Here is a 41,593-nt window from a genome sequence, read left to right on the forward strand (position 1 = left end):
AGCTCAAGCGCTTCTCCGATGTCATCGGCGAGGACGTGTTCGAGGTGCTGACGCTGGAAGGGTCGGTAGCCGCGCGCAATCACATCGGCGGCACCGCGCCGGATCAGGTTCGCGCCGCCGCCCAGCGCGCGCGCGATGCCCTCGGCACGCTGCAGGAGAGCCATCATGTCGCGTAACGTTCCGGCCATCTTCCCGCAGCTATCGAAGCCGCTGGCGCTGCTGACCCTGTCGCTGCTGGCGCTGTCCGGCTGCGGCCAGAAAGGGCCGCTCTACATGCCCGGAGACGAGGAAGCGGCGAAGACCTACGACCCGCAAGGCGTCTACGAAGAGGACACTCGGCCGTCAGGCTCGGCGGCCCAGTCGCCCGGCGAGGAAGACGCCGATACCGCAGACCAGGCGCCGCAGGCGAGCCCGGCGCCGGCCGCCACGCAACCGAACGCCGAGGAGTTACCGTGACGTTCGAGGCTTTCCCCATTCGTGATGGCGTGCTGCACGCCGAAGACATCGCTCTCGATCAACTCGCCGAGCAGTACGGCACGCCCTGCTACGTCTATTCGCGTGCGGCGCTGACCCGCCACTTCAAGGCCTACAGCGAGGCGCTCGGCGACATGCCGCATCTCGTCTGCTACGCGCTCAAGGCAAACTCCAACCTCGCCGTTCTCGACGTGCTGGCGCGTCTCGGCGCCGGTTTCGATATCGTGTCGGTCGGTGAACTCGAGCGGGTCATTGCCGCGGGCGGCGATCCGGCCAAGGTCGTGTTCTCCGGCGTCGGCAAGCAGGCCGACGAGATGGCCCGCGCGCTGGAAGTCGGCATCAAGTGTTTCAACATCGAATCGCGGCCGGAGCTGGAACGTCTCGATCGCGTGGCCACCGAACGCGGTCAGGTGGCGAACATCTCGATTCGCGTCAATCCGGACGTCGACGCCAGGACCCATCCGTACATCTCCACCGGGCTCAAGGCCAACAAGTTCGGCGTGGCCGCGGAAGAGGTGTTCGATCTCTATACCTGGGCGGCCGAACGGCCCAACCTCAAGGTCGTGGGACTGGATTGCCATATCGGCTCTCAGCTCACCGAGCTCTCGCCCTATCTCGATGCGCTGGATCGCCTGCTCGCCCTGGTCGACCGTCTCGCCGATCATGGTATCGTCATCGAGCACCTGGATATCGGCGGCGGCCTTGGTGTGACCTATCAGGACGAACGCCCGCCGGCGGCCGAGGATTTCGTCGCCGCCGTGCGCGAGCGCCTGCGCGGTCGGGAGCTGACGCTGCTGCTCGAGCCCGGGCGCTCCATCGCGGCCAACGCCGGGGTCATGCTGACCCGGATCGAATACCTCAAGCCTGGCGAAACCAAGAACTTCGCCATCGTCGACGCCGGCATGAACGATCTGATCCGCCCGTCGCTGTATCAGGCGTGGCAGAGCATCGAGCGCGTCGACACCCGCCAGCCCCGCGACAGCGCCGTCTACGACGTGGTCGGCCCGATCTGCGAAAGCGGCGACTTCCTCGGCCAGGCCCGCGAGCTGGCCATCGCCGAAGGCGACCTGCTCGCAGTGCGCTCGGCAGGCGCCTACGGCTTCGCCATGGCCTCCAACTACAACAGCCGCGGCCGCCCCGCCGAAGTCCTCGTCGACGGCGACAAGAGCCATCTGGTACGCCGTCGCGAAAGCCTCGACTCCCTGTGGGCGCTAGAGTCGTGCTTGCCAGAAAAGCCCCGGCTGCCGGAGGAGCGCTGATGCTGCTGAACTTCACCAAGATGCACGGCCTGGGCAACGACTTCATGGTGGTCGACCTGATCACCCAGCGCGCCTACCTGCGGGACGAGCAGATCCGCCAACTGGCCGACCGCCATTTCGGGGTCGGCTTCGATCAACTGTTGCTGGTAGAGCCGCCGCGCAAGCCGGACATGGATTTTCGCTACCGGATCTTCAACGCCGACGGCGGCGAGGTAGAGAACTGCGGCAACGGCGCGCGCTGCTTTGCCCGCTTCGTCATCGATCAGCGTTTGACCCACAAGCGTGAATTCAAGGTCGAGACTCTGGGCGGCCCCTTGACGCTGAAGGTGGACGACGACGGCCGCGTGCGGGTCGACATGGGCACGCCACGCTTCGCGCCGGCGGACGTGCCGTTCGTGGCGGACAGCGACGAGCCGCTGCACCATCTCGAGATCGATGGCCGCTCCGTCTCGTTCAGCGTCGCTTCGATGGGCAACCCGCACGCCGTGCTGCAGGTCGACGATGTCGACGACGCACCGGTCGAAGCGCTGGGGCCGAAGCTGCAGCAGCACCCCAGCTTTCCGCGCCAGGCCAACATCGGCTTCATGCAGGTCGACTCCCCGCACGCCGTGCGACTGCGCGTCTTCGAACGCGGCGTCGGTGAAACCCTGGCGTGCGGCACCGGCGCCTGCGCGGCGGTGGCCTGCGGCATTCGCCGGGGCCTGCTGCAAAGCCCCGTCGACGTCGAGCTGCGCGGCGGCAGGCTGACCCTGGAATGGGAAGGCGGCGAGGCCCCGATCATCATGACCGGCCCGGCCGAGCGCGTCTTCGAGGGACGCATTGTCCTGAACTGATAAGTTGCCCTGAACCAACAAATAACATGAACCAATAAATAAAGAAGACGCGGCGGCGAAACTCCGCCACGTCGTGAGGGATTCACAGGAGAACCAACGCATGTCACGCGCTCAGGCCCCCGAGCCCCGTCAGACCCTGGACCCCGATCGGGTCGCCGAGTGGCTGGCGCAGCATACCGACTTCTTCGTTGGCCGGGAGGGGCTGCTGCAACAGCTCAAGGTGCCGCATCCTCATATTCCCGGCGCTGTCTCGCTGCTAGAGCGGTTGGTTCACGACCTTCGCCGCCGGGCGGAGGATGCGGAATGGCGACTCGAGAACCTGCTCGAGTCGGCCCGCTACAACGAAGCCCAGTATCGTCGGACCCGCGAGCTGATCCTCGACCTGATCGAGGCCGAGAGCGCCGATGCGCTGGCCGAAGCGCTGTCGACGCAACTGGCGGAGCGCTTCCGTACCCACGGCATCGGCCTGTGGCTGAACGCCCCGCCGGCCTGCCACGCCACGCCCCGCGACACCAACGCCTGGCAGCCGCCCCGCTTCGCCTTGACCGACGAAGCGCGCCAGCGCCTGGAACTGCTGCTCAACGAGCAAACCAGCCGCTGTACCGCGCTGCACCGGGAAGACTGGGAAATCCTGCTGCCACACTGCAATGCGCCGCAGGGATCCGGCTCCTGTGCCATCACGCGACTGACCCAGGGCGAGCCCATGGGATTTCTGCTGTTGGCCAGCCACGACAGCGAGCACTTCCGGGCCACCCTGGATACGCTGTTCACCGAGTACCTGGGCGAGGTAGTCAGCCGGCTGTTGCGGCGTACCGAGGTCGCCAGTGCAAGCCGCGCTTGATGCCTTCCTGAAGCGGCTGGCGCAGCGCGCCAGCCCGGCGACGGTGGATGCCTATCGTCGCGATATCACCGCCCTGATCGGCTATCTCGAGTCGCAGGACGTGAACAGCTGGCGCCAGCTCGACGTCACGCTGCTGCGGCGCTATCTGGCTCATGAGCGAACGCGCGGCATGGCGCCGAGAACGCTGGCGAGACGCCGCGCCGCGCTGTCGCGTTTCGCCGATGAACTGGTCCATCGGGGCGAGCTGGATCATAACCCGGTGCAATTGACGCAGGCGCCACGGCAGCCGCGCCACCTGCCCAGCCCGGTGGATGTCGACCTGCTCGGCCAGTTTCTAGACACCCCCCACGATGGCGGGCCGCTGGACTGCCGCGATCAGGCCATGCTGGAGCTTTTCTACTCCTGCGGCCTGCGTCTGGCCGAACTGGCAGCGCTCGACCTTGCCAGCCTTGCCGACCGCCACGTGCGAGTGGTGGGTAAGGGCGGCAAGCCACGCCAGGTACCGTTGGGCAAACGTGCCGGCCAGGCCATCCAGACCTGGCTCGGGTTTCGCAGCACGCTGGCGGCAGAGGGCGAGACCGCCCTGTTCGTCGCCCAGCACGGCGGCCGTCTCGGTCATCGGTCGATCCAGAGCCGGCTGGCCGATACCGCCCGCAAGCGTGGCCTGTCGGAGCATTTGCATCCGCACCGGCTGCGCCACTCCTTCGCCAGTCATCTGCTGGAGTCCAGCCAGGATCTGCGCGCGGTGCAGGAATTGCTGGGCCATGCCAATCTCTCGACGACGCAGATCTACACGCGCCTGGACTGGCAGCAGCTCGCCGAAGTCTACGACCAGGCCCATCCTCGGGCGCGGCGCAAGTCGGCCTCAGTCAACGACGAGAGTTCAGACAAACCCTAGGAATTCCCCGATATGCCGCTGGACGCCATCACCTTCGATCTCGACGACACGCTGTGGCACAACGGCCCGGTCATGGCCCACGCCGAGCCGGCGCACTATCAATGGCTCGCCGAACGGGTCGACGCCCACCGAGGGCCGGCGGCGACACCGCTGGCCGAAGCCTTCCCGCTGGAAGCCTATCAGTCCGTCCGCGCCTCGCTGATGCAGCGCTTCCCGTTGAGCCGAGGCGATCATAGCTGGATTCGCGAGCGCGCCATGCGCGAACTGCTGATCGAGCATGGCCTGTCTCCCGACGAGGCGGCGCAGTGGGCGGCAGCCGGCTTCGAGCACTTCATGACGCTACGCCACGAGGTCGCGCTCTATCCCGAGGTCGTACCGATGTTCGACGCCTGGGCACGGCGCTACCGGCTCGGCATCATCACCAACGGCAACGTCGACGTGCGCCGGCTGTCGCTGGACCACCATTTCGACGTGATCATTCTTGCCGGTGAAATGCACGCCTCGAAACCGGACCCCCGCCCGTTTCTGTCGGCCGTGGCCCAGCTCGGCACGCAGCCCTATCGCACGCTTCACGTGGGCGACAACTGGGAAGAGGACGTGCTCGCCGCGCAGCGCCTCGGCATGCACGCCGTCTGGATCGATGCCAAGAACGAAGGCGAGCGGGAGCTGCCGCCCCGGGTGCATCGCGTGACGCACGTGAGGGAGTTGCCGGGTATCGTGGCGCAGCTGGACGACGAAGCGCGCCAGTAGCGACTCACCACATCTGCACTGGCGGCCGATTCGACACTTCCCAGCTCACGGCGAACCTTGAATCGGCCACCATTCGACGCCTGTTCAGGGTGGCGCTGCGCGCAGAATCGATGAGCCGGGTCTTGCGACATGGATGTCGCAAGAGGTGCGCAGGACAGGATGTCCGTTCGCGCCGACCCGAGCTCAGCGATGACGCGCGAAGGGTTTCGCCGCCCTGGGCGTCAAAAAGGGGAGCGCGAGGGGCTTGCCCCTCGCATCAACGAGCAAAAGGGTGGTTAGTACTCGGCCAGTTGTAAGCCAGGAACGCTCGAATGAGTCGCTCCTTCGAAGAGAACTCAACTGGCCAACCACCGATCCATCACGCCATACGCCTGATCTAGCCCCTGGCGCTTCAGCGAGGAGAAGAGCTGTACGCTGACCAGGTCTTCCCATTCGGCCAGCCGTTTCCTGACCTGCTGCAGCGACGCCTTGGCCGGCCCCTGCTTCAACTTGTCCGCCTTGGTCAGCAGGATATGCACCGGCAGTTCCCGATCGTCCGCCATCTCGAGCAGCTGGATATCGAAATCGCTGAGCGGATGACGAACGTCCATCAACAGGATCAACCCGCCCAGCGAGCGGCGACGGTGCAGGTAATCGGCGAGATGTGCCTGCCACTCCTTCTTCATCGTCTCCGGCACCTTGGCGTAGCCGTAACCCGGCAGGTCGACGAGCCTGAGCTGGTCGTCGTTCTGCAGCGTGAAGAAGTTGATCAACTGCGTGCGCCCCGGCGTCTTCGAGGTGCGCGCCAGCGCCCGCTGCTGGGTCAGCGCATTGATGGCACTGGACTTGCCGGCGTTGGAGCGCCCCGCGAACGCGACCTCGACGCCTCGATCCGGCGGGCATTTGGCCAGCGTCGGGGCACTGATCAGGAAGGTCGCCGTCTGATAGTTGCGGCGCTCGGGAGTGGCAGTCATGGCAGGCTCGATTATCTTGAGACGGTAACGTCGCGCAGTGTACCACGCGTATTCCACCCAGGATGAGGCGTGACGTTCGGCGCTCCCGAAGGCGGGGCTGCTGCTCGATGCTCCCGCAGACGAGACTTCTGTGCGACGCTCCCAGACGACCGTTTGGCGCCCTACGCTTTTGCGCCCATTTCTGTCAGGCTAAGGGAAACCGGTCGGTAGCAGGCTAGCGAGGGAACCTCACGGTCTTTCAAGGCTCCAACCTCTGTGGCTTTGCCAATCGTCGACCGAAGTTTCATGGAACACGATGTCATCAATAATGATTTTCGATATTCAGGAGCAGTAACGCATGATCAAGTCTTTTATGGCGCTATTGGCCGGACTGACATTCTCGGGCGCAGTGATGGCGGCGGATATCGTCGAAGGTCAGGATTATCAGGTCGTCGACGAGCCGATGAAAACGGACGTGCCGGCGGACCAAATCGAAGTCACCGAAGTGTTCTGGTACGGCTGCCCCCACTGTTATGCGCTGGAAGAGCCGCTCAACGAGTGGGTCGCCCAGCTCCCCGACGACGTCGTCTTCGATCGCATGGCGGCACCGCTGGGCAAGGTGTGGGAACAACATGCCACAGCGTTCTACGCGGCCGAACAGCTCGGCATCGAAGAGAAACTGCGCCAGGACTTTTTCGACGCCATCCACAAGGACGGCCAGCGCCTGACCGACAAGGACGACATTGCCGAGTTCTTCACCGACTACGGTGTCAGCAAGGATGAAGCGCTCAAGGCACTCGACTCCTTCGGCGTGAAGAGCGAGATCCAGCAGGCTTCCGCCAAGATGCGCGGCTACAAGCTGATGGGCGTGCCCGACCTGATCGTCGACGGCCGTTATGTCGTCACGCCCGACTCCGCCGGCTCGCTGGAAAACATGCCCAAGATCGCCAGCGCGCTGATCGAGAAGGTTCGCGAGGAACGCACCGAGAGCGAGTGACGCCATGTCCCTAGCCGCCTCGACACCCGCCAGCGAGGTCGCGCCGACACTGAAACTGCTGACCTGCAATCTGCAGGTCGGCATTCATACCTCGGCCTACCACCACTATTTCACGCGAAGCTGGCAACATCTGCTGCCCCATCCCAAGCGCAGTTCGCGCCTCGATGTCGTGGCCAGTACGCTATCGGCCTACGATATCGTCGGGCTACAGGAGGTCGACGGCGGCAGCTTCCGCTCCAGTCACGTCAATCAGGTGGAATATCTCGCCAAGCGCTCGGCGTTCGATTTCCACTTCCAGCAGCTCAACCGCAACCTGGGGCATGTCGCCCAGCACAGCAACGGTCTGCTGTCGCGTCTGATGCCCAACCGGGTCGACGAGCACCGTCTGCCCGGCATGCGTGGGCGAGGAGCGATTCATGCCCGCTACGGCGAAGGGCCGGACGCCCTGCATGTCTTCGTCGCGCACCTGGCGCTCAGCCAGCGCGGTCGCCTGCGTCAGCTCGACTACCTCGGCGAGATCATCGAGCCGCTGCATCACGTGGTGGTCATGGGCGATCTCAACTGCACGCCGGAGCAGCTGTTGGCGCATCCGCGATTCTGCCGCGCGCTGGACCTCAACCCGCTCAAGCCGCAGCTCAGCTATCCGGCCTGGCAACCCCGCCGGGCGCTGGACCATATTCTGCTGTCGTCATCGCTGAAGGCCGAGCCGCCTCGTGTGCTGGAGGCGATGTTCTCGGATCATCTTCCCATTGCCATGGACATCCATCTGCCGGTTGCCTGCCGGCGAAGCATCGGCCTCGGCGCCGATCGCAGCACGGACACTTGAGATACGACTGAGATACGAAAAAGCGCCTCCGAGGAGGCGCTTTTCATGCCGGAACGAAACGGCCAGCGGTCACCCGCCAGCCATCATCCCGCTACCCAGTTTACCCAGTTGATCATCGGCGTCGGGTAGAGCCCCAGCAGAATGACCAGCGTGGCCACGCCCAGCACCACCATACCGCCGGCCCGTTCGGCCCAATCGTGGGTCGCATCGCGACGCTGCATGCCGGGCTCGTGCAGGAACAGCGTGACCATCACGCGCAGGTAGTAATAGAGCCCGATGGCACTTCCCAGCACTACGCCGCCGACCAGCCACCAGCGATGGGCTTCGACACCCACCGCGATGATGTAGAACTTGCCGATGAAGCCTGCGGTGAACGGAATCCCCGCCAGCGACAGCATCGACACCGTCATTACCGCAGTAAGATAGGGGCGGCGCCAGAACAGGCCGCGGTAGTGGTGCAACGGGCTCGCGTCCGCCGTACCGCCGGTGGCCACGTAGGGGCTCGATACCAGCGTGACGACGCCGAAGGCACCGAGCGTGGTCAGCACGTAGGTGACCAGATAGATCCCCACGGTCTCCACGGCCAGCCCCTCGTTGACCACCAGCGCCACCAGCAGATAGCCGAAATGGGCAATCGACGAGTAGCCCAGCAGGCGTTTGAGATCGTTCTGGGTCAGCGCCAGCAGGTTGCCTACCAGCATGGTGACGACGGCGATGAAGCCGAGCAGGTCGTGCCACCAGTTCTCGTGAAACGCCAGCGTCGACTGGAAGAGCCGCACCAGCACCAGAAACACCGCCACCTTGCTGGCCGTGGCCAGGAATGTCGTTGCCGGCCCGGGCCCGCCCTGATAGACGTCCGGCGTCCACAGATGAAACGGCACGATGGAGAGCTTGAACGCCAGGCCTACCAGGAGCATGCCGGCGCCCGCCAGCAGCCACGGATCGCTGCCGTAGGTCGACAACGCTTCGCCCAGCTCGGCGAAATCCAATGTGCCGGTTATCGCATAGAGCAGCGCCATGCCGAAGAGCAGGAAGGCGGTGGCAGCCGCCGACAGCACCATGTACTTGATACCGCTTTCCAGCGCGCCACGGTCCCGGAAGGTATAGGCAAGCATCCCGAACAGCGGCATCGACAGCAGTTCGATGCCGAAAAACAGCGTCGTCATGTGACGTGCGGAAACCAGTACCAGCCCGCCGGCCGCGGCACTCAGCAGCAGCAGGTAGAATTCGTCCCGCGGACCTTCGTAGCCCTCGAGGTAATGGTGAGCCAGCGTGACGCAGGCCAGCGTCGACATCAGCACCAGCACGCCGCCGAAACGTGACAGATCGTCGACCACCAGTACCGAAGTGACATCGACCGTGCCCAGCGTCCAGCCGAACAGCAACGCCAGCAGCGCCACGTTGAGTCCGACGGCGGTCAGGATCGCGCTCAGCGTGTGGTTGCGCTGCCAGGCGATCGACAGCATCACCACGATCACGGTCAGGCAGACCAGAATCAGCGGAGAAATGGCCAGTAATGCCATCGTGGTAGCGTGGCTCATTGGGCACCTCCCGTCATTGCCCCGGCTTGCTGAACGCTCTGTTGCACGACCTGCATGGCGCCGGCGGAGGTATCCAGCAGCGGCTGGGGATAGATGCCGAAGAACACCACCAGGGCGACGATGCCGAACAGCAGTACCGTCTCGCGTCGATCCAGCCCAGCCAGCGGCGTCTCCTCTCTCGGCGGGCCGTAGTAGACGCGCTGCATGATGAACAGCGAGTAGACGGCAGCCAGGATCAGGCCAACGCTGGCGATGACCACGATCCAGGGTGCGACGCCGAATGCGCCGAACATCACCATGAACTCACCGACGAAATTGGCGGTACCGGGGAGTCCCAGCGACGCCGCCACGAACACCAGCGCGAATCCCGGCAGACCACGGATACGCCCCCACAGGCCGCCCATCTGGCGCATGTCGCGGGTATGCAGACGCTCGTAGAGCTGGCCGGAAAGAATGAACAACCCGGCGGCGGAAAACGCATGCGCCACCATCAGCGCCACCACGCCCTGCAGCGCCAGTTCGGTGCCGGCGTAGATGCCAATCAGCACGAAGCCCATGTGGGAAATACTGGTGTAGGCGATCAGACGTTTCAGGTCCTGCTGGCCGCAGGCGAGGATCGCGCCGTAGAAGATGCCGATCAGGCCCAGTGTCATCGCCACCGGCGCGAAGGCCTGGGACGCTTCCGGGAACAGCGGCAGTGCAAAGCGCAGCATCCCGTAGGCCGCCGTCTTGAGCAGGATACCAGCAAGATCCACGCTACCAGCCGTCGGTGCCTGGGCGTGGGCATCCGGCAGCCAGCCGTGTAGCGGCACCACCGGCAGCTTGACCGCGAAGGCGACGAAGAAGCCGAGCATCAGCCACCAGGCCGTGGTTTCGGACAGCGGCGTGTTCAGCAGGTCCGCATAGGCGAAGGTATACTCGCCGGTCGCGCCGTGATGGGCGAACACCAGCCCCAGGATGGCGATCAGCATCAGCAGGCCGCTGGCCTGGGTATAGATGAAGAACTTGGTGGCCGCGCCGATACGCGAACTGCCCCGGGAGCCGCTGTGACCCCACAGCGCGATCAGGAAATACATCGGTACCAGCATCATTTCCCAGAACAGGAAGAACAGGAACAGGTCGATGGCGAGAAAGACCCCGACCACGCCACCGAGAATCCACAGCAGATTGAGGTGAAAAAAGCCCACCCGCTGCACGATCTCCTTCCACGAGCAGACCACGGCCATGGCGCCGAGCAGCCCGGTCAGCGCGATCATCAGCAGCGACAATCCGTCGATCGCCAGATGCACCTGGATGCCGAAACGCGGAATCCAGTCGGCCTGCCACTCCAGCGTCCAGGCACTGGCGGCCCCTTCCGCCGGCAGGCTGAAGTCGCTGCCGACCCACAGCCCCAGCACCATCGCCAGCTCGAGCAGCATGGTGCCAAGCGCGATCCAGCGTGGCGCCTGGTCGCCGAAGCGTTCGGCCTGCCAGCACAGCAGGCCGCCAATGAAGGGGATCAGTATCAGCCAGACCAGAGTCATGAATCAGCCATCCGCGATAGAGTGAATTCCGTGTGCTCCCGACACGATGTCGCCGAGCCGCCAGCACTGTGCATCGTTCCTGCGCTCATGTGTCAGCCCACCAGCAGGAAGGCAAGCAGCAGCGTCGCCCCCAGCACCATCGACACGGCGTAATGGCGCATCAGCCCCGTCTGGGTCATGCGCAGCCCGTGGTGCGAGGCTCGCGCCAGCCACGGCAGGATATTGCACAGCGAGTTGATCCAGTCGTCTCGATTGACCCTGACCAACCCTTGATAAGGGCGCACGAACAGCCAGTCGTAGAGCGCATCGAAACCCCAGGCGTTGTGCCAGAACGTCCACAGCCGAGCGCCGCGCGGATCTGCCATCCCGCGACGAATCAGGTCGCGCCGACGCTTGAACAGCCAGCCGGCGAACAGTACGCCGCCGACGGCCACGATCATCGCGACGACTTCGAGAATGTGAGTTCCCAGCCCCTCTCCCGCCGGTCCGGGAGGCAACACCTCGTCCAGCGGAGGCGTCAGTTGCGCACCGATCGCGGTCGACATCACGATCAGCACGACCAGCGGTACGCCATGCACCAAGCCCTTGCCAGCGTGGGCGTCGCGGGCGTGATCGCTCTTCGGCGCGCCATGGAAGGTGCCGAGAATCAGGCGCACGGTGTAGATCGAGGTCAGCAGTGCGCCGAACAGACCGGCGAGCATCAGAATGCCGTGGCCGGAAGCGAGTGCCGACACCAGGATGGCGTCCTTGCTGTAGAAGCCAGCCGTGACCAGTGGCAGGGCCGCCAGTGCCGCGCCCCCGACGATGAACCCGGCGTAGGTCAGCGGCAGCTTGCGCCACAGCCCGCCGAGGCGGCGCATGTCCTGCTCGTGATGGGTGCAGATGATTACCGAACCGGCGGAGAGGAACAGCAGCGCCTTGAAGAAGGCATGGATCATCAGGTGGAAGATCGCCGCATCGAACGCGCCGACACCCAGCGCCAGAAACATGTAGCCGATCTGGCTCATGGTCGAATACGCCAGCACGCGCTTGATGTCGGTCTGCGCCAGCGCCGCGAACCCCGCCACCAGCAGCGTCAGCGCGCCGATCACCCCGACCAGCAGCAGCACGTCCGGTGCCAGCAGGAAGATCCCGTTCATGCGTGCGATCAGATAGACGCCTGCGGTGACCATGGTTGCCGCATGGATCAACGCCGACACCGGTGTGGGGCCGGCCATGGCGTCCGCCAGCCAGGTGTGAAGCGGCAGCTGTGCCGATTTGCCGATCGCCCCGCCGAGCAGCATCAGCGCCGCGAGCTGCGGCATCAGGCTGCCCTCGCTCCAGATCTCCGGCGCGCGCGCCAGCAGCGTCTGGATATTGAGCGAGCCGAGCTCGACATAGAGCAGGAACATGCCGATCGCCAGGAACACGTCGCCGGTACGCGTGATGACGAACGCCTTGAAGGCCGCCCAACCGTTGGCTGACGTACGGTAGTAGTAGCCGATCAGCAGATAGCTGCAGAGCCCCACCCCTTCCCAGCCGAAGTAGAGCAGCAGCAGGTTATCACCCAGCACCAGCAGGATCATGCTGAACACGAACAGGTTCATGTGGCAGAAGAAGCGGGTCACGCCCTCCTCGCCGCGCATGTACCAGGCCGCGAACAGGTGGATGAAGAAACCGACGCCGGTGATGACGCCAAGCAGCGTCAGCGACAGGCCATCGAGCATCAGCCCCATGGTGGGCTGGAAATCCCCCACCGTGATCCAGTGCCAGAGCGTCAGCGTCTGCGCCGACTGGCCGTGGTCGTAGAAATCGATCCCGACCCACAGCGTGCATAGCGCCGCCAGGCCGATCGAAGCGACACCGATGGTGGCGCTGGCCCGCTCGGAGAGCCGGCCGAACGAGAGCGCCAGGATCAACGATCCCAGCAGCGGGAAGACGAAGGTGAGGGTAAGTAGATTCATCCGCGCAACCTGCCAGCCGCATCGATATCGAGAGTCTTGAAGCGCCGATAGAGCTGCATCAACAGCGCCAGCCCCACGCTCGCCTCGGCCGCTGCCAGCGTGATGATCATCAGAAACATCACCTGGCCGTCGGCCTGGTGCCAATGAGTGCCGCCGACGATGAACGCCAGGCCGGCGGCGTTCATCATGATCTCTAGGCTCATCAGCACGAACAGCATGTTGCGCCGCGTCATCAGCCCGGCCAGCCCCAGCACGAACAGGATCGCCGCCAGCCACAGGCCGTGTTCTACCGGAATGCCCGTCATGCCTTGCCCTCCTGCGTGCGGTTCTGTTCACGTGTATTGACCGGGGTTTCACGGACCGGCGCGGCATCCGCCTGGGCCTGCTCGTTGAGCTCGCGCTGGCGCTCGCGGGCCAGATCGGCTTCATCGTGCGCTTCGCTGCGGCCCAGATGAGACGCCGCCACCAGCGCCGCCAGCAGCAGCATGGCGGCCAGCTCGACGATGACCAGATAGGGGCCGAACAGCGAGATCCCCACCATTTTGGCCGTCAGCGTCTCGCCACTGATGCTGCCTTCGTAGTCGCCGCTGGCCAGCGTGACGATCATCACGATCAGCAACACCGCTGTCAGCACCGCGGGCCCCACCCACGCCTTGGGCTGGAGCCAGGCACGCTCCTGCTCCACCGCCGACTCGCCGAGATTGAGCATCATCACCACGAACACGAACAGCACCATGATCGCCCCGGCGTAGACGATGATCTCGAGCGCCCCAGCAAACGGCGCACCGAGGGCGAAGAACACCATCGCCACCGCGATCAGCGACACGATCAGATAGAGCAGCGCGTGAACCGGGTGCGTACCCGTCACCACGCGAAGGGTGGCGAGAATCGCGACCAGCCCACTCAAGTAAAACGCGATTTGCATGCTTCTCTCCCAGCAAACGGCTTCGAACCGCAACCTGCACGTTGGCGCCGAAGTTCCGGCGCAGCGATGCCGTGACTCATGGCATCAACGACTTGACGTCGATCGGCTCGGCCTCGTTCTGCGCCTCGCCCTTGTCCTTGCCCGCGATCGACAGGCCCGCCACACGATAGAAATTGGTGCTGTGATCCTTGCCCGGGCCATCGATCAGCAGGTCCTGCTTTTCGTAGACCAGCTCCTGACGCCGAAACTCGCTCATCTCGAAATCCGGGGTCAACTGAATCGCCGAGGTCGGGCAGGCCTCCTCGCACATGCCGCAGAAGATGCAGCGCGAGAAGTTGATGCGAAAGAACTCCGGATACCAGCGCCCGTCCTCTTTCTCGCCCTTCTGCAGCGAGATGCAGGCCACCGGACACGCCACCGCACACAGGTTGCAGGCGACACAGCGCTCCTCGCCGTCCGGGTCGCGGGTCAGCACGATGCGCCCGCGATAGCGCGGCGGCAGATAGACCTGCTCTTCCGGATACTGCAGCGTCTCGCGCTTGCGCCAGCTGTGGGAGAAAACCATCCACAGCGTGCGCAACTGCGTGCCGGTGCCGTTGATGATCTTGCGGATCTGATCAAGCATCGATGATCCCCTTAGACGCCCGGATCGATGAGCAGAATCATCGCCCCGGTGATCAATAGATTGACGAGTGTCAGCGGTAGACACACCTTCCAGCCGAAGCTCATGACCTTGTCGTAGCGCGGTCTCGGCAATGCCGCCCGCAACAGCACGAACAGGATGACGAAGAACACCGTCTTGAGCAGGAACCAGACGATCGGCGGCAGCAATGGCCCGTGCCAGCCGCCGAAGAACAGCGTCACCAGCAGCGCCGAGATCAGCACGATGCCGATGTACTCGCCGACGAAGAACATGCCCCACTTCATGCCGGAATATTCGATGTGGTAACCGTCGGCCAGCTCCTGTTCGGCCTCGGGCTGATCGAACGGATGGCGGTGGGTCACCGCGATGCCGGCGATGACGAAGGTGCAGAAGCCGAAGAACTGCGGAATGATGAACCAGACGTTCTCCTGCGCGTTGACGATGTCGCGCATGTTGAACGAGCCGGTCATGGCGACGATGCCCATCACCGCCAGGCCCATGAACACTTCGTAGGAAAGGGTCTGGGCAGAGGCGCGCAGCGCACCGAGCAGTGCGTACTTGTTGCCGCTGGCCCAGCCCGCGAACAGCACGGCGTAGACGTTGATGCCAGCCATCGCGAAGAAGAACAAAATACCGATGTTGAGATCCGCCACGCCCCAGCCGGGGGTGATCGGAATGACCATGAACGAGAGCAGCAGCGAGGCCATGGCGATCGCCGGCGCCAGCACGAAGAAGGTGCGGTCGGCGAACGGCGGGATCCAGTCTTCCTTGAAGAAGATCTTGAGCATGTCCGCCGCGATCTGCAAAAGCCCGAACGGCCCTACCCGGTTGGGGCCGTAGCGGTCCTGCCACAGGGCCAGCAGGCGCCGCTCGATCATGCTCAGCAAAGCACCGGAAACGACCACGACCAGCAGAATCACCACGGCCTGGAGCATCGCGATCAATGTCGCTTCGACTTGAGGCGTCCACCAGCTCATGGGCGCACCTCCTCAACCGAAGCCTGACGCTCCCCACCGGCCCGGGTGATACGCCCCCACCGCGTGGCGCCCGGGGTCAGCGCGCCGGTGACCTCCTGAATCGTGCCGCCTGGCAACCCGATCATGCCTTTCGGCATTCCCGCGCTGAGCCGCGCCGGCAGGTCGAAGGTAGCACCGTCCAGCGAAATCGAGACCACGTCGCCCGCGGCAACGCCGAGTCGCGCCGCATCGGCTTCGCTCAACGCCACCTGCGGAACCGCCATGCGCTCGCGGATCGGTTCGGCACGACGCGACATCTCGTCGCCACCGAACAGCTGCGGCAGATCGATTATCTGCCATTCATCCGCGCGCGGCGTGAAGGCGGCGGGGATCTCGGTGCAGTAGTCGCCACTGGCCACCGGCGCCGTGAACAGCCGCTTGCCCGGATCGCCGGCGCGCAGGTGCCCACCGACTTCGTCCTGGAACTTGTTCCAGGCCTGAGGCGAGTTCCAGCCCGGCGCCCAGGCAAAGGCGACATCGCGGCGCGGTTCCTGATAGCCCGCGTAGCCCTCCATCGAGAAGGCGAACGGTGTATCGAGATCCACTGGTGCCCGCGGCTCGTTGACGTTGAGGTTGGCGCGCATCGCGGTACGGCCGCTGTAGCGGTGCGGCTCACGGGCGAGCTTCAGGCCGTGGATCCGGAACATCGCTTCCGGCGTATTCTGGTGCAGCGGCGCCAATGCCGGCGCGTCCTCGGCCACCGCCTGGGTCAGGTCGTCGAGCAGAATCGTCTCCACCGGCTGACGATCCAGTGTCGCATGCAGGGCATGCAACCAGCGCCAGCTTTCCCGGATACGGGTATCCGGGCGCATGTAGCTGGGATCGAAGACCTGATAGAAGCGCTGCGCTCGCCCTTCCAGACTGACCAGCGTACCGTCGCTTTCGGCGAAGGTGCCGGCCGGCAGGCCGATATCGGCGCGCTCCCAGGTCGGCGTACGCTGATGATCGATCGTAACGACCGCCGTCGCTCTCGCGAGCGCGCTGTCCACGCGCGCCGCCGGCAGCCGGGTATAGAGATCGTTCTCAAGGATCACCACGCCGTCGGCATTACCTGTATCGAGCTGCTCCAGCGCCCAGTCGAGGGACTCGCCGCCGAGCAGCCCGAGCCCGACGCTATTGGCTTCGCGGCGAACGAGGGTCAGGCTGGCGTCCGCCTTCTGGCGCCGTGCCAGGGCGCGGGCGACATTGCCGGCCGCTTCGAGAATCGCCATCGAGCCCAGCGACTCGCCGGCGATGACCAACGGCTTCTTCGCCGCCATCAGCGCATCGGCGATACCTTCGACCAGTCGCGACGTGGCGTCGTCGAGCCCGTCGACGGCCGGCGCGGTGGGGTCGAGAGCGCGCGCCACGGCGAACCCGAGACGGGCGATGTCGTCGGGTGCGGCGCGCTCGGCGCGGGTTGCGATGCCGTCGAGCTTGGTCACGTCCGGCGTGGCCAGGAACAGCGGATGGCCGGCATCCTGTGCGATGGTCTTCACCGCTTCGGCGTTCCACTCGGGAATGCCGCGTGCCGCGCCCAGCTCGGCGCCCTTGCCACGGACCGCCTGACGCACCGAGAGCGCGATGCGGGCGGCGCTCTGGATCAGATCTTCGCCGAGCACCAGAATCGCGTCGCACTGTTCGATCTCGCGCAGGCTCGGCGTCGCCAGCCCCGTCTCGCGATTGAGCGCTTCCATCCGGCGGATTCGCGCCAGTTCGCCGGCTTCGATGCCGGTGGAGAAGTTGTCCGCGCCGACCAGCTGGCGCAGCCGATGGTTGCTCTCTAGGCTGGCCCGGGGCGAACCGATACCGACGATCCGTCTGGCACCGCGCAGCGCATCGGCGGCACGGTCCAGCGCCTCGTCGACTTCCATGGTGCGCGCTTCACCACCGGTCTCCCGGCATTCGGGGCGTGTCGGTCGATCCTTGCGGTTGACGTAGCCATAGCCGAAACGGCCGCGGTCGCAGAGGAAATAGCCGTTGACGTCGCCGTTGTAGCGATTCTCGATCCGACGGATATCGCCGTAGCGCTCGCCGGGGCTGATGTTGCAGCCCGACGCGCACTGGTGGCAGACGCTCGGCGCGAACTGCAGGTCCCATTTGCGGGTGTAGTGATCGGAGTGGGTCTGGTCGGTGAACACGCCGGTGGGGCAGACTTCGGTCAGGTTGCCGGAGAACTCGCTCTCCAGCGTGCCGTCGGTGACGCGGCCGAAGTAGACGTTGTCGTGCGCGCCGAAGGCGCCCAGATCCTCGCCGCCGGCATAGTCCTGATAGAACCGGGTGCAGCGATAGCACGTAATGCAGCGATTCATCTCGTGAGCGATGAACGGGCCGAGATCCTGATTGCGATGGGTCCGCTTGCGGAAGCGATAACGACGGCGATCGTGGCCCGTCATCACCGTCATGTCCTGCAGATGACAGTGGCCGCCTTCTTCGCACACCGGGCAATCGTGCGGGTGGTTGACCATCAGCCACTCGATCACCGTCTGGCGGAAGGCCTTGGCCTCCTCGTCGGCGATGGAGATGTAGGCGTCGTCCTTGACCGGCGCCATGCAGGACATCACCAGCATGCCGCGGGTGTCATCGGCGTCCTTGTACTGTTTCACCGCACACTGACGGCAGGCGCCGACGCTGCCCATCGCCGGATGCCAGCAGAAATAGGGAATATCCAGCCCCAGCGAAAGGCAGGCGTGGAGCAGGTTGTCGCTGTCTTCGACTTCGTAGTCGTTGCCGTCGACGTGAATGGTGGCCATGGCGTCGAACTCCTCCTACACGCTGCCGACCGGGATCGGGTCCGCGTGCGCTTCACCCTTGGACCGGGTGATGCCACGCTCGAACTCGTCACGGAAATAATGAATCGCGGATGCCAGCGGCATCGCCGCCCCCGGCGCGTGGGCGCAGAAGGTCTTGCCGGGCCCAAGGTCGCGGGCCATCTGCTCGAGCAGCTCGATATCGCCGGACTCGCCCTCGCCCGCCTCCAGCGCGCGCAGCAGCTTGACGCTCCACGGCAGGCCGTCGCGGCAAGGGGTACACCAGCCGCAGGATTCGCGGGCGAAGAACTCTTCGAGATTACGGGTCAGCGACACCATGCTCTGATTGTCGGCGACGACGGTCAGCAGCCCGGTGCCCATGCGACTGCCGACCTTGCCGATGGTATCGAAATCGAGCGCCAGCTCGAGGTGTTCCGGCAGCAGGAAACCGGTACTGCCCCCGCCGGGCAGCCAGCTCTTGAGCGTCAGCCCATCGCGCATGCCGCCGGCGAGCTCGAGGATCCGGTTGCCGGTGGTCCCCATCGGCAGTTCCCACAGGCCGGGATTGTTGACCTTGCCGGAGACCCCGTAGAGCTTGGTGCCGCCATCGCTGCTGAGATCGCCGGAGAGCGCCTGGAACCAGTCGGCGCCGTGATTGACGATGCCCGGCACGTTGCACAGCGTTTCGACGTTGTTGACTACCGTCGGCAGCCCCCAGGCGCCGGACTGACCGGGAAACGGCGGCTTGGCCCGCGGATTGGCGCGCTTGCCTTCCAGCGAGTTGATCAAGGCGGTCTCTTCACCGCAGATATAGCGGCCGGCCCCGGTATGAAGGGCGATGTCGAAATCCCAGCCGCTACCGCGCACGTCCGAACCCAGCCAGCCATCGGCGCGGGCATCGGCCAGGGCGCGCTGTATCGAGGCGGCGGCGCGATGATATTCACCACGCAGGAAGATGTACCCCTGCTTCGAACGGTTGGCGAAGCCGGCCAGGATCATGCCCTCGATCAGCAGGTGAGGCTGCTGCTCCATCAGCAGGCGATCCTTGAACGTGCCCGGCTCCATCTCGTCGGCGTTACAGACGATGTAGCCGCGCGGGACGTCCTCGCCTTTCATCGTCAGGCTCCACTTGAAGCCCGCCGAGAAGCCGGCGCCGCCGCGACCGCGCAGGTTGGCGGTCTTCACTTCTTCGGTCAGCGACTCGTAGGTGTGCTGCTCGAGCGCCTTGGTGACCGCATCATAGCCTTGCGTGCCGCGGTACTCGTCGAGCAGCACCGGGGATTGGTCGTCGTGCAGGCGCCAAGTCAGCGGATGGGTCTCGGCGCGACGCTCGCTGGCGGATTGCAGAATACGGCTCATGTCTCTTTCCCCCGCGTCATGCGCATCAAGGTCATGAGTAGGCCTCCAGCAGACGGGGAATCTCGTCCGGCGTCACCGGGCCATGCAGATCCTCGCCGATCAGAATCGTGGGCCCCCGATCGCAGGCGCCGAGACAGCACACCGGCAGCAGCGTGAAGCGTCCGTCCGCCGTGGTCTGGCCCATCTGGATACCCAGGTGCGCGATGAAAGCGTCACGCAGCTCCTCGTAATCGGTCAGGAAACAGGAGCTGCTGTCGCAGATCAGGATGACGTGACGGCCGACCGGCTGGCGGAAGATCAGGCTGTAGAAGGTCGCCACGCCCTCGACGTCGGCGATGCGGATGCCCAGCGTCTCGGCAATCGCCGGAATCGCGCCGTCCGGCACGTGGCCATGACGCTTCTGCACGATCTTGAGCGCTTCGATACTCGCCGCCTGCGGATAGGGGTAGTGTGCCCGCTCCTCGAGAATGGCCTCGCGATCGGCAGGGTCGAGCGCAAACGCATCGCTGGCGATCGTCGCGGCGGTAGAACTGGCGGTTGTCTGATTCATGTTCGTCTCCAACGTCCTTACCGGCCTCGTTCAGCGATCCACGTCGGCCATGACGAAATCGATACTGCCCAGGTGAGCGATCAGGTCCGGCACGAAGCCGCCGCGCATCACGGCAGGAATCTGCTGCAGATGCGGGAAGCTGGGCGTACGAATACGCGTGCGATAGCTCATGGTGCTGCCGTCGCTGGTCAGGTAGTAACTGTTGATGCCCTTGGTCGCCTCGATCATCTGCATCGACTCGGCGGCCGGCAGCACGGGGCCCCAGGAGACCTGCAGGAAGTGCGTGATCAGCGTCTCGATGTGCTGGAGCATCTTTTCCCGCGGCGGGGGCGTGGTCAGCGGATGGTCGGCCTTGTAATCGCCCGCCGGCATGTGGTCGATGCACTGCTGAAGAATGCGCACGCTCTGGCGCATCTCCTCGATGCGCAGCATGCCGCGATCGAAGGCATCGCCGTTGACGGCCGTCGGCACCTCGAAGTCGAAGTTCTCGTAGCCGGAGTAGGGGCGCTTCTTGCGCAGATCGAAGTCCAGCCCGGTGGCGCGCAGATTGGGGCCGGTGACCCCCCAGTCGAGCGCCTGCTGGGTATCGAAGGCGGCGACGTGCTTGGTGCGGTCGCGCACGATGGCGTTTTCCATCATCGCCTTCTCGTATTCGGCCAGACGCTTGGGCATCCAGTCGACGAACCCCTGGACCAGCTTGTCCCACCCGTTGGGCAGGTCATGGGCCGTGCCGCCGATGCGATACCACGCCGGGTGCATGCGGAAGCCGGTGATCGCCTCGATCACTTCGTAGGCTTTCTGGCGGTCGGTGAAGGTGAAGAACACCGGCGTCATCGCGCCGAGGTCCTGCAGATAGGTCCCGAGGAACAGCAGGTGGCTGTTGATGCGGAACATCTCTGCCATCATGACCCGGATCGTCCTGGCCCGATCCGTCACGGTAATGCCGGCCAGCTTCTCAACCGCCAGCACGTAGGGCAGGTTGTTCATCACCCCGCCGGTGTAGTCGATGCGATCCGTGTAAGGGATGAAGCTGTGCCAGGACTGGCGCTCGGCCATCTTCTCGGCGCCGCGATGGTGGTAGCCGATGTCCGGCACGCAGTCGACGACCTCTTCACCGTCGAGCTGGAGCACGATGCGGAAGGCGCCATGAGCCGAGGGGTGGTTGGGACCGAGGTTGAGGAACATGAACTCGGTCTCTTCGCCTTCGCGCTTCATGCCCCACTGGGCCGGGTCGAAGCGCAGCGCCTCCTGCTCGACCTCCTGCCCTTTCACCGTCAGCGTGTAGGGATCGAACTCGGTGGCGCGGGCGGAGTAGTCCTTGCGCAGCGGATGGCCGGTCCAGGTCGGCGGCATCATGATCCGGGTCAGGTGCGGGTGGCCGGCAAAGTCGATGCCGAACAGGTCGAACACCTCGCGCTCGTACCAGTTGGCATTGACGAAAATGTCACTGATCGAGGGCAGCGTCAGATCCCGTTCGTGCAGCGCGACCTTGATCATCAGGTCAGCGTTCCGTTCGACCGACAGCAACTGGTAGAAGACGGTGAAGTCCGCGGGCGGCAGGCCACGACGATGGGTCCGCAAGCGTTCGTCGACCGCGCTCAGGTCAAACAGCATCGAGAAGGGCCCGGTCACGCGGCGCAGATACGCGAGGACATCGCGTAGATGCTCTCGCGCCACCCAGATCACCGGCATGCCGGTCAGGGTATCCTGCGGGGTAAAGGCGGCTTCCCCGAAATGTTGCGCCAGTTCGGCCACGACGTCGGCCGAGCCGGCGGCATGGGAAGCGCTGGAAGTCATCGTGCTCTCGTTTTGAAAAGCGCCGTTTTGAGAATCATCGGCTGCAGTCATGGCTGGCGGCCCCCGGTGCGAAAATCAATGGTCGAGAACGACCACAAGAATCAATGGCAAAGGACGATCGATGCGGTCGGTCGTCTAGACGCCATCCGGGGTTCGCAGCTCCTTGACCGCGATACGGCGGTCGCGATGCTTTTCGCGTTGCGAGGGCATCTCGGCGCGATAGACGCCCTGATCTCCGACCACCCAGGAGAGCGGGCGTCGCTCCTCCTGAATCGAGTCCTGCAGCAGCTGGAGGCCCTGCAGGAATGCTTCCGGGCGCGGCGGGCAACCGGGTACGTAGACGTCCACGGGCAGGAACTTGTCGACGCCCTGGACGACGGAATAGATATCGTACATGCCACCGGAATTGGCACACGATCCCATCGAGATCACCCATTTGGGTTCGAGCATCTGGTCGTACAACTGCTGGATGACGGGCGCCATCTTGATGAAGCAGGTGCCGGCGATGACCATGAAGTCGGCCTGGCGCGGAGAGGCACGAATCACTTCCGCCCCGAAACGGGCAACGTCATGGGGCGCGGTAAATGCCGTGGTCATTTCCACGTAGCAACAGGAGAGGCCGAAGTTGTAGGGCCACAACGAGTTCTTGCGCCCCCAGTTCACGGCCGAATGAAGCACGTCCTCGAGCTTGCCCATGAAGACATTGCGATGAATCTGCTGCTTCATCGGATCGTCGACAAGCTCGCGTTGGCCGAGGGGATAGCGATCAGCCGCGGAATCGCCTCCCTCCGCACGGGTCAGGGTGTACTGCATAGTGAGCCTCAACAAACCAGATAGAAAAACGGTCGGGGAAGCGCTGGTCGGTCACGAAGGCCAGACTCCCATCATGATCTTTTTGGCGATCGCCATCGCGATCCAGCATGCCGGATTCGACGCGCCTTTTTCTTTCAGCGTGCACGGCGGTCGACGCCCGGCACAGCAGCCAGCTCACGCGCTCTCGACGCGTCTTCGCGCCCTCGCTTGCGTGGCGCCCAGTCGAGAGCCCCGACGCGGGCGTCATACACCAAGCCGGCCAACAGAATGAGAATGAACACCGCCGCTGCCACGAATCCCGTCCAGCCAACTTCACGTACGGAAACGGCCCAGCCGAACAGGTAAACGGCTTCGATGTCGAAAATGACGAACAGCATGGCAACGAGATAGAACTTGACCGAGAACCGTTGACGCGCTGAGCCGGCGCCAACGATGCCGGATTCGAAAGGGAGGGACTTGCTGCGACCCTGACTGCGCCCACCGAGCAGGCTGGCAGCGCCGATCATCAAACCGCAAAGTGCAACCACGGCCACCACGAACAAACCGGTAGCCCAATAACTGGCAATCCATGCGGTGACCGGATCGGACATGCATCCCTCGCAGAAGTGATGGAACCTGAATGCAGTGAAAACAACCAAACTGACAGTTTCGTAAGTTTACGAGTTTACACGACTGATAGTTGATAGCAAGCCTGCTAATTAGTCCTATTGCAGTCTGTCAGAAAATCTGGCGGCCCCCGTAACAGCCTCACCTCACCAGCCTATATCATGCGGAAACGCCTTTGCCATTGGGCAATGGCAGCATCTTGTCTTAGGCTAGACGCTTTCCCGTCGCTTGCAATGTCCTCACATGGTTTCTCACTCGATTCCCAACGCCTTGACGATCGCCGGATCGGACCCTTCCGGTGGTGCAGGTCTACAGGCTGATATCAAGACGTTCTCGGCCCTCGGCGTGTACGCCACCAACGTGATCACGGCTGTGATTGCACAGAATACGCGCGGGGTGGCAGCCGTCGAGCCAGTATCGGTGACGCTGATTCGCACCCAGTTGGACAACCTGCTCGACGACGTCGAGATCGACGCGGTCAAGATCGGCATGGTCGCCAGCCGCGAGGTGGCGGGGACGATTGCCGAAGCGCTGACACGACGCCGCCCGCGCTGGATCGTGCTCGATCCGGTGATGGTCGCCAAGAGCGGCGACCGACTGGTAGACGACGAAGGGTTGCGCGCGGTGCGGGATGTTCTGGTCCCCCTGGCCGACGTGATCACCCCCAACCTGCCGGAAGCCGCCGCGCTGCTTGGCACCGAGACGCCCCGCACCCTCGCCGACATGGAGGCGATGGTCGGTGATCTTGCGGCGCTGGGGGCACCCTATGGCCTGCTGAAAGGCGGCCATCTACCGCTGGAACGCTGCCCGGATCTGCTGTGGATGCCAAATGACAGACGCTGGCTGGATGCGCCGCGCCTGCCGACGCGCAACCTTCACGGTGCCGGCTGCGGCCTCTCCTCGGCGATTGCCGCCTGCCTTGCGCACCTGCCGCCAGAGAAGGCCGATGTCGACGGTGCCATCGAAGCGGCCAAGCAATGGTTGCATCAGGCCTTGATGGCTAGCGAGCGCCTCGATGTAGGGCAAGGCAAAGGGCCACCGCATCATTTTCATGCCTGGTGGTGATCTGCATTAAACGCGAGCTTTCGACATCTCCCCTAACAGTCGTGAACTTCTCGTTCGTGGTCCATAGTATGTGACTGCTTCGCCATCTGCCGGGAAGGATCCCGGCTCCCACATAGTGAGATGGAGAGATAGGGAGATCGAGTCTGGATGGACCCCCACATCATTGTTCTGGGCGGCCTGGGTGTGCTGATACTGCTGGTCGCCTGGGTGCCGACGTTAACACCGAAACTGCCGCTGTCATTGCCGATCATCTGCATCGGTATCGGTTTCGCCCTGTTCTCTCAGCTCGGCGCGGAGGGATTGCAGCCCAGAGAACACGTCAGGACGCTCGAGATACTCACGGAACTCACGGTGATCATTTCGCTGGCCGGCGCCGGGCTGAAGATCGACGACCCGCTGAAATGGCGTCATTGGACGGACACGCAGCGTCTCCTGGGTATCACCATGCCGCTGACCATCGGCGGCATTGCCGCGCTGGGCGCCTACTACCTGGGCCTGCCGTGGGAAACCGCGCTACTGATCGGCGCCGTGATCGCGCCGACCGACCCGGTGCTGGCCGCCGACGTCCAGGTCGGCCCGCCGAGTTCCGGCCCCGGCGACAAGGTGCGCGCCAGCCTGACCTCGGAAGCCGGCCTCAATGATGGCCTGGCATTTCCGTTCACCTATCTGGCGATCGCCGTAGCCATCAACGGCACCTCGCCCGGCGCGTGGACATGGGACTGGTTCACCATGGACGTGTTGTGGCGGATCACCGCAGGCGTCGCGGCGGGCTGGTTCTTTGGCTGGCTGCTGGGGCTGCTGATGTTCCGGTCGGGGCGTATGTCTCTCGCCAGCACCGGGCAAGGCTTCGTCGCCCTGGGTGGCACTTTCGTCACCTATGCCGGCGCAGAAGCGATCCACGGCTACGGCTTCATCGCCGTGTTCGTTGGCGCGCTGGCCCTGCGCAGTACCCAGGAAGAAGCCCACGACTATCACGTGCGCCTGCACGATTTCACCGAAGAGATCGAACGGCTGCTGATGATGTTCCTGCTGGTGCTGTTCGGCGGCAGCCTGGCCGGGCCGCTGCTCGATGGCCTGACCTGGCCGATGGCGGTGGCCGGGCTGGTGATCCTGTTCGTGATCCGGCCACTGGCCGGCATGATCGGGCTGATCGGCTCAAAGATGAAGTCGAGGGAAAAGGCGGTGGTCAGCCTGTTCGGGATCCGTGGCGTGGGCTCGTTCTATTACCTCGCCTACGCCAGCAGCAAGGCGGAATTCGGCGAGCTCGACAGCGCCTGGACGCTGGTCAGCTTCCTGGTATTGGCCTCCATCCTCTTCCACGGCATGACCGCCGGGCCGATCATGCTCTGGCTGGACCGGCGCCGCGAGGCAGCACGGCAACGCTCGTAGCTCGTAGCTCGTAGCTCGTAGCTCGTGGCTCGTGGCTCGTGGCTCGTGGCTCGTGGCTCGTGGCTCGTGGCTCGTGGCTCGTGGCTCGTGGCTCGTGTTCAATCATCCGGATCGAGAACCGCCTTCAGGAACGCCTTGGTCCGTTCTTCCTTCGGCGCGGTGAAGATATCCTCCGGCTTGCCCTGCTCCTTGATCCGCCCCTGGTCGAAGAAGCAGATACGGTCGGAAACCTGGCGCGCAAAATGCATCTCGTGGGTCACCAGCAGCATGGTCAGGTCGTGCTCGTCCGCCAGAGTGCGAATGACGTTCAACACCTCCCCCACCAGCTCGGGATCCAGCGCCGAGGTCGGCTCGTCGAAGAGCATGACCTTGGGCCGCATCGCCAGCGCACGGGCAATGCCCACACGCTGCTGCTGGCCGCCGGAGAGCTGGTGGGGATACTTGCCGGCCTGATCGGTCAGGCCCACCATCTCCAGCAGCTCCATGCCGCGCTTTCTCGCTTCGGCCTTGCTCACGCCCAGCACCTGCACCGGCGCTTCGGTCAGATTGCGCAGTACCGTCATGTGCGGAAACAGATTGAACTGCTGGAAGACCATGCCCAACTGACTGCGCATCTGGCGCAAATGTTGCTCGCTGGCCGGCGCGAGCGAGTCGCCCTTGCGCTGGTGCCAGAGAGGCTCGCCGCCGACGTAGACGACGCCGTCGTTGATCTCCTCCAGCGTCATCAGGATGCGCAGCACGGTCGACTTGCCGGAGCCGGAAGGGCCGATGATGGTGACCTTCTCGCCGCGCTGGACTTCGAAGTCGAGCTCGTCGAGTACCACGTGATCACCGAAGCGTTTGACGACCTTGTCGAACTTGATGATGGGATCGCGAGTTTTCGTGGCGTCGTTCATTTGAGAGAAAGGCCTCGCTTGGGCAAATGGGTATCCAGGTAGCGCACACCGAAGGACGCGATGATCGTCATTACCAGATAGAGGCCACCCACCATGGAAAGCGGAATCAGATAGCCGCCGGTGCGGTCGCCGATGATCTTGGCCACGCCAAGCATTTCCAGCACGGTCACGACCGACAGCACGGGCACGTCTTTCATGATCGAGACCAGGTAGTTACCCAGCGCGGGAATGATGCGTGGAACCGCCTGCGGCAGAATGATATGGGTAAAGGTTCGCGACGACGCCAGATTGAGCGCCCGCGCCGCTTCGCGCTGCCCCTTGGCCACAGCCTCCAGGCCCGCGCGATAGACTTCCGAGGTGTAGGCGCTGTACTGCACGCCCAGCGCCAGCGCACCGGTCAGGAACGCCGGCAGCGTCAGTCCGAACTCGGGCAGAACGTAGAACAGGAAGAACAGCTGGATCAGCAGTGGCGTATCGCGGATGAATTCCGTCACCAGCTTGGCCGGCCAGCGGATGAGGCGAGTCGGCGCGCTCTTCAGCGCCGCCAGCACCAGCCCCAGGATCAGGGCGATAAAGAAGCCGACCACGGTGGCCTGCAGGGTCACCACCAGACCATGCAGCAGAATCGGAAAGATCGAGACCGCAAAGGCCCACTGGCTACTGGTATCCCATTCGATGCCGAAAAACATGCGTTATCTCCCCGCCGCGCGCCAGCGGCCAACGTAGCGTTCCAGCAGTTTCATGCACGCGGTCAATACCAGCGCCATGCCGAAGTACATGAACAGGACCAGGGTATAGACGGTCACGCTGTCCTGAGTGAAGTTGCGGATCTGTTCGGCGCGGAAAGCCATGTCGCCCAGCGAGATCAGCGATACCAGCGCGGTGTCCTTGAGATTCTGAACCGCGAGATTGCCGAAGGTCGGCATCATCTCCGGGATCGCCTGGGGCAGCGTGATTCGCCAAAGCCGCTTGCGCGAGGTGAAATTGAGCGCCGTCGCCGCCTCGTACTGCTCCTTGGGCACGGCCTGCACCGCGCCACGCACGACCTCGGCCCCATAGGCACCGATATTCAGCGCCAGCGCGACTACCCCTGCCACCACCGGTGGAAAGCGCAGGTCGAGACCGATCGCCTGTCCCATGATGGGCAGCGCGAAGTAGATCCAGAACAGCTGCACCAGCAGCGACGTACCGCGAAAGATTTCGATATAGGCAACGCTGATTCCCTTGAGCAGGGGATTGTGAGACAGCTTGCCGAGACCGAAGAGGAAGGCAAAGATGCCGCCCAGAATCGTCGAGTAGACCGTGAGTTGCACGGTCACCCACGCACCCTGGGACAAGGGGGCGAGATAGCTCGTCCATTCCATCGGGGAGACTCCGCATTCGCTAACGAACGGTCCCGGCAGTACCGGCACCGTTCAAGGACGAACCGAACGCTCGCCCGAGAACCGTCGTCTCGAGCGAGCGCTCACCGTCACATCGGGTTCAGAAGTTCGATTGCAAAACTCAGGAATCCGCGGTGCAAAGCTCTTCCGTGGTACGGTGACTGGAGCCGTCGACATCGGCCTGGCTGAAACCGTAACCCATCAGCGTCTCGCTCCAGTCGTCGGTCTGCTTGTACTCTTCGAGTGCTTCGTTGACCGCATCGCGCAGTTCGGTATTGTCGCTGTTGAACGCGAACGCGCCCCAGCTACGCACTTCTTCGCCATCGATGACCGGGTCCACGAATTCCGCTGCCGACTCGACGTCATCGCTCTTGCCCGCCAGCTCGCTGACCGTCAGGCTGGTCGCGGCATAGGCATCGGCGCGGCCGGTCGAAACTGTGGAGATCGCATCGGCATTGCTGGAGATGGTGACCATGTTCTCCTGCGGTACGCCGAGCGCCTGCAGCATGTCCAACTGATCCGCGCCCGCCATGATGGCGATCTTGGCGTCGCCCTCGACGAAGTCGCTGAACGCATGCAGATCCTTGGGATTGCCTTCCTTGACCAGCAGCCCTTCACCGTAGGAGGAGTTGGGCTCGGAGTAGATCACCTGCTGGCAGCGATCCGGCAACACGGCCATCTCGGCCGCGGCGATATCGAAACGGTTCGCCTGCAAGCCCGGAATCAGCGAGCTGAAGTTGGTAGTGACCCACTCGATGTCGTCGACGCCCATCTCGTTCATGATATGGCGGATGACATCGGGCCCAGCGCCCTTGGCCTCACCGCTCATGTCCATGTAGCCGTAGGGAATTTCGTTGGCGACGGCGATCTTGATCGAACCGGAATCCTTGATTTCCTGGAGTGACGCGGCCTGCGCGATGCCTACGGCCAGGCAGGAAAGTACGGAACCGGCAATCAGTGTCGTGACGCCTTTATTGATAACGTCTTTATTGATGTTGTATCGCATCGTTCAAATCTCCGTCTGCAAGGTTCGGATCCGCAGCGGCGGATCGCGATTAACTCAAGTTTTCGGTGACGGGCGCATTATCGTTTTCATCTCGCCCAGCTTGGCGTGGCCTCGTCAAAATTGTCATGATCCATTCTCGACAAACCAGGACAATTCGTTGCAGCTCGATCCGTCTGGATAGTAGCACCACCCAAGCAGCGGGCGTCAAAGCCTTTATTGACCCATGACAATTGCGCCCCGGCGCCGTCAAAACCCGCTATTCAAAGGCGATTCAATCATCGCGACGTGAGCAGGCAGCGTGTGGCGCCAGTTTCCAGCAGTCACCCAACCCTTGAGGCATGGGTAACATAAACATACGTTCTAGTACCGCCTGTTTTCAATAACGCTTTGCTTGCTACTAATCTCGATCATTTCATCGGGGGCTCAGCGTGCTAAACTTTCGCTCATCGCCCCATTCCCAATCGAGAGAGATGCCAAACCGCCATGCGAGCTCTGATCCAGCGAGTCAGCCGGGCCTCGGTCGACATCGACGGCGAGACCGTCGGGCGTATCGATCAAGGATTGCTGGCGCTCGTCGGCGTCGCCGCGGAAGACGACCGGACCAACGCCGACCGCTTGCTGCACAAGCTGCTGCACTACCGGGTGTTCGCGGATGGCGAGGGACGCATGAATTGCAACCTGCAACAGATCGAGGGCGGGTTGCTGCTGGTCTCCCAGTTCACGCTGGTGGCATCGACCGACAAGGGGCTGCGCCCGAGTTTTTCCAGCGCCGCGCCGCCGGCCCACGGCCAGGCCATGTTCGACTATCTGGTTGAGCAGGCCCAAACGGCGTGGCCCAAAGTGGCAACCGGCCGGTTCGGCGCGGACATGCAGGTCGAGCTGATCAACGACGGGCCGGTGACTTTCATGCTGGAAACTTGAGCTGACCGACGGCTCGGGTAATAACGATGCCCGCCGGATTCGGCGGTGCATAAACAGGGAACAGCGGCCATTCGAGCCGCGATGAAAGGATTCTCGATCATGACTCACCCCCTCGCCATCATTACCGGCGGCGCCCAGGGCATCGGGCGCGCCACGGTGGAGCTCCTGCTGGACGAAGGCTGGCGTGTCGCGGCGCTGGATCGCGATCCGGAAGCGGTGGCCGAACTCGATGCCGACTACCCCGAGGCAACGCTGCTGGCCATGGTGGTCGACGTCAGCGACGAACTGCAGGTCAAGGAAGCCTTCCAGCATCTGACGGATTGGCAGCAGGAAAACGATCAGTCCACGGGCGTGGATCTGCTGGTCAACAACGCCGGCCTCGCCGACCCGGTGTGTGGCCCGATCGAGGACCTGGCGCTGGCGGACTGGCGACGATGGCAGGAGAGCCACCTGACCGGCGCCTTCCTGTGCACCCGCGCCGCCGTGCCCGGCCTGCGCCACCGTGGCGGCGCCATCGTCAACATCGCCTCCACGCGCGCCCTGCAATCGGAACCCCACTGCGAGTCCTATGCGGCGGCCAAGGGTGGGCTGCTCTCCATGACCCATGCACTCGCCGTCAGCCTGGGGCCGGAGATTCGCGTCAATGCCATCTGCCCGGGCTGGATCGAAACCGGACCGTGGCAAAAGACTAGCCAGCGTAGCGAGCCTGAACATCGCGATATCGATCGCAACCAGCATCCGGCAGGACGCGTCGGCCAGCCCGCCGATGTCGCCGCGACGATAGCCTTTCTCGCCAGCGACAAGGCGGGGTTCATTACCGGCCAGCACATCAGCGTGGATGGAGGGATGACCAGAAAGATGATCTACGCCGATTAGCCGCGAGCCGCGAGCCGCGAGCCGCGAGCCGCGAGCCGCGAGCCGCGAGCCGCGAGCCGCGAGCCGCGAGCCGCGAGCCGCGAGCCGCGAGCCGCGAGCCGCGAGCCGCGAGCCGCGAGCCGCGAGCCGCGGAATTCAGGATTCGATCCCGCTGAAAGTTCGCAATCCCTTTCTCGAAGCTCGAAGCTCGAAGCTCGAAGCTCGAAGCTCGAAGCTCGAAGCTCGAAGCCAGCGGCCAGCATCAATGGCGTCAGGATTCCGCCTGCAGCAGTTCCGCCTCCATCGCCTCCAAGGCCTCTTCCGCCGCCATCCAGTCACTCTCGAGCTGCTCCACCTCGGCCTGAAGCTCGCCCTGTTCGCGGACCAGGCGCGCCAGCTCGTCCTTGCGGGCGGCGTCGTAAATGTCCGGGTCCGCCAGCCGCGCCTCCAGGGCCGAAAGGGCTGCCTGCGCCTTGTCGAGCTTCTTTTCCGTCGCGTCGCGCTGCTTGCGCAGCGGCTTCATCTGCTCGCGACGTTCGGCGGCTGCCCGCCGCGCCGCCTTGCGATCGCCGCCATCCGCCGGCCCTTTCTCCTGGCGCGCCTCCTGCTTCAGGTCGCGCCGCCGCTCCGTTTCCCGGGACTTCAGCCACTGGTGGTAATCGTCGAGATCGCCATCGAAAGGCTCGACGCGCCCGTCGGCAACGCGCCAGAACGTATCGACGCTGGCCCGCAGCAGGTGACGGTCGTGAGACACGATGATCACCGCGCCTTCGTACTCCGCCAGCGCTTCGGCCAGTGCCTCGCGCATGTCCAGATCGAGGTGGTTGGTCGGCTCGTCCAGCAGCAGCAGGTTGGGCTTTTCCCAGGCCACCAGCGACAGCGCCAGACGCGCCTTCTCGCCACCGGAGAACCGCGACACGTCGCCGAACACGTCGTCGCCACGGAAGCCGAACCCCCCGAGGAAGTTGCGAATCGACAGATCGCTGGCCGTGGGCGAGAGCCGCTGCACGTGGGTGAACGGCGTCGCGCCGAGATCCAGATGCTCCAGCTGATGCTGGGCGTAGTAGCCTACCACCAGGTTCTCGCCCGGTACGCGGGCGCCGGCGAGCGGCGGCAGATCGCCGATCAGGGTCTTGATCAGCGTCGATTTACCCGCGCCGTTGGGCCCCAGCAAGCCGATACGCTCACCGGGCAGGATCGACGCTTTCACGCCTTCGAGGATCGTGCGCTCGGGATACCCCAGCGAGGCCTGATCCAGCGATAGGAGCGGCGTCGAGGTCTTGTCGGCACACGGCAGTTGAAAGCGGAACGGCGAATCGACCCGCGCCGCGGCGATGGTCTCCATGCGCTCAAGCATCTTCAATCGGCTCTGGGCCTGACGCGCCTTGGTCGCCTTGGCGCGGAAGCGCTCGACGAAGCCTTCGATCTCCGCCCGCCGCGCTTGCTGCTTCTCGAACGCCGCCTGTTGCTGGATCTGGCGCTCGGCACGGGCACGTTCGAAGGCGCTGTAATGGCCGCGATAGAGCATCAACTGGCCCTGATCGATATGCAGGATGTGGTCGCAGACCGCGTCGAGGAAATCGCGATCGTGGGAGATCAGCATCAGCGTGCCGGGATAGCGCGTCAGCCACTGCTCGAGCCACAGCAGCGCATCCAGATCCAGGTGGTTGGTCGGCTCGTCGAGCAACAGGATTTCCGACGGCGTGAACAGCGTCCGGGCCAGACCCACGCGCATCCGCCAGCCACCGGAGAAGGCCGCCAGCGGGCGATAGAGATCGTCCTGGGCGAACCCCAGCCCGGCGAGCAGCTGTTCGGCGCGAGCCCGGGCGGTATAGCCATCGAGGGCCTCGATCTGGCCGTGCAGCACGGCTTCGCGCTGCATGTCACCATTGGCCTGCGCCTCGGCCAGCGCGGTCTCCGTCTCGCGCAAGGCGTCGTCACCGTCGAGCACGAACTCCACCAGCGGCCGTTCAATGGCGGAAACCTCCTGTGCCATGTGGGCGATCCGCTTGCCACCGGCGATCTCGACGCTACCGGCGTCGGCGCCGAGCTCACCCCGGATCAGCGCGAACAGGCTCGACTTGCCGGCACCATTGGCACCGACGATGCCGACCTTCTGCCCCTCGTGCAGCATCAGGTCGGCGCCCTCGAACAGTCGTCGGGTGCCGCGTTGCAGGGCGAGTTGGCGGAATGCGATCATGCCGGGCTCCAGGGCGCATCGAATGGGCGCTCATTCTATCAGCCATCCGCCACCGGTATGGAATGTCATGTCCGTCACCGCTGCATCCGACTCGCTCTGGTCCGATTCACTCTGGTCCTATGCCCTGGACCGCTACGCTCGCTCCGGCGTCGAGGCCGAATGCCTGATGCTGCAGGATGAACACGGCTGGGACATCTGCGAACTGCTGTGGGTCGCCTGGCTGAGCGAGCGCCGCCAACGCCCTGACCCGGCGGCAGCCAATGCCCTGGCCGAGGCGAGATGCTGGCAACGCGAGATGACCGTACCGCTGCGCGAGCGACGACGCGCATTGAAAAGCGAGGCGCAGCGGCGGCCGCAGCTGGAGCCGTTACGCCAGACGCTCAAGCAGGCCGAGCTGCAGGCCGAACGCGAGATGCTGACGCGCCTGGAAGCGCTCCCCACGCTCGTCGCCGAGGGGAATTCCCCGCTCGAGCAGGCGCTGGCTTCCTGCCGAACCCTGCGCGACATGACGGCCGACGATTACCTGCCGTTACGCCGATTGATGACGCGCTGGACAATCGATGCCCCGGATGCGGAACCAAAACCCACCTGTTAGAGTCACAACACGACTATCCAGCCGGTGTTCGAGGCTTCTTTACACTCTGGCCAACATCGGTTTCATTCGTGACCCAAGGAGTTTGCATGAAACGTTTGGTAACCGCCGTCGCGCTCGGCAGCATCATGACGCTGCCGCTGACAGCCTTCGCGCAGGACAAGGTCGATCTCGACAGTGACCAGGCGAAGCTCAGCTACAGCATCGGCGCCACGCTGGGTCAGGGTCTGTCCAAGGACATCAAGGATCTCGACGTCGATGCCTTTGCGGCGGCCATCAAGGACGTCTACGGCGACGCCGACCTGCAGATGAGTCAGGACGAGATCAGCAGCACGCTGACCCAGTATCAGCAGCAGAAGATCGCCGAGCAGAAAGCCGAGCAGAAGAAGGTCGCGGACGAAAACCGCAAGAAGAGTGAAGCCTTCCTCGCCGAAAACGCCAAGAAAGAGGGCGTCGAGACCACCGATTCCGGCTTGCAGTACAAGGTCCTGGAATCCGGTGACGGCGAATCCCCGAGCGCCGACGATACCGTTCGCGTCAACTACGAAGGCACCCTGCCGGACGGCACCGTCTTCGACAGCTCCTACAAGCGTGGCGAACCGATCTCGTTCAAGGTCGATCAGGTCATCCCCGGCTGGCAGGAAGCGCTGAAGATGATGCACGTCGGCGATACCTGGGAAATCGCCGTTCCCTCCGACCTCGCTTACGGCCCGGCCGGTACCGGCGGCCCCATCGGCCCCAACCAGGCGCTGAAGTTCAAGGTCGAGCTGCTTGCCATCAACCCCGACGACAGCAGCAGCGACGCGGGTGACAACGGCGACAGCTAAACGCCGACGGCGTGGCTTTCGTCTCGCTCGCCACGTTCACCCACCGCTATACCGACGCCGGCCCATCGAGGCCGGCGTCGGCGTTTACAGGCAGCGCCTGTCGTCTCTTCCCGTCGGCCCGCCCAGCTCCTGGCTGTCGAAGTCGAACCAGCTGCCTTTCAAGCCATGATCGCTCAGCACCACCACCTGCGCGCGCCAGGCATCCACGTGAGCGCTGCACAGCCCCAGCGTTCCCTGCCCGACGAACAAGCCATCCCCTTTCGACTGTAGCGAAAGCCGCCGCGACTGCACGTTCATGTCGCGACCGATGAACTGGACCGTCACCGATTGCGGCGCGCGGCCATGAACGCGAACCTCGAACGTCAACATGCCTTCGCCGTCGTGCACCTCCTGCAACGCGAACCCCAATGACGAATCGATCCCAAGGTTGGCGTGGCACCCACCATCCAGCAGCACGCAGCCTTGTGCCGGCGGATACCAGGTCACGTCACGGGTCGACTCCCGCAGGTAGTAGTAATCGAGCAAATACCAGAGCGCGATGACGATCGTCATCAGAGTGACGCCGATCAGCAGGTTGAGCATTCGCGGTCTGGGAGTTTCCTCTTCGTAGGCAGCCATGGACTTTCGAAGACTCCAAGGGTTGGGTATTAGTCGATAAACTGGCCGGCACCGGCGCCGCGAACCTCATCGGAGCGCTCGACAAGGATGACACATGAGCGATATCGCTAACGCCCTGGGCCCGCTTTTTCTGCTGATTCTACTCGGAGCCGCCCTGGGTTGGGCACGATTTCCGGGTGGCGATTTCTGGCCCCGACTCGAGCGTTTCATCTACTACCTGCTGTTCCCGGCCATGCTGGTGGCAACGCTGGCGACCGCGGACGTCAGACAGGTGCCGGTACTGCGCCTCGGCGTGACGCTGCTCGGCACCATGACACTGCTGGGCCTGGGCCTCTGGCTGGCGCGACATCGCCTGGCGCTGGCGCCTCCCGCCTTCACTTCGGCCTTTCAGGGCGTGGTCCGCTTCAACACCTACGTCGGCGTCGCCGGTGCCACGGCGTTGCATGGCGCGACCGGCACCACGGTGGCGGCCGTGGCGGTCGCGCTGATGGTACCGACCGCCAATATTCTCTGCGTGCTGGCCTTCATCGCGTCCGGCACGCTGGGTAGCGCCAGCCTGCGTCGCAGCGCCGTGGCGTTGCTGCGGAACCCGCTGATTCTGGCCTGCCTGCTGGGGATCGCGCTGAATCTCAGCGGTATCGGCCTGCCCGGCTGGAGCTTCGAGGCCATTGAACTGCTCGGCAATGCCGCTCTGCCGCTGGGGCTGGTCGCCGTGGGCGTGGCACTGCGCCCCCAGGCACTATGGCACAGCGGCAAGGCATTCTGGCTGTCGAGCGCACTCAAGCTGCTCGTCACCCCTTTGATCGTACTGGCGCTGGCCTGGATGGTCGGCCTTCACGGCGCGGACCGAGATGTCGCGCTGCTGTTCGCCGCGCTGCCGACCGCCACGTCGGCGTATATCCTGGCCCGTCAACTGGGCGGTGACGCGGAACTGATGGCCGCCGTGATCACCGGCCAGACGCTGCTGGCCATGGCGACATTGCCGCTGCTCTTGAACGCTTTTGGCGTGAACTGAGCACACGGTGTCGGGAGGAATTGACCGCCCCAAATAAAAAAGATTCTCGTTACGCTTGCAACGATGAATGAGAATGATTAACCTTTCCATCGTGGCGTCGCCAAACGCCACTGACCACAGCAGCGAATGTCAGGTTCCTGCCATGGTTATCTCCTCATCATGCTAGTCACGGTCCTTAGTGCCGCCCTGCCCAGGGCGGCCTTTTTTATGCCCGTGACCCAGGTATGCCGGCGCCCCAGGGCCGCGGCAGGCCGGCGACCTTGACGGCACAGCTTGGCGCGGCGGGTCTCGTCTTTCTGATCTCGGCGTTCGGCGATGGGCAGCGGCGCGATCAGACGCGCCGGTAGATGAGATCCCAGACGCCGTGACCCAGGCGCTCGCCACGCTGTTCGAACTTGGTCAGCGGGCGGAAATCGGGGCGCTCGACGTAGGGCGCCGTCTCGGCCGGCGCGGTGTTGACGAACCCCGGCGCCTCGGCCATCACCTCCGCCATGAACTCGGCATAGGGCTGCCAGTCGGTCGCCATGTGCAGCTTGCCGCCCGGCTCGAGGCGGGAACGCACCAGCTCGACGAACGGCAACTGCACGATACGCCGCTTGTGGTGTTTCTTCTTGGGCCACGGGTCGGGGAAGAAGAGCTGCAGCGTGTCGATGCTCGCTTCCGGCAGGCAGTCCGCCAGCACGGCGAGCGCATCCTCGCGATAGACACGCAGGTTGGTAAGCCCGCGTTTGTCGGCCTCGTCGAGCAGCTTGCCCACGCCGGGTGCGTGAACCTCGATGCCGATGAAGTCCGTCTCGGGATGGCGCTCGGCCTGCTCGACCAGCGACTTGCCCATGCCGAAGCCGATTTCCACCACGCAGGGCGCCTTGCGGCCGAACAGCTGCTCGAGATCCTGGCGGCCATCGGCCAGCGTCAGCCCCCACTTGGGCCAGACCTCCTTCAGGCCACGCTCCTGCGCTGCCGTCATGCGTCCGGCGCGCAGCACGTAACTCTTGATGCCACGGCGCACGGGCGCCTCTTCGGCGGGAGATTGGGTATCGGGCGTCGTCTTGTCAGTCATGCGGAGGAATCAACAGGGCAAGTAAAGGAAATGGCCGCTGGCTGGCAGCGGCCCTGCGGGAGTCGACCGGAAGGCTCAGGCGTTGATCCGCCCGGCGAACGGCGAAGAGGGGCTGGCGCTCTGGCGGCGCGGCATGCGTTCGGCGAGAAACGCTTCGCGCCCGGCTTCGATCGCCTTGCGCATGGCGTGGGCCATCATCACCGGATGCCTGGCGTGGGCGATGGCGGAATTCATCAGCACGCCATCGCAGCCCATCTCCATCGCCAACGCCGCATCGGAAGCCGTGCCGATCCCGGCATCGACCAGCACCGGCACCTCGGCGTGCTCGATGATGAGCGCCAGCGTCGCCGGATTGAGCAGGCCATTGCCGGAGCCGATCAGCGAGCCCAGCGGCATCACCGCGCAGCAGCCGCGCTTTTCGAGTTCCTTGGCAACGATCGGATCGTCGCTGGTGTAGACCATGACGTCGAAGCCGTCGTTGACCAGGGTCTCGGCGGCAGCCAGCGTCTCGACCACATTGGGATAGAGCGTCTTCTCGTCGCCCAGCACTTCGAGCTTGACCAGGTTGTGGCCATCGAGCAGTTCGCGCGCGAGCTTGCAGGTCCGCACGGCATCCTTGGCGGTGTAACAGCCGGCGGTATTGGGCAGCAGCGTGTAGCGCGACGGCGATATCGCATCGAGCAGGTTGGGCTCGTCCGGGTTCTGGCCCAGGTTGGTCCGACGGACCGCGAACGTCACCACGTCGGCAGCGCTCGCCTCGATGGCTGCGGCGGTTTCGTCGAAGTCGCGGTATTTACCGGTGCCGACCAGCAATCGAGACGCAAAGCGGCGTCCGGCCACGATCAGCGGGGTGTCCTGGATCAACTGAGACATGAATGACTCCTGGTCATGGATCTGGGGGGGATCAACCCCCGCCGATGGCATGCACGATCTCCACGCTGTCGCCGTCGTTCAGGCGCGTCTGCGCGTGCAGGCTGCGTGGCACGATCTCTTCGTTGACTTCGATGGCGATACGCCGCCCCGTCAGGCCGAGCGAATCGACCAGTTGGGCCAGTGTCTGCTCGCCATCGAGCTGGCTGGGTTCACCGTTGAGCTGAATCTGCATGGCGGCCTCCCTGAAGCAGATCTCGAGGAGGCGCATTGTAGCGCCTCAAGGAGAACCAGGCATCCCGGTCAGGCGTCGCGCGCGACTTGGTCGGTGCTTTCGCGCGCGGGCCAGACGTCGGCGTCGACCTGTTCGGGGCGCTTCAGCACCTTCTTGGGATCGAACGTCGGCTCGTGCACGCCCGCCTTGCGCTGACGCTCGTAATCCTTGAGCACGCGCAGCGCGATCGGACACAGCAGCAGAATCGCGATGAGGTTGGTCGTGGCCATCAACCCCATGGCGAGGTCGGCAAAGTCCCACACGAACTGCAACTGCGCCACGGAACCGATCATGACCATCGCCAGCACCGCCACCCGCAGTACTGAAACCGCGGCCTTGGCACGGCCCCGGAACAGATATTCGATGTTGATCTGCGAGTAGGAGAAGTTGGCGATGATCGAGGTAAACGCGAACAGGAAGATGGCGATCGCGATGAAGATCTCGCCGAAGCTGCCAAGGTGATCGACCATCGCGTCCTGGGTCAACTGGATGCCGACGATGTCCTGACCCGGCGAGGTGCTCATCAGGCGCTCGTAGACACCGGAAAGCAGAATCACCACCGCCGTGCAGCTGCAGATCACCAGGGTATCGATGAATACGCCGAAGGACTGCACCAGCCCCTGCGCCGCCGGATGCTTGACGTCGGCCTGGGCGGCGGCATTAGGCGCCGAGCCCATGCCCGCCTCGTTGGAGAACAGGCCACGCTTGATGCCGTTTTCCATCGCAATCTTGATAGTGTAGCCGACGGCGCCGCCCACCGCCGGGCCATAACCGAAGGCGCTCTTGACGATCAGCTCCAGCATGGCGGGCACTTCGCCGATGTTCACCACCAGTACGTACAGCGCCACCAGGAAGTATCCGATGGCCATGATCGGCACGATCTTCTCGGCGGTGCGCGCCACGGACTTGAGCCCGCCGTAGATCACCAGCGCAGTGATGATCACCAATGCGACGCCGGTCACCCAGTTGGGAATCGAGAACGCCTGGGACAGCCCCTGCGCGATGGTGTTGGACTGCGCGCCGTTGAAGGCCAGGCCGTAGGCGATCAACAGGAAGATCGCGAACAGCACGCTCATCCAGCGCTGCCCCAGCGCCCGTTCGATGTAGTAAGCGGGGCCGCCGCGGAAGACACCGTCCTCGTTGCGCTTCTTGTAGGTCTGGGCCAGCGTCGACTCGATGAAGGAGGTCGCGAAGCCGACCAGCGCCGTCATCCACATCCAGAAGATCGCCCCGGGGCCACCGACCCACAGCGCAATCGCCACGCCCGCGAGGTTGCCGGTGCCGACCCGAGCCGCCAGCGAGGTCGCGAAGGCCTGAAAGCCGCTGACGCCACTGCCGGAACCGCGGCTGTTGAAAGTAACGCGAGCCATGTGACCGAACAGCCGGAACTGCATGAAACCGGTGAGAACGGTGAACAGAACCCCCGCCCCCAACAGCAGATAAAGCAGAATATAGGTCCAGACGAATTCGCTGACCGGAGTCATGACCGAGTAGACCGCGTCGTGAAGCGTGTTGATGAATTCCATTTCGGAGATCCTTGGGGGTAACGATGACGTCGCAAACGCTGCAGGGCGGCTGCCGAGGCGGTTTTTTACGCGCTAGACTAGCGGGCGTCAATTCCGCGGCTGACGCCCCTAGGGATGGCTGACGTTTCACGCAAGGCCGCACCGACCGTCAACATCCCCAAAGCATAGTCGCCATCAAGGAGTCGCAACATGCACCAAAAGTGGGCCTGGAGTTTCGCTGCCCTGAGCGGATTCGTTCTCGTGGCGGCCGGTGCCTTTGGCGCCCATGCGCTGACCAGCACGCTCTCCCCGCGCGATCTCGAAGTCTTCCATACCGCCGTACGCTACCAGGCCTGGCACACCTTGGCGGTCATGGCCGTGCTCGCCTGGCATGGACAACGCGCCCTGCAGGGGCAGATGCTGGCCATCAAGCTCTGGTTCGCGGGCATGGTGCTGTTCAGCGGCTCGCTCTACTGCCTGGTGCTGGTTGGCGCACGCCCGCTGGGGATAGTCACGCCCTTCGGCGGTCTGCTGTTGATGGCGGGCTGGCTGGTGCTGGCGTGGAGTGCCTGGCGTCAACGGCCGGCTACGGCGTAGATCGAAGCGTCCTGCATCAAGCCCGCGCTTCAGTCATCCCGATCCGGCAGCACGTAGGTCGCCGTCACCAGCGCGACGGGCTCGTCGTCGCCGGTGGAAAAGAGCTGGACCTCGCCTACCGCGAGACGCTGGCCGAGCTTGAGAATGCGTGCGTTGGCGATCAGGTCCCGGTCGCTGCGCGCACGCCGCAAAAAATGGCAATTGAGATTGCTGGTCACCGCCATCGCCTCCGGCCCGATCTGGGCCAGAACCGCCACATAGAGACAGACGTCGGCCAAGTTGACCATCGACGGACCGGAAACACAGGCGCCGGGGCGCAAATGCTCGTCCTCGATCGCCAGGCTCATGGTCGCCCGCATGTGATCCACGGCCTCGATGGTGCCCTGACGCTGAGGAAAGACGTCATCGAGGAAGTCCTCGATTTCGGCGGCGGTCATTACGGTCATGGCAAGTTCTCCCCTGGCAACGGTGCTCGAGACGGCGGCGCAGTGGTCAAGATAGCGCAACACTACTCGAACACACACTACAGTGCGCCTCGAACCGACTCACCGTCTCCACTGCGCATTTGCGCCACCACCCATGTATTCCGCAAACACTACCCGACGTTGCCCTGAATCCACCGGATGATTCACAAGATTAGTCTGATACCCGCGACAACGCCCGTGCCCTCCGTTCTATCACCGCTGGCACGAGTTAGATCCGCAGTCTCACCGTACTCCTTTTCCCAGTAAGCGCCGATGTAAGGCGCGACACGGCGCGTTACCTCGTAGCCTAATCGCATGCCGACACGCACGGAGTTCAATCCTTCGCCCACGCCAAATGCTTCGACTCCATTGGCGGCCATGGCGATTTCCGTGCGTGGCTGCAGGTAAAGCCGCTGGGTCAGGCGCAGGTCGTATTCGCCCTCGAAACTGGCGGCCAGATCGCCGTCCTCGCTGAGCTGTAGGGCGACGTCCGTTTCGATACCGTAGGGCATCACACCCTGCAGGCCGACCACACCGTAGGTGCGCTCGGCGTGATCATCGGAAAACACGCCGCCCTGGTAACCCACGCCGCCCTGTAGTTCCCAAAAATCCGCAATCAGGCGGCTGTAGAGCAGTTCAAGGGATTCGAACTCGGCATCTTCGCCGTCGCCCTACGCTCTGTCTGAAAAATAGACCCGTAAACAGCGCTCGATGCAGGCCAGCGTGACCATGGCACGGTAACTTTTTGCCAGCTTGTCGTAGCGAGTACAAAGTCGCCGCTTTTCCTTCATCCAGCCAAATA

The 41,593-nt window shown here is 64.1% G+C and carries 41 protein-coding genes and 3 pseudogenes (1 of these 44 running past the window's edge); 17 read left to right on the forward strand and 27 right to left on the reverse strand.

The genetic code is table 11. From position 1 onward, the window contains the following. The 7 genes and pseudogenes from argH to R3F72_RS11530 form a co-directional block, all read left to right on the forward strand. A protein-coding gene (gene argH / locus R3F72_RS11500) for an argininosuccinate lyase (RefSeq protein WP_332779702.1) crosses the window boundary here: on the forward strand, positions 1-176 show its end. The gene continues 1,237 nt to the left of window position 1, outside the view; the window shows 176 of its 1,413 coding nt (coding positions 1,238-1,413); the start codon falls outside the window, past its left edge; it ends in the stop codon at positions 174-176. Continuing rightward, a pseudogene (gene lptM / locus R3F72_RS11505) lies at positions 166-294 on the forward strand (LPS translocon maturation chaperone LptM); the annotation flags it as partial. The gene argH and the pseudogene lptM, both read left to right, overlap by 11 nt. 158 nt (positions 295-452) lie before the next feature. Then, a complete protein-coding gene (gene lysA / locus R3F72_RS11510; RefSeq protein ID WP_332779703.1) occupies positions 453-1,733 on the forward strand; it encodes a diaminopimelate decarboxylase in 1,281 nt (426 codons plus the stop codon). After that, positions 1,733-2,566 (forward strand): diaminopimelate epimerase, encoded by an 834-nt coding sequence (gene dapF / locus R3F72_RS11515; RefSeq protein WP_087718648.1) that lies wholly within the window; start codon positions 1,733-1,735, stop codon positions 2,564-2,566. Before lysA ends, dapF begins: the two co-directional genes overlap by 1 nt. A gap of 100 nt (positions 2,567-2,666) precedes the next feature. Beyond that, positions 2,667-3,407: a DUF484 family protein gene (locus tag R3F72_RS11520; RefSeq protein ID WP_087718649.1), complete on the forward strand. Its 741-nt coding sequence runs from the start codon at positions 2,667-2,669 to the stop codon at positions 3,405-3,407. Beyond that, entirely contained in the window at positions 3,391-4,305 is a 915-nt protein-coding gene (locus R3F72_RS11525; protein ID WP_087718650.1) for a tyrosine recombinase XerC, read from the forward strand. Before R3F72_RS11520 ends, R3F72_RS11525 begins: the two co-directional genes overlap by 17 nt. A 12-nt stretch (positions 4,306-4,317) precedes the next feature. After that, positions 4,318-5,055 carry an HAD family hydrolase gene (locus tag R3F72_RS11530; RefSeq protein ID WP_332779704.1) on the forward strand — a complete coding sequence of 246 codons (738 nt, stop codon included), beginning with the start codon at positions 4,318-4,320 and terminating at the stop codon, positions 5,053-5,055. Positions 5,056-5,390: 335 nt separating this feature from the next. Here the strand turns inward: R3F72_RS11530 and yihA are convergent, their stop codons facing one another. Further along, positions 5,391-6,008: a ribosome biogenesis GTP-binding protein YihA/YsxC gene (gene yihA, locus R3F72_RS11535; RefSeq protein WP_332779705.1), complete on the reverse strand. Its 618-nt coding sequence runs from the start codon at positions 6,006-6,008 to the stop codon at positions 5,391-5,393. A gap of 337 nt (positions 6,009-6,345) precedes the next feature. Between yihA and R3F72_RS11540 the strand changes: the two genes are divergently transcribed. Together R3F72_RS11540 and R3F72_RS11545 are read left to right on the forward strand one after the other, a co-directional pair. Further along, positions 6,346-6,984, forward strand: a complete 639-nt coding sequence (locus R3F72_RS11540; protein ID WP_071230991.1) for a thiol:disulfide interchange protein DsbA/DsbL — start codon at positions 6,346-6,348, stop codon at positions 6,982-6,984. 4 nt (positions 6,985-6,988) lie between these two features. After that, a complete protein-coding gene (locus tag R3F72_RS11545; RefSeq protein ID WP_071230992.1) occupies positions 6,989-7,810 on the forward strand; it encodes an endonuclease/exonuclease/phosphatase family protein in 822 nt (273 codons plus the stop codon). Between the two features lie 83 nt (positions 7,811-7,893). On the opposite strand, the gene nuoN is transcribed toward R3F72_RS11545, so the two are convergent. From nuoN to ndhC, 13 genes are all read right to left on the reverse strand, one after another. Next, complete coding sequence (gene nuoN, locus R3F72_RS11550; protein WP_256961153.1) at positions 7,894-9,351, reverse strand: NADH-quinone oxidoreductase subunit NuoN; 1,458 nt, start codon at positions 9,349-9,351, stop codon at positions 7,894-7,896. After that, positions 9,348-10,874 carry an NADH-quinone oxidoreductase subunit M gene (nuoM, locus tag R3F72_RS11555; protein ID WP_332779706.1) on the reverse strand — a complete coding sequence of 509 codons (1,527 nt, stop codon included), beginning with the start codon at positions 10,872-10,874 and terminating at the stop codon, positions 9,348-9,350. Before nuoM ends, nuoN begins: the two co-directional genes overlap by 4 nt. A 92-nt stretch (positions 10,875-10,966) precedes the next feature. Beyond that, positions 10,967-12,817 (reverse strand): NADH-quinone oxidoreductase subunit L, encoded by a 1,851-nt coding sequence (gene nuoL / locus R3F72_RS11560; protein ID WP_332779707.1) that lies wholly within the window; start codon positions 12,815-12,817, stop codon positions 10,967-10,969. Beyond that, complete coding sequence (gene nuoK, locus R3F72_RS11565; RefSeq protein ID WP_075568504.1) at positions 12,814-13,122, reverse strand: NADH-quinone oxidoreductase subunit NuoK; 309 nt, start codon at positions 13,120-13,122, stop codon at positions 12,814-12,816. Before nuoK ends, nuoL begins: the two co-directional genes overlap by 4 nt. Further along, positions 13,119-13,742, reverse strand: a complete 624-nt coding sequence (gene nuoJ / locus R3F72_RS11570; RefSeq protein WP_303853997.1) for an NADH-quinone oxidoreductase subunit J — start codon at positions 13,740-13,742, stop codon at positions 13,119-13,121. Before nuoJ ends, nuoK begins: the two co-directional genes overlap by 4 nt. A 76-nt stretch (positions 13,743-13,818) precedes the next feature. Then, entirely contained in the window at positions 13,819-14,367 is a 549-nt protein-coding gene (gene nuoI / locus R3F72_RS11575; RefSeq protein ID WP_087718658.1) for an NADH-quinone oxidoreductase subunit NuoI, read from the reverse strand. Between the two features lie 11 nt (positions 14,368-14,378). Beyond that, positions 14,379-15,362, reverse strand: coding sequence for an NADH-quinone oxidoreductase subunit NuoH (gene nuoH, locus R3F72_RS11580; protein ID WP_071230997.1), 984 nt, complete (start codon positions 15,360-15,362; stop codon positions 14,379-14,381). Further along, positions 15,359-18,133 carry an NADH-quinone oxidoreductase subunit NuoG gene (nuoG, locus tag R3F72_RS11585; protein ID WP_332779708.1) on the reverse strand — a complete coding sequence of 925 codons (2,775 nt, stop codon included), beginning with the start codon at positions 18,131-18,133 and terminating at the stop codon, positions 15,359-15,361. The genes nuoH and nuoG overlap by 4 nt, the downstream gene beginning before the upstream one ends. 15 nt (positions 18,134-18,148) lie before the next feature. After that, positions 18,149-19,489, reverse strand: coding sequence for an NADH-quinone oxidoreductase subunit NuoF (gene nuoF / locus R3F72_RS11590; RefSeq protein WP_332779709.1), 1,341 nt, complete (start codon positions 19,487-19,489; stop codon positions 18,149-18,151). Between the two features lie 31 nt (positions 19,490-19,520). Then, positions 19,521-20,039: an NADH-quinone oxidoreductase subunit NuoE gene (gene nuoE, locus R3F72_RS11595; protein ID WP_332779710.1), complete on the reverse strand. Its 519-nt coding sequence runs from the start codon at positions 20,037-20,039 to the stop codon at positions 19,521-19,523. Positions 20,040-20,069: 30 nt separating this feature from the next. Beyond that, positions 20,070-21,836, reverse strand: coding sequence for an NADH-quinone oxidoreductase subunit C/D (nuoC, locus tag R3F72_RS11600; RefSeq protein ID WP_332779711.1), 1,767 nt, complete (start codon positions 21,834-21,836; stop codon positions 20,070-20,072). Positions 21,837-21,971: 135 nt separating this feature from the next. Further along, positions 21,972-22,649, reverse strand: coding sequence for a NuoB/complex I 20 kDa subunit family protein (locus tag R3F72_RS11605; protein WP_303853990.1), 678 nt, complete (start codon positions 22,647-22,649; stop codon positions 21,972-21,974). Between the two features lie 134 nt (positions 22,650-22,783). After that, complete coding sequence (gene ndhC / locus R3F72_RS11610) at positions 22,784-23,239, reverse strand: NADH-quinone oxidoreductase subunit A (RefSeq protein ID WP_332779712.1); 456 nt, start codon at positions 23,237-23,239, stop codon at positions 22,784-22,786. 259 nt (positions 23,240-23,498) lie between these two features. Between ndhC and thiD the strand changes: the two genes are divergently transcribed. Together thiD and R3F72_RS11620 are read left to right on the forward strand one after the other, a co-directional pair. Continuing rightward, a complete protein-coding gene (gene thiD, locus R3F72_RS11615; protein ID WP_087718665.1) occupies positions 23,499-24,320 on the forward strand; it encodes a bifunctional hydroxymethylpyrimidine kinase/phosphomethylpyrimidine kinase in 822 nt (273 codons plus the stop codon). Positions 24,321-24,467: 147 nt separating this feature from the next. Continuing rightward, complete coding sequence (locus R3F72_RS11620) at positions 24,468-25,709, forward strand: cation:proton antiporter (protein ID WP_087718666.1); 1,242 nt, start codon at positions 24,468-24,470, stop codon at positions 25,707-25,709. Between the two features lie 98 nt (positions 25,710-25,807). Here the strand turns inward: R3F72_RS11620 and ehuA are convergent, their stop codons facing one another. The 4 genes from ehuA to ehuB form a co-directional block, all read right to left on the reverse strand. Then, positions 25,808-26,605, reverse strand: coding sequence for an ectoine/hydroxyectoine ABC transporter ATP-binding protein EhuA (gene ehuA / locus R3F72_RS11625; RefSeq protein WP_087718667.1), 798 nt, complete (start codon positions 26,603-26,605; stop codon positions 25,808-25,810). Then, positions 26,602-27,294 (reverse strand): ectoine/hydroxyectoine ABC transporter permease subunit EhuD, encoded by a 693-nt coding sequence (gene ehuD, locus R3F72_RS11630; RefSeq protein ID WP_087718668.1) that lies wholly within the window; start codon positions 27,292-27,294, stop codon positions 26,602-26,604. The genes ehuA and ehuD overlap by 4 nt, the downstream gene beginning before the upstream one ends. Before the next feature lie 3 nt (positions 27,295-27,297). Further along, positions 27,298-27,969 (reverse strand): ectoine/hydroxyectoine ABC transporter permease subunit EhuC, encoded by a 672-nt coding sequence (gene ehuC / locus R3F72_RS11635; RefSeq protein WP_087718669.1) that lies wholly within the window; start codon positions 27,967-27,969, stop codon positions 27,298-27,300. A 139-nt stretch (positions 27,970-28,108) separates the two neighbouring features. Beyond that, on the reverse strand, positions 28,109-28,993 hold the full coding sequence (gene ehuB, locus R3F72_RS11640) for an ectoine/hydroxyectoine ABC transporter substrate-binding protein EhuB (protein ID WP_332779713.1): 885 nt from the start codon (positions 28,991-28,993) through the stop codon (positions 28,109-28,111). A gap of 483 nt (positions 28,994-29,476) precedes the next feature. Between ehuB and dtd the strand changes: the two genes are divergently transcribed. Both dtd and R3F72_RS11650 read left to right on the forward strand, forming a co-directional pair. Further along, positions 29,477-29,914 carry a D-aminoacyl-tRNA deacylase gene (gene dtd, locus R3F72_RS11645; RefSeq protein ID WP_087718671.1) on the forward strand — a complete coding sequence of 146 codons (438 nt, stop codon included), beginning with the start codon at positions 29,477-29,479 and terminating at the stop codon, positions 29,912-29,914. A 99-nt stretch (positions 29,915-30,013) separates the two neighbouring features. Then, positions 30,014-30,790: an SDR family NAD(P)-dependent oxidoreductase gene (locus R3F72_RS11650; protein ID WP_087718672.1), complete on the forward strand. Its 777-nt coding sequence runs from the start codon at positions 30,014-30,016 to the stop codon at positions 30,788-30,790. Positions 30,791-31,040: 250 nt separating this feature from the next. Here R3F72_RS11650 and R3F72_RS11655 read toward each other — a convergent pair whose 3' ends face one another. Then, complete coding sequence (locus R3F72_RS11655; RefSeq protein ID WP_332779714.1) at positions 31,041-32,969, reverse strand: ABC-F family ATP-binding cassette domain-containing protein; 1,929 nt, start codon at positions 32,967-32,969, stop codon at positions 31,041-31,043. Between the two features lie 67 nt (positions 32,970-33,036). Between R3F72_RS11655 and R3F72_RS11660 the strand changes: the two genes are divergently transcribed. Together R3F72_RS11660 and R3F72_RS11665 are read left to right on the forward strand one after the other, a co-directional pair. Continuing rightward, positions 33,037-33,564 (forward strand): TIGR02444 family protein, encoded by a 528-nt coding sequence (locus R3F72_RS11660; RefSeq protein ID WP_332779715.1) that lies wholly within the window; start codon positions 33,037-33,039, stop codon positions 33,562-33,564. A gap of 86 nt (positions 33,565-33,650) precedes the next feature. Beyond that, positions 33,651-34,388: an FKBP-type peptidyl-prolyl cis-trans isomerase gene (locus R3F72_RS11665; protein ID WP_332779716.1), complete on the forward strand. Its 738-nt coding sequence runs from the start codon at positions 33,651-33,653 to the stop codon at positions 34,386-34,388. Between the two features lie 84 nt (positions 34,389-34,472). On the opposite strand, the gene R3F72_RS11670 is transcribed toward R3F72_RS11665, so the two are convergent. After that, entirely contained in the window at positions 34,473-35,006 is a 534-nt protein-coding gene (locus tag R3F72_RS11670) for a hypothetical protein (protein WP_332779717.1), read from the reverse strand. Positions 35,007-35,100: 94 nt separating this feature from the next. On the opposite strand from R3F72_RS11670, the gene R3F72_RS11675 reads away from it, so the two are divergent. Then, positions 35,101-36,021, forward strand: a complete 921-nt coding sequence (locus tag R3F72_RS11675) for an AEC family transporter (RefSeq protein ID WP_332779718.1) — start codon at positions 35,101-35,103, stop codon at positions 36,019-36,021. 331 nt (positions 36,022-36,352) lie between these two features. Here R3F72_RS11675 and trmB read toward each other — a convergent pair whose 3' ends face one another. From trmB to R3F72_RS11695, 4 genes are all read right to left on the reverse strand, one after another. After that, on the reverse strand, positions 36,353-37,081 hold the full coding sequence (gene trmB, locus R3F72_RS11680) for a tRNA (guanosine(46)-N7)-methyltransferase TrmB (RefSeq protein ID WP_087718679.1): 729 nt from the start codon (positions 37,079-37,081) through the stop codon (positions 36,353-36,355). 75 nt (positions 37,082-37,156) lie between these two features. Continuing rightward, complete coding sequence (locus R3F72_RS11685) at positions 37,157-37,954, reverse strand: thiazole synthase (protein WP_087718680.1); 798 nt, start codon at positions 37,952-37,954, stop codon at positions 37,157-37,159. Positions 37,955-37,985: 31 nt separating this feature from the next. Further along, the gene (gene thiS / locus R3F72_RS11690) at positions 37,986-38,186 is read right to left on the reverse strand and encodes a sulfur carrier protein ThiS (protein WP_087718706.1); all 201 of its coding nucleotides are present in this window, start codon (positions 38,184-38,186) and stop codon (positions 37,986-37,988) included. Between the two features lie 68 nt (positions 38,187-38,254). Next, positions 38,255-39,751 carry an alanine/glycine:cation symporter family protein gene (locus R3F72_RS11695; protein ID WP_332779719.1) on the reverse strand — a complete coding sequence of 499 codons (1,497 nt, stop codon included), beginning with the start codon at positions 39,749-39,751 and terminating at the stop codon, positions 38,255-38,257. 189 nt (positions 39,752-39,940) lie between these two features. Here R3F72_RS11695 and R3F72_RS11700 point away from each other — a divergent pair, with 189 nt between their 5' ends. Then, the gene (locus R3F72_RS11700) at positions 39,941-40,327 is read left to right on the forward strand and encodes a DUF423 domain-containing protein (protein ID WP_303856806.1); all 387 of its coding nucleotides are present in this window, start codon (positions 39,941-39,943) and stop codon (positions 40,325-40,327) included. Positions 40,328-40,356: 29 nt separating this feature from the next. Here R3F72_RS11700 and R3F72_RS11705 read toward each other — a convergent pair whose 3' ends face one another. The 3 genes and pseudogenes from R3F72_RS11705 to R3F72_RS11715 all read right to left on the reverse strand — a co-directional run. Further along, positions 40,357-40,773 carry a PaaI family thioesterase gene (locus R3F72_RS11705; protein ID WP_087718683.1) on the reverse strand — a complete coding sequence of 139 codons (417 nt, stop codon included), beginning with the start codon at positions 40,771-40,773 and terminating at the stop codon, positions 40,357-40,359. A gap of 182 nt (positions 40,774-40,955) precedes the next feature. Beyond that, positions 40,956-41,435: pseudogene (locus R3F72_RS11710) on the reverse strand (copper resistance protein B); the annotation flags it as partial. Between the two features lie 27 nt (positions 41,436-41,462). Then, positions 41,463-41,593, reverse strand: a pseudogene (locus R3F72_RS11715) (IS5/IS1182 family transposase); the annotation flags it as partial.

The organism is Salinicola sp. 4072, assembly GCF_036663415.1.
GTDB classification, from domain to species: Bacteria; Pseudomonadota; Gammaproteobacteria; order Pseudomonadales; family Halomonadaceae; genus Salinicola; species Salinicola salarius_A.

Coding starts and splice junctions, on each gene's coding strand:
- nuoF (WP_332779709.1), bottom strand. CDS start 19,489: ATGAGCCGTATTCTGCAATCCGCCAGCGAGCGTCGCGCCGAGACCCAT.
- R3F72_RS11520 (WP_087718649.1), top strand. CDS start 2,667: ATGTCACGCGCTCAGGCCCCCGAGCCCCGTCAGACCCTGGACCCCGAT.
- nuoH (WP_071230997.1), bottom strand. CDS start 15,362: ATGAGCTGGTGGACGCCTCAAGTCGAAGCGACATTGATCGCGATGCTC.
- R3F72_RS11650 (WP_087718672.1), top strand. CDS start 30,014: ATGACTCACCCCCTCGCCATCATTACCGGCGGCGCCCAGGGCATCGGG.
- thiS (WP_087718706.1), bottom strand. CDS start 38,186: ATGCAGATTCAGCTCAACGGTGAACCCAGCCAGCTCGATGGCGAGCAG.
- ehuD (WP_087718668.1), bottom strand. CDS start 27,294: ATGTTTTTCGGCATCGAATGGGATACCAGTAGCCAGTGGGCCTTTGCG.
- R3F72_RS11660 (WP_332779715.1), top strand. CDS start 33,037: ATGTCCGTCACCGCTGCATCCGACTCGCTCTGGTCCGATTCACTCTGG.
- trmB (WP_087718679.1), bottom strand. CDS start 37,081: ATGACTGACAAGACGACGCCCGATACCCAATCTCCCGCCGAAGAGGCG.
- nuoM (WP_332779706.1), bottom strand. CDS start 10,874: ATGACTCTGGTCTGGCTGATACTGATCCCCTTCATTGGCGGCCTGCTG.
- R3F72_RS11665 (WP_332779716.1), top strand. CDS start 33,651: ATGAAACGTTTGGTAACCGCCGTCGCGCTCGGCAGCATCATGACGCTG.
- ehuB (WP_332779713.1), bottom strand. CDS start 28,993: ATGCGATACAACATCAATAAAGACGTTATCAATAAAGGCGTCACGACA.
- nuoK (WP_075568504.1), bottom strand. CDS start 13,122: ATGACGGGCATTCCGGTAGAACACGGCCTGTGGCTGGCGGCGATCCTG.
- R3F72_RS11620 (WP_087718666.1), top strand. CDS start 24,468: ATGGACCCCCACATCATTGTTCTGGGCGGCCTGGGTGTGCTGATACTG.
- nuoL (WP_332779707.1), bottom strand. CDS start 12,817: ATGAATCTACTTACCCTCACCTTCGTCTTCCCGCTGCTGGGATCGTTG.
- dtd (WP_087718671.1), top strand. CDS start 29,477: ATGCGAGCTCTGATCCAGCGAGTCAGCCGGGCCTCGGTCGACATCGAC.
- R3F72_RS11655 (WP_332779714.1), bottom strand. CDS start 32,969: ATGATCGCATTCCGCCAACTCGCCCTGCAACGCGGCACCCGACGACTG.
- thiD (WP_087718665.1), top strand. CDS start 23,499: ATGGTTTCTCACTCGATTCCCAACGCCTTGACGATCGCCGGATCGGAC.
- R3F72_RS11700 (WP_303856806.1), top strand. CDS start 39,941: ATGCACCAAAAGTGGGCCTGGAGTTTCGCTGCCCTGAGCGGATTCGTT.
- R3F72_RS11695 (WP_332779719.1), bottom strand. CDS start 39,751: ATGGAATTCATCAACACGCTTCACGACGCGGTCTACTCGGTCATGACT.
- nuoI (WP_087718658.1), bottom strand. CDS start 14,367: ATGCTTGATCAGATCCGCAAGATCATCAACGGCACCGGCACGCAGTTG.
- R3F72_RS11705 (WP_087718683.1), bottom strand. CDS start 40,773: ATGACCGTAATGACCGCCGCCGAAATCGAGGACTTCCTCGATGACGTC.
- yihA (WP_332779705.1), bottom strand. CDS start 6,008: ATGACTGCCACTCCCGAGCGCCGCAACTATCAGACGGCGACCTTCCTG.
- nuoE (WP_332779710.1), bottom strand. CDS start 20,039: ATGAATCAGACAACCGCCAGTTCTACCGCCGCGACGATCGCCAGCGAT.
- ehuC (WP_087718669.1), bottom strand. CDS start 27,969: ATGGAATGGACGAGCTATCTCGCCCCCTTGTCCCAGGGTGCGTGGGTG.
- R3F72_RS11605 (WP_303853990.1), bottom strand. CDS start 22,649: ATGCAGTACACCCTGACCCGTGCGGAGGGAGGCGATTCCGCGGCTGAT.
- R3F72_RS11685 (WP_087718680.1), bottom strand. CDS start 37,954: ATGTCTCAGTTGATCCAGGACACCCCGCTGATCGTGGCCGGACGCCGC.
- ehuA (WP_087718667.1), bottom strand. CDS start 26,605: ATGAACGACGCCACGAAAACTCGCGATCCCATCATCAAGTTCGACAAG.
- ndhC (WP_332779712.1), bottom strand. CDS start 23,239: ATGTCCGATCCGGTCACCGCATGGATTGCCAGTTATTGGGCTACCGGT.
- R3F72_RS11545 (WP_071230992.1), top strand. CDS start 6,989: ATGTCCCTAGCCGCCTCGACACCCGCCAGCGAGGTCGCGCCGACACTG.
- nuoG (WP_332779708.1), bottom strand. CDS start 18,133: ATGGCCACCATTCACGTCGACGGCAACGACTACGAAGTCGAAGACAGC.
- nuoC (WP_332779711.1), bottom strand. CDS start 21,836: ATGACTTCCAGCGCTTCCCATGCCGCCGGCTCGGCCGACGTCGTGGCC.
- R3F72_RS11670 (WP_332779717.1), bottom strand. CDS start 35,006: ATGGCTGCCTACGAAGAGGAAACTCCCAGACCGCGAATGCTCAACCTG.
- nuoN (WP_256961153.1), bottom strand. CDS start 9,351: ATGAGCCACGCTACCACGATGGCATTACTGGCCATTTCTCCGCTGATT.
- R3F72_RS11530 (WP_332779704.1), top strand. CDS start 4,318: ATGCCGCTGGACGCCATCACCTTCGATCTCGACGACACGCTGTGGCAC.
- R3F72_RS11540 (WP_071230991.1), top strand. CDS start 6,346: ATGATCAAGTCTTTTATGGCGCTATTGGCCGGACTGACATTCTCGGGC.
- R3F72_RS11675 (WP_332779718.1), top strand. CDS start 35,101: ATGAGCGATATCGCTAACGCCCTGGGCCCGCTTTTTCTGCTGATTCTA.
- nuoJ (WP_303853997.1), bottom strand. CDS start 13,742: ATGCAAATCGCGTTTTACTTGAGTGGGCTGGTCGCGATTCTCGCCACC.
- dapF (WP_087718648.1), top strand. CDS start 1,733: ATGCTGCTGAACTTCACCAAGATGCACGGCCTGGGCAACGACTTCATG.